Here is a 57,671-nt window from a genome sequence, read left to right on the forward strand (position 1 = left end):
TTGTCTCTGCATCTGAAAGCGCCGGATTCTGCTCGCAAACAACCGTAGAGATCAACTGATGAACCTGCTTGAAGCTATGCACCTCCAGTTTACGCTGCGCATCAACTGTCCCCGGTATGGCACTTCGTGTGAGATCATTACGCACCAAATCTACGATCATCACATTCTCAGCTATCTCTTTCGGGTTTGAAGAAAGCTCCGCAATAAGACGTGCATCTTCAGCGGCATCTCGTCCACGAGGCGCTGTTCCTTTAATAGGCTGCGAAATAAGTGTCGATCCACGTTTTGCCAGAAAACGCTCCGGCGAAGCCGACAAAATATAGCGATCATCGAGCTTGAAAAACACGGAAAATGGCGTAGGAGAGGTCTCACTCAGCTTCTCGTACACAACAAGGGGGTCAAGATCTACATCTTCTGCATAAAACTCCTGACAGAGGTTTACTTCATAGATATCTCCTTGCTGTATATGCTGCTGCATTTGCGCGAAACTTTCCATATACTCCGTTTTGGACATCCGTTTTTGCAAACTCAACGCCCCCAAAGGAGAAGAAGATGGGAGCAAGGTGGAGAGAATCTTCTCGTAAACCAATTCAGGGGCCTCGCCCTGAATCTCTACTTGACCATTCGCAAAGCGCAGAACTGTTGCTGGTATAAAAAAAGAAGATAGCGGAAAACCTAGGCGATTCGGGAATGGCGTCTTCAGGTCTTCAATTTCATCCTTTAGGTCATACGAAAAAAAGCCAAGCATCCATGAATCTGAATGCTTGGCCTTAAATTTTTCCAGCGCTTTAAAGGTATCTGAAGACGTACTACTCGTGAAGGTAGCTACAGACTCCACCGCTAAAAACGCTTCAATTTTATTGTATTCATCGTTGTACCCGTTTGATTCAAAAAAACAAACCTCCGAAAACTGCGCTGCCCATTGCAGTGCTTGTTTCTTAAAAGTAGGTATTTCGACGTCAAAAATGGCTACAGCCATGGTTTTACTTACAATTCAATAGTTTGTACACGATCTGGACCTACCGAAAGATACTTAATAGGCACTTCTAATGCTTTCTCTAAGTATGCGATATAGTTTTTCAATGCAGTCGGGATTTCACCTGGTGTACGGATACCCGTTACATCCTGGTTCCAACCTTCCACTTCTTCCAAAACCGGCTCCGCTTGGTTTGTGATAATCTCATATGGCATATAATCGATAACCTCACCGTTATACTTGTAGTGCGTACATACGTAGATTTTTTCAAACGTATCCAACACATCTGCTTTCATCATAATAAGCTCGGTCACACCGTTCAACATAATTGCGTACTTCAACGCAGGGATATCAATCCAACCTGTACGACGAGCACGGCCCGTAGTCGCACCAAACTCATGACCTAGCTGGCGTAATTGCTCACCTGTTTCATTATCAAGCTCCGTAGGGAATGGTCCACCGCCCACGCGTGTAGCGTAAGCTTTGAAGATACCATATACCTGACCAATTTTGTTAGGCGCAATACCCAAACCTGTACAAGCACCTGCCGTTGTCGTGTTTGAAGAAGTTACAAAAGGATAAGAACCAAAATCCACATCCAATAATGTTCCTTGGGCACCTTCCGCTAAAACTTTTTTACCTTCTTTGAGGTAGTTGTTCACCAAGTGCTCTGCATCCACATGAGGGATCGCTTTGATAAACTCGATAGCTTGCAAGAAAGCGGCTTCCTTTTCTGAGAAATCTGGAACCTCACCATAGTGCGATAAAATCTCCAAATGCTTTGCTTTTAGCTTTTCGTAGCGCTCTTTGAAGTCAGGCAAAGTAGTATCACCAACACGCAGACCGTTACGACCTGTTTTATCCATGTAGGTCGGACCAATACCTTTTAACGTAGAACCGATCTTACCCGCACCCATCTTTGATTCCGAAGCCGCATCCAACAATTGGTGCGTAGGAAGGATCAAGTGTGCTTTACGCGCTAATACCAATTTACCTTTTCCTACCGGATCAAATCCAGCTGTCTTTAGGTTATCGAGCTCACGTTTCAAGATAATTGGGTCAATAACCACACCGCTACCGATCAGGTTCAAGGTACCCTCATTAAATATTCCTGACGGAATAGTGTTCAATACAAATTTTTTGTTGTCAAACTCTAATGTATGTCCGGCATTAGGACCTCCTTGGAAGCGCGCGATCAAATCATACTTAGGACAAAATACGTCAACGATTTTTCCTTTTCCTTCGTCGCCCCATTGTAGGCCTAGAAGCACATCAACTTGCATAATATTCGAGATATTGAGATTTAAAATTATATGATATATTCAAAGTCTTAAAAAGCACAAAGTTCAGAAGAAATCGAGTAGCTCGATTTTTTCTGAACAAAGGTAATACAATAATCGTTCGATTATTACATTAATTTGAAATTACCGTTTCTTTGTTTTCAGCACGCTTGGCCTCAGCTTCTTTCTTTTGACAGGCTTCACAAACGCCATATAGATTTAAGGAGTGGTGCTTGATGTCGAATTTCAAAAGATCACCCATCAAACTTTGGATTTGGTTGATACGTGGGTCACAAAACTCAACAACAGTATTACATTCGATACAGATAACATGGTCATGCTGCTTAAATCCATATGATTTCTCAAACTGCGCCATATTACGCCCGAACTGGTGCTTGGTAACCAAATCGCAGGAAACCAAAAGCTCCAAGGTGTTATAAACCGTTGCCCGGCTCACCCGATATTTTTTGTTTTTCATGTGGATATACAAAGATTCCACATCGAAGTGATCCGAACGGGAGTATATTTCCTCCAGAATAGCATAACGTTCTGGTGTCTTTCTTAGATTTTTATTCTCTAAGTAAGCTTCAAATATCTTTTTTACCGTTTGGTAGTTTTCTGCTAAATTCATATTCAATTTTACTAATCTACAAATTTATTAAATTCTTGCTTAAAAAACGACCGTTTTCAGAAGCATAACATTGTCGTGATTAATTCTCCGCATCATAACGCGTAACACTGGTTATCCCACTGATTTCCTTGAGGTTCTTCATGAGACTTTCCAACTGTTCCGTGTTGTTGACAAAGACCATAATATTTCCTTCAAAGATACCTTCGTTGCTCGTGATAGCCAAGGAGCGAATATTCACACTAAATTCTTGAGAAATCACGTTGGTGATTTTATTCACTAAGCCTACATCATCAATACCAATAATGCGTAATCCCGTTAAGAAAGATGCCGTACTCTGTTGTGAGGCCCACTTGGCCTTTAGGATACGGTAACCGTAGTTAGCCATCAATTTGGAAGCATTCGGACAACTGGTACGGTGTATCTTAATCCCATCGTTCACCGTCAAGAAGCCAAAAATATCATCCCCAGGAATCGGGTTACAACAAGGCGCCAGCGTGTAGTCCACTTCTTGTAAATCGTCACCAATCAAAATGGTATCAACCTCTTTTTTATTGATTTTCTCTACAAGCCCCGAAATATGGGTAGAGAAGTGACTATTACCGTGCTCTGGCTGCTTCTCACTGGCGGCATATTCCCGTAAACTTCGGGTATCAATGATGCCTTTTGCGACATTATAGAACAAGTCCTGCGAACTTGGATATTTAAAGTGGTTCGCAATCTTGTTGATATTATCTGTGTTGTACGTTATTTTAAGCGATTTCAGCTTGCGTTCTAAAATCTCTTTACCATCTTCAGCAACGCGTCGTTTTTCTTCTTTTAGGGAAGACCTGATTTTGGATTTTGCTTTCGCCGTAATTACAAAGTTGAGCCAATCTTCTTTTGGCGTTTGTTTGCTTGACGTAATAATCTCCACCTGATCTCCATTTTGGAGCGGATAACTTAATGGCACCAATTTATGGTTCACCTTAGCACCAATACAAGTTGCCCCAATATCCGAGTGTATCTCAAAAGCAAAATCTAGCGCAGTAGCACCGTTCGGCAGCTGCACCAACGTTCCTTTTGGTGTAAAAATAAAGATCTCGTCCGAGAAGAGGTTCATCTTGAAGTCGTCCACAAAATCGAGTGCACTTTGCTCTTGGCTACTCAACATATTACGTACTTTCTGAATCCACTGATCCAAACCACTATCTGAATTCGATTCTTTATACTTCCAGTGTGCCGCAAAACCTTTTTCCGCAATCTCATTCATCCGCTTAGTCCGAATTTGCACTTCTACCCATTGTCCACGAGGCCCCATCACGGTGGTATGCAAAGATTCATAACCATTTCCTTTAGGAGACGAAATCCAATCTCGTAATCGATCCGGGTTTGGGCGATAAAGATCTGTGATGATAGAATACACTTTCCAACATTCCGTTTTCTCACGCTCAGTAGGAGTGTCGATGATCACACGGATAGCAAAAAGATCGTAGACCTCTTCGAAAGGAATCGATTTTTTACGCATCTTATTCCAAATCGAATGAATCGATTTCGGGCGACCAAAAACATCCGCTTTTATGCCTTGCTCTTCCAATATATCTTTTACCGGAGCGATAAAATCGGCAACAAATTTCTCCCGTTCCGCTTTCTTTTCATTCAGCTTCTTCGCGATAAATTTATACGTATCGGGATCTGTATACTTCATAGACAGATCTTCCAATTCAGATTTTATAGCATACAAACCTAAGCGATGCGCAAGAGGTGCATAGAGATAACTAGTCTCGGAGGCTATTTTAAGCTGTTTATGACGTGCCATAAACTCCATCGTCCGCATATTGTGCAGGCGATCGGCTAGCTTAATTAAAATAACGCGCACATCATCAGCCAGGGTAAGGAGCATCTTTCGGAAATTTTCCGCCTGCATTGAACTATTCGGGTCAAATATCCCTGATATTTTAGTCAATCCATCGATAATGCGCGCTACTTTTTTACCAAACTGCGTCTCAATTTCCTGCAACGTGATCGGTGTATCTTCGACTACATCATGCAGTAAGGCACACACAATAGAGGTGGTACCTAAACCAATCTCTTCCGCTGCAATCTGTGCTACAGCTATAGGGTGGTAAATATAAGGCTCGCCCGACTTACGCCGCATATCTTTGTGGCATTCCAACGCCAGGTCAAAAGCCTTTCTGATTTCTTGTTTATCTCCGCGTTGTAATGTCGGCTTACAGGCCCTCAATAATGCGCGGTATCGCTTCCTTATTTCCTTGTTTTCCGCTTCAATGTCAATCACATATTCTCCCATAAACAGGCTCCAAAAAAAATTGCTTTTAAAGTTTTTGTTCCGTATATTTATTACTGTTTAAGTTGCTGTTACATAAACAGATGCTAATAACATATAAATATAGTGATTTTTTAGGAGATTATAAAACACCGTAAGGTAATTTATTTGCGTAATGAAGTGTAGGTTATTTTTTGCTGTATCAGCCTTTCTTATGCTACCCCTGTGTAGCGTAGGGCAAGATTTGCAGGTGCCGCATTATGGAGAAGGAGAGGGAAAAGTACTGGCTAAATACCTAACAAATCGTACGGAAACAGGGGAGGTTTTACCCTGGTTTTTAATCGAGGATATTATAGTTGTTGCCCGCCGCACATTTAAGACTGAAGAGGACCGACAACGTTACTTGCGATTAGAACGCAACGTATTACGGGTTTTACCATATGCGATTTACGCACAAAAGCGTTATGAGCAGTTAGACCGCGAATTGGCGTTGGTATCTTCTAAAAAAGAAGAGAAAAGATTGGTAGAGGCCTGCGAGAATGAGATTAAAAGTAAATTTAATGCCGAAATCAAGAATTTAAGTGTGTCGCAAGGAAAGATTTTGATTAAATTGATTCAGCGACAAACAGGCAACACCAGTTATGAGTTGGTAAAAGAAATGAAGGGAAGTATATCAGCTTTCTTCTACCAATCTGTAGCCAAGGTTTTTGGGCACAACCTAAAATCGGCCTACGATCCAAAAGAGGATTTTGAAATAGAAAATATTATTCGTGGCTATGAGAGGCTACGACCTATAAAAAATTTGTATAACAATTAAAAAGGAAGGATAATAATGCAAACGGTTTATGATTTTCATGCGCTTCAGTTTAATGGCGAAAAGAAATCGTTGCAGGACTATTCGGGCAAAGTATTATTGATTGTAAACACGGCCAGTCGCTGCTTTTTCACGAAGCAGTTTAAAGCTTTAGAAGCGCTGTATCAAAAATATAAAGATCAAGGTTTCGAAATACTAGCTTTCCCGTCCAACGATTTCCGTGGACAGGAACCCATGACGGGCTCACAACTAGAGACTTTCTGCCGAATACAGCAACAGGTGACTTTTCCTGTTTTCAGACGCGTCCATGTAATTGGACCTTACAGTGAACCTTTATACCAATACTTGTCTGAACGTTCGAAAAATGGACGATTCGACAAGAAACCTTTATGGAATTTTCATAAATACCTGATAAACAAAGAAGGAGAGGTGGTGGACTATTTTTATAGTACGACAAACCCGACGGCAAGTCGTCTTATGACAAAAATCGAACAATTGATTTCGGAATAAAACCTTCCTTTTATCATTACCTTTGCCTAAAGGTCAATAATATAAGTATGAAGTTAGATTTAATGGTAATGACGGTACATCCGGATGATGCCGAACTCGGCGCTGGTGGTACTGTTGCTAAATATGTAGCTGAAGGTAAGACAGTTGGAATTGTGGATTTGACACGTGGCGAGCTTGGCACACGTGGTACCGCAGAGACGCGTGCGCAAGAAGCTGCTGCAGCGGCGGCAATTCTAGGTGTGCATGTGCGTGAAAATTTGGAACTTCGAGACGGTTTTTTCCAGAACGATGAAGAAAGCCAACACGCCATTATACGAAGTATTCGCAAATATAGACCGGAAGTGGTTATCACCAATGCGTTAGATGACAGACACCCAGATCACGGACGCGCAAGCAAGTTGGTGTATGATGCGTTGTTCTTGAGCGGGTTAAGACGTATCGAGACCTTTGATGAAACGGGTGCTCCGCAAGAGGCATTCCGTCCGCGCTTACAACTTCAACTGATCCAGGATAAATACATCCAACCGGATATCATCTTAGATATAACCGACTTTTGGGATATTAAAGAACGTTCGGTCTTAGCATATACCACTCAATTTAATGTGTCAGAAGACGATAAGGAACCGCAAACATATATTTCAAACCCTGACTTTATGGAGTCGACCCGGGGTCGTGCTGCGGAATTTGGGCGCAATATACAGGTTCGTTATGCGGAAGGATTTACATCCCGAAAATTACTTGGCGTTACCGATCTCTTTCACCTTATATAGTGGGCATACAGGTCAATAAAGTTCATCATATTGCTATAATCTGCAAGGATTATAGCAGATCTTTACATTACTATACAACCGTAATTGGACTGGAACTCGTGTCCGAAATTTATCGACAAGAACGCGATTCCTACAAAGCTGATTTGGCACTTAATGGTGCTTATATTATCGAGTTGTTTTCATTTCCCGATCCACCAGCACGTGTTTCGCAGCCCGAAGCGTTGGGCTTAAGACATCTGGCATTTGAGGTCAATGACGTCGCTCGCACGGCGCAAGAGCTTCAAGATCTCGGGCAGGCATGCGAAGCAATACGTGTTGATCCAGAGACCGGAAAGCGATTTTTCTTTACAGCAGACCCGGACGGTCTACCGATCGAATTTTACGAAAAGTAAGATTATGGATCGAGATTTCAAGGCATCTAGGCTGTTGCAAATGTCTTGGTCGTAACAGTGTCAAACAAACCTATTTCACGATTGTTTAACATTAATTAGCAGTTCTATCGCTTCGGCTTTAGACTTTACTTTCGTATCTTTAGCAGTAGATACATTTAAATGTGATGGTATGATAAACAAAAGAATGATTACCCTATCAGTCTTGGCATCGGGCTTGTTCTTAAGCAGTTGCGTAAGCAATAAGAAATATGTAGCCCTTCAAACGCAACACCAAGATTTAGCAACACTTTACCAAAAAGGACAGTTAGACCTAACGGAAAGTCGTGCACGCGTAAAGAGTTTAGAAGACCAGCTGGAGTTTGAGCGCAGAAATAACGCAACATTAAAGGATGCATTAACGACGCTTCAGAATACGTTGGATAAAAGTATTAGCCAAAATACTCAGGGCAATGTTAACATCTCCAAGTTGGTGGATGAGATTAACGCATCGAACAAGTATATCCAACACTTAGTGAACACCAAAAACAAAAGTGACTCCCTTAATGTGGTGTTAACAAACAATTTGACACGTTCGCTAAGCCGCGAAGAGCTTCGTGATGTGGATGTAAAAGTACTTAAAGGTGTTGTTTACATTTCACTATCAGATAATATGCTATATAAATCAGGTAGTTATGAAATTTCGGATAAAGCAGGGGAGACGCTGAGTAAGATTGCGAAGATTATCCAAGATTACAAGGATTATGAAGTGTTGATCGAAGGTAATACCGATTCAGATCCAATCTCGAAACCGAACATTCGTAACAACTGGGATTTAAGTACGCTTCGTGCCTCTTCTGTGGTGCAGGCCCTTCAAAACCAGTATGGTGTAGATCCTAAGCGCTTAACAGCGGGCGGTCGTGGTGAATACAATCCGATAGCAGAAAATAATACACCGGACGGTAAAGCACGAAACCGTCGTACACAGATTATTATCACACCTAAACTAGATCAGTTTATGGAGTTGATTGATAAAGCACCGGAGTCTTCGAAAGAAGAAACTTTGTAGCAAGTAGTTGGGTAGATTGTAGATGGTAGTTTGGTCGTCTGTAGAGACCCAAACGCCGAAGGCCGCAGCTAGATCTTATCCCAAATATAAAAAATGAACTGCCACGTCAAGCGATAAGCGCTACGACGTGGCAGTTTTAGTTAGTAGGCTTCAAAACCTACATGTTATTTGCTCGTTTTCTTACTTAGACTGGCTAAGAACATATACCCGCATAGACCAGAAAGCAATGATCCGACCAACACGGCTAGTTTAGCTTCTTCGATGTGAACAGGATCTTGAAAGGACAGCAGAGAAACGAAAATGGACATCGTAAAACCAATACCGCCTAACATGCCAACCCCGACAATATGTTTCCAATTGGATAACTCGGGAAGCTTCGCTAACCTCGCCTTCACACACAGCCAACAGGTGGTAAATATACCAAGAGTTTTACCCACAAAGAGGCCGAGAATGATGCCTAGACCCATTGGTGAAGTCAATCCACCAACCATCTCTTCGTGAAAAGTAATATTGGTATTGGCGATAGCAAATAAAGGTACAATAATGAAGTTCACGGGTTTTACCAATAGGTGCTCCAATTTCTCCAGAGGTGATTCCTTGTCGTCCACGGTGGTGGGTAATGTCATCGCGACCAATACGCCCGCGATCGTTGCGTGGATTCCGGAGTGGTGCACAAAGTACCAAATAAATACCCCCGGAACTAAGTACATCCAAATTGCTTTTACACCAAATCGATTGAAGGCAATAAGGAGGGCCATTAGCGCTCCGGCATAGAGTAGGTACGTAAAGTGTAATTCGGTAGAGTAGAAGATGGCAATCACGAGAATAGCCAATAGATCGTCGACAATAGCAAGTGCTGCTAAAAAGACTTTTAGGCTGGCAGGCACACGCTTACCCAGCATATTGATTACCGCCAGGGCAAAGGCAATGTCAGTCGCCATTGGAATTCCCCAACCGTGATGTGTTTCTTGATCGAAGTTGAAAGCGGCATAGATCAAAGCAGGAACGACCGCACCACCAATCGCGGCAAGGATCGGTAGCGCCGCTTGTTTAGGAGAGGAAAGTTCACCTTCCACCAGCTCGCGTTTGATCTCCAGACCAACCAATAAAAAGAAAATGGCCATAAGCCCATCGTTTATCCAGGCCGCAATACTATAATGGAGATGGACGCTCTCATTCTCAAACCCTAGCTGTGTGGATAAGAGTTTATTGAATGACTCTGCCAAGGGACTATTGGCAATGGTCAACGAAATAATTAAGCAGGCGAATAATAATATTCCGCCACCAGTACTCGAGTTTAAGAATTCCTTAAAGCTTCGTAGATTAATTAGTTTAGCCATGGGAACGAAGATATTGAAAATAGTCGGTTTTAGCCGTATAAAAGGGTGTAAATCGGTCGAAAAGGAATAAAAAAGCCCCTCTTTGCAGAGGGGCTGTATCGGTTAATAACCTGGGTTTTGTTGTGCTTTTATTGCCGGGTTTGCATTGATTTCGTCTTGCGAAATTGGCAAAATAGTACGACTAAAAGATCTATTGATGGAGGTCTCGCGTGTAGGAACACTAATTCCTGCAAACGCATCATCAAACGTGATAGTCTTGTTCAAACGAAGCATATCGAAGTAACGAAGCCCTTCACCATAAAACTCTTTACTTTTTTCCGCTAGGATTAAAGCTTCCGTAACATTTGCAGCTGTAATTGCCGGTAGATTCGGCGATCGTTTATGAATTGCCTGCGCATACGTCGCTGCTTTTGTTGGATTTGGGGTCGATGCTTTCAACGCCGCTTCTGCTGCTATTAAATAGATTTCAGATAAACGAATGACCTTAATATTTACAGCCGTATAATTGGATGATCCTTTATCACCGCTGAAGGTCGTTGATCCTAAATATTTATAACACGATCCCATTCGCTGCGTAGACGACTCATCTCGTAACATCACACCCTTTCTAACATCAGCCGCATCTTGGTTCAGCGCATTCAAAAACGGCGTTGCTGCCAAGAAGTTTCCTAAAGCACCCGTCTGATGACTTCTACGCATAAAATAGAAACCGAGTGATGCACGAGCCAAATCTGCTTGGTTCTGTTCAATTACTAATTCATAAATAGATTCCGATCCAAATTGACTTTTCCATGAGTTCACCCATTGATCGTTCTCATAAAGGGTGTAAACCTTACTATTAATAATCTCTTCGGCAGCAGCCAATGCCTTATCGAAATCGCCCATCGTTAAGTATACACGTGCTTGAATAGCTTTATTGGTATAATAGTTTAAGTAACCTTCCCGTTTCGTCTTTGGCAGGCCCGCCTCAGCCGCAACTAAGTCCGTTAGAATCTGCTTGTAGTTTTCATCAACCGTGGCACGTAAAGGTTTTTCATTATACGCTAAAGTTTGAATAACATTGGGAACACCGTACGCATTTTTATCATCCGTATATGATTTCCCATATATGCGAACAAGATCAAAATAACTTAAGGCACGAATCGTCAGTGCTTCCGATTTTGCTAAATCAAAGTTTTCTGTTGTTCCCTCTGCTTTTAATTTCTCAATGTTCTCTAATAAACTATTCGCTTGGTAAATAACACCATAGATACCCGTCCAAAAAGACGAAAAACTATTCGCCTGTGGGTTATGGTTAAAGGTATAGAATTGATCTAGACCACGGCCTTGCGAGAATAAAGTGACATCACCACCTTTTACATCCCCATAACATATAAAATTACGACCATAATACGATGAACTGGTCATCTGTCGTTGAATACCATTGATTACAATCTGGGCATCGTTAGCGGTCTTGACCGCTTTATCTGCATCGGTAGCATTTGTAGGCTCTACATCGAGAAAGCCTTTACACGAAAAGCTTGTGGCTAGTACTGCTGATGCTAAGAATATATTAAAATACTTTTTCATGTTCGTACGCATTTAAAATTAAAAACTAAACTCGACACCAAATGTATAGGTCTTCCCGTAAGGCATTTCCCAACCACGTGTTCCATATTGGTTTACCTCTGGATCGGCCATTTTATACTTGCTAGCTGTCAGCAGGTTTGTTCCATTAAAGAATACACGCGCGTTGGTAATCTTTGCCTTCTGCAAAAATTCCGTTGGTATGCGGTAGGACAAGTTGATGTTTTTCAAACGTATAAACGAAGCATCGTACAAATGGCGACTACTTTGTTGTATAGCATCGGTTAAGTCGTTACCGTCGATTTTTGGTTGTGTACCTTCAGTATTATTAGGTGACCACATATTGTCGTAGTATTGTTGCGAACGAATACGCTCCCAGTAGTAGCCATCATCGTTAACATCTTTTTCGGCACCATCGTATAATTTACCACCAATTTTGTAATTGAAGTTAAATCCTAATGAAATACCTTTGTATTCAAAATCAGTATTTAAACCACCAGCCACTTTTGGAATTGCGCTGCCAATGATTACACGGTCTGCTTTGGTATAAGCGTAGGTGGCATTGCGTCCGTTGTATTCAAAGTCTGAAACGGCATTGTTTGTATACCATACATTTTTACCATTCTCTTTATTTACGCCCGCCCATTCATAACCAAAGTAAGATAACACAGATTCACCCTCACGATAGATAAATTCAGCACGAGCATCACCTCCGGTAGGGTCGGACCAGTTAATATCTTCACCCGCATTTAGCTTCTTAACTTTGGACGTCAAAAATGCGCCATTGACACTTGCATTCCATCTGAATTTGTCATTGGAAATGATATCACCACCTATCGTAAGCTCTACACCACGATTATTGATAACACCCACATTTTGAAGAACGGAGGTAAAACCTGTTGTACCTGACGTTGGTACATCCTGTAATAAATCTTTGGAATCTCTATTAAAGTACTCCACCGACCCCGATATTCTGTTATTAAATAGTCCAAATTCCAAAGCTACATCATAGGTATTACTTTTTTCCCAACGAAGATCTTTATTTCCAATTCCACCACGAATTATGGCACCAGGGTTTGCTTTGTAGTTGTTGTTAAAATACATCAACGTTCGCCATCCATTCAGATCGGTAGGCAGGGTTCCATTTACACCGTATGAAGCACGTACACGTAAGCTGCTGATTGCTGGAATTTCATCCTTAATGAAGTTTTCTTTGTGCAAGCTCCAGGCTCCAGAGACGGACCAGAATGTACCCCAACGGTTATTAGGGCTAAACCGTGATGAACCGTCACGACGCAACGAAGCGCCTAAGAAATATTTCTCATTGTAGTTATAGTCGATACGCCCCAATCCTGATAACAGATTGTTTCCCCACGAATAAGCCTCCGCTTTGAAGTTCGCTCCGGTACCGATTGCTGTTGAAGAACTTGAACCTAAGTTAACGCTATTACTATATTGGTAGTCCGTTGTGTTCTTTTCCGCTTCAAAACCAGCTAAGACACTGATGTTATGTAGGTCAAAGCTCTTTGTATAATTCAACGTATTCGACGATACATATTTACGAATATTGGTACTCCATTTACTGGAAGACCCTTTATCCGTTAAACCATTAAAGTGTAATGCTGAGAAATATAAATCTTCTTTAACTTCACTGTTGTCAAACGAGAAAATAGTCTTCGCTGTTAAGCCACTAACAATTTCCCAAGACAAGGACTGAATCGCTGAAAGCTTTAATGTTTTACTATTGTTATCCCATTCATTATTATAATAGTCCGAATTATAGGCTAAACTTCCATATTGCGCCGTCCAAGGGTTTCCGGTTTTATAATCCGTTGGCCAATAGAAAGGAAACAACAAGTTTCTTGCTTGAAAGAAGGGATTTGACCCCGTCGACCGGGTATCATTAAAACCTGTTTTTCTTGTGTTACCAATATTTAGGTTTACATCGTAATTCACGTTATTGAAAACCTTTTGCGAAAGATTAACGCGTCCCGATACACGATCGTAATCATTCATGATAGCACGACCTTTATCTTTTGTATAAGACAACGAGGTGAAGTACTTCGTAGTTTCTGTACCGCCACTAAGCGAAAGATCATTGGTTTGAAAAACTCCGGTTCGGAATAAATAATCTTCCCAATCAAAAAACTTACCTTCTCGATTTTCAATCCCATCGGTCATTCCCAAAATATTCACATTAGACATCCGAGCGACATCATCCACCGTAAAACGATACCCATGCTTATTAAAACGATTGTTAATTTGTCCTAATGCATAAGCACTCGCTTCAGCATCCGTATAATTTACGCCGGTGGCATTGTTTTTATTGGATGTCCGGTAATCATGGAATATCTGATATTCCATATTAATTTGTGCCTGAGGATCTGCAATTTCATAGTTATCGGTTGCCCATGATGGCGTGAAACCAATAGAAGAGCGTAAATTGATCGTAGGCTTTCCTACTTTACCACGCTTGGTCTGGATAACGACGACACCATTAGCCGCGCGAGAACCGTAAAGAGCGGAAGCTGCAGCGTCTTTCAATATCGTAATAGATTCAATATCCGACGGATTCAAGGTACTCATTACATTGGAGGTGGAATAAATTTGACCACTCATTTGTCCTACGTTTCCGGAAACTACAGGTACACCATCTATTACATATAGCGGCTCATTAGATGCATTCATCGATCCAATACCGCGAACGCGAATACTAGATGTGGATCCCGCTTGTCCAGAAGTACTCGTTATCTGCACACCCGCAACGCGTCCATTTAATGCGTTTTCGAAGGATGTAACCGGTACATCCTTAGCATCCTTACCATAATTCACTGTAGCAGCCGAACCGGTAAATGTACTTTTCTTCGCGGTACCGTATGCAACAACCATCACCTCGTCAAGAGATTGGTCGTCGCTATTAAGCGTTACATTCAACGTTTTGCGCCCAGCGAGATTAATCTCTTGCCTTTGGTAGCCTACGGCAGAGATAACAAGCGTTGCATTCGGATTAGCATTCAAAGTGAACAAACCACTCTCATTCGTCGAGGTACCCATATTAGTACCCTGTATCGTAATTGTAACACCAGAGAGGGGATTTCCACTAGAATCCGTAATCTTGCCGGCGACGGCAGATTGTTGTGCATTGACCACTTGCAGCGCACTACAAGCCATGAGGCACATGGAGGTTAGTAAATGTTTATTCATAATTCGTTGGATTATTATATACTAATATAATTCTTAAATTCCATTTGTTAAAATAATGTTAAGCAAATACCGGTCTTACTGAAATAATGTTCAGCAAAAAACCGTTTTAGCTGAATAAGACATAAAAAAAACAGCCTTTTGAGCTGTTCAATATATTGTCTATGAAGTCTTTATAACACCAATTCCCGGTCTATCCGGAAGGATACAGTGCCCATTCACAACCTGCATACCATCGTAAATATCATTCCCAATCAGCAAAGCACCATCCAGATCGGCCCAATCCACTAAGGGGCCTAATTGTGCCGCTGCGGAAATCGCACAAGAGGTTTCTGTCATACAACCAAGCATCACTTTCATATCTAAAGCACGAGCGAGTTCTGCCATTTTTTTGGCTTCACGAAGTCCGGTACACTTCATCAATTTAATATTTATCCCCGTATAGACATCCTTAAGACTAAGAATATCGCTATAACGTTGACAGCCTTCATCTGCAATGGTTGGGATAGGAGAGTGCTCCGTTAGCCACGCCATATCATCGATCTGCTCCTTAGGCATCGGTTGCTCTAAAAATACCACACCACGCTCAGTTAGCCAGTGTGTCATTTCCAAGGCTTGTTCTTTATTCTTCCATCCCTGGTTTACATCCGCACATAATGGCACATCTGTCACCGAGCGAATGGTATCTATAATCATTTTATCGGTTTCTAAACCCAATTTGACCTTCAAAATCTTAAACTGATCTGCTTCCGCCACTTTCTGACGAATCACTTCTTCGGTATCGATACCAATCGTATACGATGTCGGCGGAACGAGCGTTGGGTTTAATCCCCAAATCTTATAGATAGGCTGTCCCATCAATTTACCTAAAAGATCATGCAATGCGATATCAATACACGCTTTGGCCGCCGTGTTCTTATCGGCAATCTGGTCTACATACTGTAGAATATCCTCCGTTTGAAAAGGCGAATTAAAAGACGATAAATTAACCTGATTTAAAAACTTGATGACGCTCTCTTGCGATTCCCCTAAATATGGCGGCATACTCGCTTCACCATATCCAATTACACCGTCATACTCCAATTCGATCAATACAACCGGTGTAGTGGTGCGACTAAAAGAAGCGACCGTAAAAACATGGCGCATTTCAAGCGTGTACGGTATGTACCGCAAGGTAAATTTCCCCATAGAGAGGCTTGTCCATTGCATTGTGCTCATTGTAAAATAAGTCTTATTTTGTGTAATATGTATTTTCTTTTACCAATTGTATCGCACCATCTGTGCTGCCTAAATAACGACGCGCAGCCACAACAGTTCGCGTTTGGAAATCATCGTAGTTTGCCGCATCCTTTAGCATACTATTTATACGTACGGTTCCAGCAGCATGAATAAATGTTCCGTTACCAATATAAAGCGCAACGTGAGTTACCCGTGCATTTGGTCTTTTATTTTTGCCTGCAGCAAAAAATAAAAGATCCGCAGGCTGCAAGTTCTGAAGTGCCTTTTTAGCATCAAAGTTTCCATCTTTATCTAAAATATCCACAGCATCACCATGCAAGACTTGCTGAGAGGCATCGCGTGGAATAACATAACCATTCATAAAGAAAGAAGTCTTTGTAAAACCGCTACAATCCACCCCCTTTACTGAAGTACCTCCCCATAGGTATGGAAGCCCCAACATAGAGTTTGCACTTTCTAAGATATTTTGAGGTGTTGGACGACGCGTGTCTATCCATTTCTCAAGCCCTGTTGCTTCTTCTTTTACAAGGTATGCAATGCGCTGATCAGGGTAAGCAACCTTGTAAAAACCTGATTCTTCACCCAATATATGTAAAATATCGCCATACACTAAATCCGAAACCCGTTGACTCTGTTTGTTCGGTGCAGAATAGGAGCGCCCAAACTCCGCGGTATAGATTACTTTTTTACCTTTCTTCCAATCGGCTATACCAGCAGCATCTAATGCGACAATGGAGGAGGTAGGTACCCATGCAATATATCCTTCCGGCGTACGCACACGATAGTCTCCGCCGTCTTTCTGTAAAATATCAACTTGTGCGCCCAAAAGTACCTGGGTAGCCATCTCGGCGGCGTGGTCTGGCTTGGTGCGTAAGTTTGCAACAGATAGATTAACTACACCGTGTACCTTAGAACCAACACTTTCATCCGGTAAAAGTTTTACTAGAAAATTTCCTTGAACATCATTTAAATCTTGTGACAACAACTGTTGTATTTCTTTATCAGATGTTTGTAAGGTATAGGTATTTGTAGAAACATCGCTTTGCGCAAGCTCTACCAGCTTAAGACGTTTATCCGGTGCATGTGACGCTTTTGTTTGTTCTATAATTTTTTGCACCCGGAAATAAGTTGTTGAATCAACTTGTGCCTGCGTAAAATAGGACCCCGAAAGAAGTGCACCGAGTAGGACTGTACGTGTGAAATAATTTGTTTTCATCATAATGTCTTAGGTATCTAAACATCAACTAGCTAATGGTGATCTATTGTAGGATGCGTTTTTGATTTTGTTCTTTGAAACACCTCGAACCAATCAGCATATTGCAAACATAAACATTTCCGCCGATTTCTATAGGTAAAAAATGATATAGTTTCATGTTCTGTAGGGATCCAGTGCACGTTTGATACGGTTCGGACATATCAATCAAATTTAAGTACTTACTAAAACGTTTTTTTTGTAATATTGTGCATATACCAATGATTTCATGAGTTCGAGAAGAGATTTTATAAAACACTCCATGTTGGGAGTAGCATCACTGCATGTTGCACCGCACATAACCCAAGGCAATAGCCTTGCAAAAGGCCGAAAACCAATCGTCATTTCTACGTGGGATTTTGGTGTCGCAGCAAACAAAGCCGCCTGGGAGGTTTTACGTACAAACGGTCGTGCGTTAGATGCTGTAGAGCGTGGTGTTAAGGTGGCCGAGGCAGACTTAGGAAACCCAACCGTCGGGAAAGGTGGATATCCCGATCGCGATGGTCATGTAACACTCGACGCTTGCATTATGGATGACCAAGGAAACTGCGGTTCGGTTGCTGCATTGGAACACATTGCACATCCTATTTCCGTCGCGCGCTTGGTGATGGAGAAAACCCCGCATGTGATGCTGGTCGGAGAAGGTGCGTTGCAGTTTGCCTTAGAGCAGGGTTTTGAAAAAGAAAACCTCCTTATTCCGTCCTCGGAAGCTGCCTGGAAAGAGTGGCTAAAAGAGAAGAAATATAAACCAATAATGAACATTGAAAACCGTGACTTTAGAACGGAGCGACTCCCTGGTAATCAGTACAACCATGATACTATAGGCATGTTAGCACTCGATGCAGACGGCAATCTATCTGGCGCTTGTACAACGAGTGGAATGGCCTTCAAAATGCGTGGACGGGTAGGAGATAGCCCAATAATTGGTGCAGGCTTATATGTTGACAATGAAGTTGGCGGGGCCACTTCTACAGGAGTCGGTGAGGAGGTTATCCGTACGGTGGGGAGTTTTTTGGTTGTCGAATTGATGCGACAAGGATACACTCCGGAGGCCGCCTGTAAGGAAGCTGTACAGCGCATCATTAAGAAAAAACCAGCCATTGCCAAGGAAATTCAGGTGGGCTTCTTAGCCTTAAACAAGAAAGGAGAATACGGGTCCTATGCACTCCAAAGTGGTTTTAGTTATGCCGTATGCACTGCAGAGAAGCAAGATCTATTACTAAAGGGAAAGCATATTTTTCCGGCGCCTTAATTGGAATTTGACCTTATACTGGTAAAAGGTGCGCTATGGATATGTATTTTTGTAGTAAGAAACACGAAATTAAAATAACAATTCAATAGAATATGAAGGCTACATTTGGTGGAGGTTGCTTTTGGTGTACCGAAGTAATATTCCAAAATACAAAAGGGGTAAACACGGTACTTCCCGGGTACATGGGAGGAAAGAATGACAACCCGACTTATAAAGAGGTTTGCAATGGCGACACAGAACATGTCGAAGTGGTACAATTAGATTTCGATCCGACATTAGTGGATTTTAAGGATCTGCTTGCTGTCTTTTTTAAAACACACGACCCGACAACCCTAAACAGACAGGGGAACGACGTTGGCACGCAATATCGCTCTGTGGTGTTCTTTCATGATGAACAACAACAGGAAAAAGCAACAAATTTTATCGCGGCATTATCGAAGGAAGGTGTGTTTGAAAACCCAATTGTGACAGCGGTCGAACCAGCGGTTACTTTTTGGGAAGCAGAAGACTATCACCACGATTACTTCAACCAAAATCCGGGGAACCCGTTCTGTGCAGCGGTCATTGCACCGAAACTCCACAAGTTTTTAAAGAATAATACTAGTTTGTAGTTTGGGGGTGGGGAGTTCGTGGTCTGATAGTTATAGTTGAGAGTTTGGTCGTGGATTTGTTTAGAGGATTGCCACAGCCTTCGTACCTCAGCTTCGCAATGACGGAAAGTTTCATAAACTAGTAATTATTTATATGCGCTGGTGGAGAATTTTCGGACTCGCTGGCTGGCTTATAGTTCGTGTCCAAACAAAGTCCGAGCCACAAGCTCGACTAGCATGTATACCAAAAAAGCGATCGTCATTGCAAAGGGCTTATTCGTTGGCTGGCGCGAGCTTGTATATCTAAAAAAAGAAGTCGTCATTGCGAGGAGTGTAGCGACGCGGCAATCTTACTTAAAAATAGCGCATTTAAAGCCATTTGAAAAGATTGCCACAGCCTTCGTACCTTGACTTCGCAATGACGACCAACTAAGATCTTAACCAGTTAGAACAAAGACGTCTGTCCTTGGTCATCTAAATTTATATCCTCTGGATTTGTAATTTCTAAACTTACATCAGAAGAAGAAGTCGTTTCTACCGAACTTATTTCCTCTGACCCTTCAGAAGCTAACGGTGTTTCCCCCGTATCCACGGCCTCCGCTGCTTCCTCCTTTGCATCGCCTCGCGCCAAATCTTTCTCCGTAGAAAGCAGGGTCACGGCTTTCACCGTATGAAAGGACAACCTATTACCTTGTGCCTTGATCCCCTTTACATCGATAATCTCATTAAGCGGCTGCTCCATCGATTCTGGTGTCTGCGATTTCCCTTTAAGAATATCAAGCTTCACGATCGGATTATCACCATTGCTAAGCAGTATCAGCGCGGAACCAGGTGCATCGCTGATAAAGGACATTCGTTTACCGATCGGCTGGTCATCAAACGTAAACCGTTTTACATAATATGTTCCCGTCTTGCCGTCCTTATGTACGGCTGCGTAAACTTGTTTCGGTGTATATTTCTCCATTTTGACCAAGGTCGTATCAAAATGGTTGCTTAGATCAAAAGACGAAAACTCATACGAGCCATCTGGATAAACAAGAAGAATTTTATCTTCTGCATTAAACTCACCTAAATAAACCCCACGTTCATCTGCATTAAGGCGCTTCAGCACGTCATCGAACCAAATTTTACGTCCCGCAAGTGTAGATACACCAGCGCTCTTAAAGGTTACTTTCTTCAATGGGAATTTTGAAACAATATTCCCTTGTGAAGCACGCCCTTTAATCGCTATTTCAGCAAAATCAAGGTCGAAAGTAAGCTTTCTCAGCTTTGTATGTGGTTTCAATTGAATATTTACAACCTCCGCTTCACCGTTCGGATTTGCCGAAAAATGCAAAATCTTGGTCCCTTTGCCACCTTTACCGATATCATACTCCTTATCTCGTGTAACCGCTGTTACCGAAAAGCGTTTGATAAAGCTTGTGCCCGTATCCCCATCTTTATAGATGGCATTATACACCGTTCGGTCGTCACCTTTCTTAAATACGGCGACGTGAATAATATCTTTTCCGACAAATACTTTATCTTGAATCTTGGTGACTACATATTTACCATCAGCGCGGAAAACAATAATATCATCAATATCGGAACACTCCGACACAAACTCATCCTTACGCATGCCCGTTCCAATAAACCCTTCTTCGCGGTTTACATATAATTTAGCATTCGCTAAGGCTACCTGTGCGGCTTCTACCTTATCAAAAATACGGATCTCCGTTTTGCGTTCACGCCCCTTCGCATATTTGCTGCGCAGATGGTCGAACCAATTGATCGTGAATTCCGTTAAATTCTTAAGATTACGTCGCACATCTTTAATATCGTCCTCTAACGCTTTCATCTGCTCGTCGGCCTTTTTCACATCGAAACGCGTGATGCTACTCATTGGCTTGTCGATCAGCCGCTTATAGTCTTCTGGTTGTATTTCGCGATAAAATTGCGGGAAGAAAGGTTCAAATAAGCGATTCAAGACCTGAACTACGGTATCAAAATCACCCGCATTTTCATAATCGTTATGCTTATACATACCCTCCTGAATAAAGATCTTCAACAAAGAGCTAAAGAAAATCTTCTCTTGTAACTCATGTAGTTTAATCTCTAATTCCAGCTTTAGAAGTGCTTTCGTTTGTTTGGTATTCTCGATTAAGATATCATTCACACTCATAAAGTGTGGTTTATTATCGATAATAACACAGGTATTAGGCGATATGGAGGTCTCACAGCCAGTAAAAGCAAATAGTGCGTCAATTGTCACATCAGGTGAAATCCCTGGTGCCAAGTGCACGATAATCTCTACTTTCTCGGCGGTATTGTCCTCGATCTTCTTGATCTTAATCTTTCCCTTATCATTGGCTGCAATCACACTATCGATAAGACTTCCAGTTGTTGTACCAAAAGGGATCTCTGTAATCGCTAAGGTTTTCTTATCTCGTTCTTCAATCTTTGCACGAACGCGAATTTTGCCACCACGACGCCCTTCATTATAGTTTGTAACATCAGCGAAACCTCCCGTTGGAAAATCAGGCACAAGATTGGGACGCTCTCCTTTCAGAACCTGCACAGAGCCATCAATTAGCTCCACAAAATTATGCGGCATAATCTTGGTTGCCAAACCTACGGCAATACCTTCCGCACCTTGGGTAAGTAAAAGCGGAAATTTAACAGGTAAGGTAACGGGTTCTTTATTACGCCCGTCATAGCTTAATTGCCACTCGGTCGTATCTGGATTAAAGACGACCTCGTTTGCAAATTTAGACAAACGGCCCTCAATATAACGCGGTGCTGCCGCAGAGTCACCTGTAATAGGATCACCCCAGTTTCCTTGACAATCGATCAGCAAATCTTTTTGTCCAATTTGCACCATGGCATCCCCAATAGAAGCATCCCCGTGTGGGTGGTACTTCATGGTATTACCAATAACGTTGGCAGCTTTATTGTATCGTCCATCATCCATCTCTTTTAACGAGTGAAGGATACGGCGTTGTACAGGTTTGAAGCCATCGTTAATATGCGGTACAGCACGATCTAATATAACATAAGAGGCATAATCTAAAAACCAGTTTTCATACAACCCCGATAAAGGAATCGTCGTACTGTTGGATTCATGCTCTGCACCATTTAAATTTTCGTCGTGAGATTCTTCTGAAAAGTTTGTTTCTTCGCTCATTTACCCCAAAGGTTCTTTTGTATTTTACTATTTAGCACTGAAAGTAGGTAAAAATAATAAAATTCATGGATTTTACGAAGGCAATTTTGTCCACGATAAAGCAGGAGTGGACCTTTATTGTGGCTAGTTTAAGTCTATTTTTAACGTACTAATTCGAGCGTCACTACCGTAGGTACGCTTAGGTTCAGATGCTCCGATTCCGAAAGGACCTAAAAGATAACCAGGCGTACAAGCAAGCTAGCCAACAGCTGATGCCCACATACCTGCAGCATAAATTTTGACTATCAATAGGAACTAGTAGAAATAAAGGCTTTGTCGGAAAGTGTCTTCAAAAAAGAGATAACGGAACTTACTTCTGAATCCGTTAGCTTTTTACCCATACCGGGCGTATTGATTGGATCACCATGAAACCGAAGGAGCCCCCGTAGATCATCAAACCGTCCGTCATGCATATACGGAGCGGAGTACTGGATGTTGCGCAGTGTGGGCGACATAAAACGGTATCGGTCTTCTTCTTTATGTGAATGAATATACATACCTAGATCCGCTCCGGATCCAGCAACGACATGCCCTGTTTGCGTGGTAAAGAAAGGTGCGGAATGGCAGGATTGACAATGTTCTTGAAAAATAGTCCAACCTTTGCGCTCTTCGCCCGAAAAGAAAGCTTTGCCCAGCATCATTTCATCGTATCTTGTATTCCATGAATTAAGGGTTCGTAGGTATTGTGACAGAACCGATAATAGGTCTGATGCTTCGATTTTTTCTCTTTTCGTAATGCGCTGAAATTTTTCCTGATAGAGATGCTGATTATTCAGTCGATCGAGGATCAGGTCGATATCACTATTCAGCTCATTGGTATCCCGAATCGCGTTTAATATTGTTTCTTTTAAGGTCGTCGCTCTCCCGTCCTGAAAGAAATAAGACTTCCAGATCAGATTCGTTAAGACTGGTGAATTGCGTGATGTCTTATGTCCTAGATCACCCACGCTGTTGCTTTTCTGCAGATCGGCATAAGCGGCACCTTGTTGATGACAGGAAGCACATGATGTCTTTTGATGGCGCGATAATATAGGATCATTGAATAATATACGTCCAAGGGAAGCACCGTGAACCGTAATCTTTCCCGTATCTAGGGGCGCACCAAAATGGGAGGGAGCTTGTATCCTGATGGACGGATCGTTTTTTAAGAGAAAAAAACGACCCGTCAACAATAATATTACGATACCAATAATAACGAGAATAACAATCTTTCCAGAACGTTGTGTCTGCGGTTTTTGCTGCATTACAATTAGAAGTCAAAGCGTATACGCGCGCGAATACCGTGTTTTGGTGCGTCTGGCTGATCTAAATAATTCAGACGACGTACATAGTCAACACGTAATATCTTAAACACGTTTGTTAAACCTACACTAGCTTCTACATAAGGCTTGCTACCGAAACCATATGTGATTTTTTCGTGGTCCGCATTCTCTTGGAACTGGAACACTTTGTCGTTATATACCGGATTGTTTTCGTTACGCAATCCACCATATATCGCTTTTACACTAAATACCTCTCGCCATTTTAATTTTTTGATCAAAGGCATCTTGTTCAGCAAGAAACCATTCATATAGTATTGCACGTTTGCTGCCACAGAATGATCACTTACAAACTCCAAGAAGTTCATCAAGTTATAGGACCGCAGCTGGTACGCATAGGTCTGATTCGCACGATGAATATTTAAGAACGGAAAAGGAATATTACTTCCGGCAATATAGTTACCTTCGATATTTACATCTGCAAATCCAAGTTGCGAGAAGTAAAAACGTTTATCAGCACCTAGTGTAAAGTTGTGGTAGTCGTATTCCCCATCAAGTATCCCTTTAATGCCTCCCACATAATTCATGTAGAAAATAGGATACTTATTGTAAATCGGTGTCCGATATAACTTCCCTTGATAAAACTCCTCATGTGGAGCATAACGCAGGCTCAGTGATACCTCCGTCGTGTTCAACTCATTAAACAATTTATTATTACCATTTTCATCCAACATTTGGTACGTTAGAATTCCCGCAGGTTGCTGTTTCCATTTGGAAATCCCCAAGGTATAGGAGAAATTGTTCTGGAATTCACGTTTATATTCTAAACGGTAAATATCATTATACAAATACCGTTCGTTCTCACCACGCTTAAAGGATAATAAGAAGTTGTCTTCTTGCACAAATTCGAGATTCTGTCCCGGAATTTTGGTATCACGCATAAACGATGCACGTAAATAATGCTGTGGAAACGTATACACAGATTTATTATTCAAGGAATAGGTACCACTTAAGAAGTACTTCCACTTCTCATCTTTAAAACCATAAGCACCATATCCTTCTGCATAGAAACGTTTGCTCAGACGGTCTGTTGTACGTCCTCCAACGCGTAGACGAAAACCTTCGACAGGGTTAAAACTGTAAAATGTATTTACAGGCCCCAACTCAAACGGTCCTAATTGCTTATAACCTGACAGGAGCAAAGCACTGATATCCATAAAACGTTGAAACGAAGTCATCAACTGGAGGGTATCAATATTTTTGTAGATATTAAGCTCAGTCTTTGCCAGAGGAACAGGGCGATTAGCAGACCAAAACTCACTGGTTTGAGTTCCTTCTGTCTGTTCATAAACACGAACGACCGAAGGGCCTTTATAGATACTATCAGGGCGTGCAACACCTGTTTTAAAGTCTTCAAAGGTGACTGTTCGGTTACCTTTAATACCTGTACCTTTGTCTGTCAACGAAAAATCTAAGCCTAATGAACTTGTTCGTAAATAATAACGGTTATTAAGGTCCTGTTGAAAATCCAACTTCACATCCAAATCACGAACAAAGTTTAAGTTTATATCATCCGATACACTTAGCTCAGCCTTCTTAACGGCATACTTACCGTCCAGCGTAATATATAGCTTTCCTTGAAACAGGAGATCGGCTTTATTGCGCGGAAAAAAACTAAGTTCAACCAAGTAAGGTTGCTCCGTTTTGATCGTATCCGTGATATAAAAACGGTAAAAAGTAGGTGAGGAGCCCGCGATAGGGCTTAAAAACTGATTCGTTACCAACTCAATATTACTCTCGTAAATATCAATATCCTGATACAACTTGTTAAAGTAGGCACTCAAGCCACTGTTATCGACAAACTTAGGGTCGAATTGTGCCTTTTGTTCCGCTTTTATCAGCTGTTTTGTTGTATTCGGTTTTTTACGGGTATAAAACTGTGAAAGACGTTCTTCGATATACGCTGGTAGGGTATAGCTACCTGAAGCAGCCCCTTCTTCAGCATCTTCTTTCTCAAATAGGAATTGGTAATTTTTAAAAATCTTACGATTCTTAAACTTTTCTGACAAGTTGCTTAAACCCAACGATATTTTTTCATATTGTTGGTACTCCGCGTAGTCGTACGCTTCAATTCGGTTTTCATCCTTATGCTCGATAACCTTACGAATCAATTCAACGGCTGGGTTATTTTTATTGGAATATTTTGACCGTCTTGGAGACTTCACCGTAATGGTCTCAATGGTGTTTTCTTCAGGCACAAGATAAACGTTCATTTCTTGATACTGGTCAGATGTAATACTTAGGTCCTGCGATTCATAGCCGACATAAGAGAAACGAATTTTAGAAAAACGCGGATCTACCTTCAAGGAAAAATTACCATTATCATCCGTAGAGGCCGCACTCGTTCCCCCGATAACAGCTACCGTGGCATAACCAATCGGTTGCTTATTGGTCACATCCATAACCTTTCCTTTCAAGAAAATAGACTGTGCAAATGCTATATGAGACAGCAGGAGAAAAACAAAAGTTATCCCTAATTGTGTCGTTAATTTGATGTAGTAATGCTTTGACATAGCGTAATGTTTTAACCAAAAACAATCATACTGACTTTTAAACCTAAAAAGTTAATCTTTTAAAAAGTCGAACAAATGTACACATAGTTTAAAAAGAAAAGAAACCCTACACAAAGCTAATTTTGGAATGTGACTTTTTCTTGATTTTTCTAGAGACGAAAAGAAAATTAAAATGGGTCAGGAACGTTAAACGTGACTTCTTGGTTCGTGAGTGGATGTAAAAACTTTATATAACCCGCGTGTAAATGTAGTCTATCAGCTCGCTTTCCATACAAATCATCACCTAAAATTGGGCAATTAAGACCTAAGCTATGTGCTGCGTGTACTCTGAGCTGATGTGTACGGCCTGTATGCGGAAAAAAATGAATCCGTGTCTTGTGTTGCTCTATGCCAACTACACGATAGCTGGTATGTGCCTCTTTACCATACTCATAGCACACCAACTGGCGCGGGCGGTCATCGAGATCCACACGAAGAGGAAGTTTGATTTCCCCCATTGGGTTTGTCACGACACCATCCAATAAAGCCGTGTACCTTTTTTCGATCGTATGTTTTATAAACTGCTGCTGGATATAATGATGCGCAAACTTCGTTTTTGCTAAGACCAAGATACCTGATGTTGACATATCTAGACGATGTATGATAACGGGTCCTTCAATGGTGGGATTTCGAGCAAGAATCCGCGTGTAAACAGAATCTTGAATATGTATTCCTGGAACCGACAGGAATTCATTGGGTTTGTTCACCACGATGATGGCTTCATCTTCATAGATAATCGGAAGTTCCTTGTCTAATGCAGGGTTATCCAATAAAGGATTCGGATCCACATCGATGCCCGCTAACATATGTGTCAAAATTGGCTCACATTTACTTTTACAGGCAGGGTAGAAGCTCTTGTGTGTTCGAACGGCCGACGCCGGTGAACTTCCCCACCAAAATTCAGCAATCGAAATAGGTTGAAGTTGGTGGGCAAAAGCATACTGCAAAAGCTTAGGCGCAGCGCATTCTCCTGCACCGGCCGGAGGAATGATATTTCCCGCCTCTTTAAAGATCTGCAATAAACTTTTGTTCGTTCCATATCCATTTAAGAATTGGTATTCATCAAACAAACGTGCTTGTAACTTAGCCGATTTGTCTTTGCGTTGCTGTTTTAATGCATCGATCTCCGCTTGCAAGTTTTCTATTTTTGCCTGTAACGCATGAAGCCTACTCTTCCAGGTTTCCTTTAAAACGGCATGCTCATGTTGATCTCTATAACTTTGTTTAATGAGGTCTTCGATAAGCAGTGCATAAGCTTCGTCGCTTATTGTTCCTAAAACTTGTTCCCGCGTCTGTTTGCGGTTTGCCTTCGCGACCTTCATCGCCTCACGGCTACGCTTTAATGCCAGCTCACTTTCTATAGTCAACTGCTCCAATTCAACCTTACTGTTAGGTAATACTGCCGCTGATTCCAACGTTGCTATTTGAAAATTCAAGGCATTAATAGTTTCTTCTTCCTGCAGAAAGAAACTATCTTTTGTTAGCATATCGAATACGGGGGGGACAAAATGAGTATGTGTATTTCGACCAGCCAGTTTACCAGAGCAGGCTGCTAGATAACCTAATGTTCCATCACTGGTCGCGACGACCAGGACACCGAACATTTTGCCGATCGGTGTGCCCTCCATCGGTGTAAGCCCGAAATTATGTACAAAATCTTTCTGTTGCTCGAGGTATGTCTGGAGTTCCGCGGCCGCCAATCGACTTAATGCATCGGGCTCATAAAAGAAAGGGAAATTAAAGCGTTCTGCCTTCCCAATTTCTGAAATATCGGCCTGAAAAGAATGAAAAAAAGTCGGTAATCCTGCCCCCATAATACTGTATCTATTTTTTGTGGAGACAAAAGTACGAAGAATAATAATTATTCTACCTTCTCCTGATCTATAGGCGGAAATTGCCATTTTTAGTAAAGACAGCCCCCTTAAATATTTCATCGTAGTAAAAAAAGCCTTTGCCATGTTAATACCATCGTTCGTCGAAATATTTTTTGTAAGCCCCTGTATTTTTGTAGTTTCTGTGGATTTTAAAAGAAAATTACAACGATGAATTCGTGTAACCTTCCATTAAACTATCCACTATGCTTGACAAAAGATCGAACAAAAGACCAAAGAACACATTCACCTATATTAATCAATGCACTATATACATTGCATTGCTTTTATTCTCGAACCTAGCCGCTTCTGGCCAAAAAAAGGAAAACAACAAACCGCGTCTCCCTTTTGAAATCACCTCTTCCGTTGGTGGTGAACTCAACCGATTTTCGACGTTAAAAGGGTACCTCCGTGCAAACGATATGGAATCTCCAAACTTCAGGTTATTTCATATCGGGCTTGGCGTCGCCTACAACTTTAATCCGATCATAATCGGCATCTCCTTATCAGGCGGGAATCGAGGGGGATTTGCGCAACGGAATAGTTTGCAAAGTTATCGGAGAGCGTATATATCAACCAATAAGATTCAGCACCGTAGTTTTATCATTAGTCCCGAAATAGGTATTGGGTATCAAAGGTTTTCAACATATATGGTAAAAGATGGTGGTGAAGGTAACTTTCTGGACTTTATGGAAACAAGATCGAATCAGGTGAAATTAAAAAACCACGGTACAGCATTGGACTTCGCACTAGGTTTAAAGCGCATAAAAAATGACCGCATCTATCCCTTTATCCGTCTCGGTTATCGGTACGGTCTACGATCCAATCCGTGGTCTGTGGAGAATGCCCATGTCTATGATGCACCAAGCGATCGCATAAACAATGTGTACCTACAGTTGTTATTTGGTCGTGGTCGATAACGAAGTTGAATCTTTATTTGTGACATTAAAATGGATGTCTTCAAACGATAAAGCCGTAACTTGTTATCGTTAACTTTAACATGATTAAGATGGAAAAACGAAGATTAGGAAGTACTGATTTAACCATTGCGCCGCTTGTTTTTGGAGGAAATGTTTTTGGTTGGACCTTAAATGAGCACGAGTCGTTTGAGATTTTGGATGCCTTTGTTGATTATGGATTCAATGCGATAGACACGGCCAATCAATATTCGTATTGGGTTCCAGGAAATACAGGAGGGGAATCTGAAACTATCATTGGACGATGGCTAAAAGACCGAGGTAATCGTGATAAGATTGTGCTGATGACGAAAGTGGGCGGCGCATTCGCTGGTAGTCCAACACCTAATACGACAGCGAAGCATATCCACGAACAAGTAGAATTATCCCTAAAGCGCTTACAGACAGATGTAATTGATGTTTATCAAACGCATTTTGACCAAGAAGAGACGCCTGTGGAAGAGACATTGCGTGCGTATGAGGATCTTGTCAAAGCTGGAAAGGTACGTTATATTGGAGCGTCTAATCTTTCGCCAACCAGGCTGTCGGAATCGTTGACACTTGCTGATGTACACGGTCTACCACGCTATATCTCTTTACAACCGGAATACAATTTATACAGCAGGTCGGGCTTTGAATCGAATTACCAGCAAATAGCTGAAGAAAATCAACTCGCCGTCATTCCATATTACGCCCTAGCGAGTGGCTTTCTGACAGGAAAATATGTACGGGAAACAGATTTTTCAAAGTCTCCTCGCGGAGAAGGAGTCAAAAGTAAATATTGGAACCCGAGGGGAGAGCGGATTATCAAGGCGCTTACTCACGTAGCGGAAATACAGCACACCAGTCCTTCGGCCGTAGCCTTGGCATGGCTATTGCATCAACCTACTATAGCGGCACCCATTGCAAGTGCGACCAAAACATTGCACCTAAAACCGTTCGTAGAAGCTGTTGACCTAAAACTAAATAGCGAAATGTTGGTTTTATTAAATGAAGCAAGTAAATATTAGTTTAAAACAATTTTATTATGAAAACAAGTATTGGTATTAAAGAGAATGACACACAGGCTGTGGCCGTAATATTAAACAAATTGTTGGCAGATGAACATGTTCTATACATTAAACTTCGAAATGCACATTGGAATATAGAAGGACCGGACTTCCATGCCCAACATCTTTTCTTTGAAAATATTTACAATGAAATTAGCACGTCGATCGATGATATTGCGGAACGTATTCGTGCTATAGGACATTATGCGGCAGGCACAATGAAAGAATTCTTAGCTTTGACACAACTTACAGAGATGCGTTATAAGAAAAATGATAGTCAAGGCTATATCAAGGAACTTTTAGAAGACTTTGAGTCCATTATCATCTATATCAGGAGCCAAATTGAGACTGTTGGAGATAAACACAAAGATGCTGGTACGGAAGATTTCTTGGTCGGTCTGATGGCAGGATATGAAAAGACTGCTTGGATGTTACGCGCCCATACCAAATAAGGCTACACAGTAGAAACTCATAAAAACGGAAGCAAAACCTTCCGTTTTTTTTATATATTAGCTTTTGTCAAATTTCATTTTATTATCCACCATTTATATTATGAAAAATTTCTTTTTTTCTGTTAAAAAAGGTAGTTCTGCAAGTAATTTAGCGGCCTTGTTCTTGCGTCTAGGCTTTGGTATCCTGATGATACCCAAACATGGTTATGCAAAGTTGGTTGGCTTTCAAACGTTGAAATCGCAATTTCCAGACTTTATGGGGTTAGGAAGCACACTTTCGCTTTCTTTAGCTGTTTTTGCGGAGTTCTTTTGCTCTATTTTGTTGGTATTAGGATTATTTACGCGGCTGGCTTCCATACCTTTGATTGTCACGATGTTGGTCGCACTATCGGTTCATAACTGGGTTATTTTTGGTGAATATGAACTTGCGTCAGCTTTTCTTATCGGATATGTAGCTATACTCACTTTAGGTCCAGGTAAATACAGCCTAGATTACTTATTATTTAAACGCGGGCGTTAATCTTATTTGAACTTCTATCTATAGATGAATACAATTATTAGTACGCAGGACTTGATGGCCATCCGCCATCAAGATGATGTTATAATTATTGACGCTACGGGCGGAGCAAACACCTACCAACGATACCAAGAGGAGCATCTCGAAAAGGCTATTTTTGTCGACTTAGACTCCCAATTATCAGCTGTTGACGACCCTAAACTAGGCGGTAGGCATCCACTACCAAGCATCTTAGACTTTGGGCATCTCCTTACTCAACTGGGCATTACAAAACAATCTCGTGTAATTGTTTATGATAGATTAAGTGGTGCTAATGCTGCCTCTCGATTTTGGTGGATGATGCGCGCGATTGGTCACCCAAGCATCCAAGTACTTGATGGCGGTTTTCAAGTGGCTAAAGCGTCTGGTTATCCGCTCCAAACGGGAGTATTGCCCCCCGTTTCTCCAGCTAAAGAGCCGTATCCAGTACCTCATAACTGGCTTTTACCAACCATTAACATGCAAGAGGTTGAGCTCTTGACAACCGATACAGATAGTCTTATTATCGATGTCCGTGAAGCACATCGGTATGAAGGAATAGAGGAACCGATTGATCTGATCGCGGGGCATATCCCTTCTGCGATTAACATCCCACTCGCAAATAACACCAATGAAAAGGGCTTATTTAAATCAACAAAGGAGTTGAAGGAGCTTTATGGTCCATACGTAAATGATCGCGCTACAGATAAAAAGGTGGTACATTGTGGTTCTGGCGTAAGTGCATGCCAGACTTTATTGGCCCTAGAAATTGCCGGTTTTGAACTGCCGCAGTTATACATCGGTTCATGGAGTGAATGGTCGCGCAATAAATAAAAAAAGGAAGCAAGATGCCCCTCCGGCGCAGGGGGGGCTTCAACAACTAACTAATAAATCCTTTTACATACTGTTGCGTAATCTCATTCTTCGGGTTTAAAAGCACATCCTCTGTCTTTCCAAACTCTACAATTTCGCCATTGTAGACAAAAATGATATAATCGGAGACCCGTCGTGCCTGTCTGAGGATATGCGTTACAAGTATGATCGTATAATCAGATTTCAGATCAATCAATAGATTTTCAATAGTTTGTGTAGATATTGGATCCAGCGCCGATGTGGATTCATCACCCAGAATAATCTCTGGCTTGACCGCTAAACCACGTGCTAAGCACAACCGCTGTTGTTGTCCGATAGAAAGGCGTGTTGCGGAACTTTCCAATCGATCTTTAACCTCATCCCAAAGACCAACATTTCGCAACTGCGTTTCAACGATCCCCCGTAATACTGTTTTATTTCGTTCCCCATGAATGCGTGGACCGTAGGCTACGTTATCAAAGATCGACATCGGTAAAGGAAAGGGTTTTTGGGACAATAGACCCATTTTTTTACGGATATGTGTCACTTCCGCTCCCGGAGCGTAGATATCCTCTCCATTTACCAAAACAGAACCTTTTACAGTGACACCCTTATTGTCATCCACCAGGCGATTCAATGTCTTAAGGAGCGTCGTTTTACCACATCCAGAAGGACCGATAATAGAAGTCACCGAATTATTTGGAATCGAAAGATTTATATTTTTCAGGATATGATTTCCTTCAATAAAAACATTCAAATCTTTTATCTCTATATGTGGGGTTGCGACCGGCACAACACCTGCAGAATTTAGCGCCGCTAAATTTTGTATTTCTTCTGTTTTGATGCTAGGATGTGGGTACATATAACAATAAATAAAATGATAAAAGTTAAAACCAAGGCAGAAGCGTATGCACGCCCCTGTACTTCAGGAATAGGACTACTTAGTTGAAAGAAAATAGCCAAGGGCAAAGTGGCTGCAGGTTCGTCCAGATATTGCGGTAAATTGTCACTAAACCCTGTTGTAAGCAACACCCCAGCAACATCACCAATAGCACGGCCGAAGGCCAGTAAAATTGCAGTGAAGATGCCTGGACGAATATAACGCAGCATCATACGTGCCGTCTCCCAACGTGTGGTTCCCAAGGAGAAGGTGACATGCTTCAGGTCTATTGGTATGGTTTTTAGAAGCTCATCGATCGTTCGGACAACAATAGGAATCGTCAAAAGTGTAATGGTGATAACCCCGCCTAAAAGAGAAGCCCGGATACCCAACCACACCATAATACTAAATGCTATAGCGCCGTATACAATAGAAGGGATTCCAAATAATACATCGAAAAGCAACTTACACGTGCGTACCAAAAATGACCCACTTTTCGCATAAACATCGAGATAGATAGCGATTGGTATACCAATTAAAGTGGCTAGTGCCGTCGATAAAGAGGCTAGATATAAAGAACCCAGAATCGCATTTAAGATTCCTCCTTCTTTTCCAATATAGAAACCGCCCTTCGGACTTTCGGAAACCATCTGCCAGTTCAGATAGGGAAGCCCTTTGTAGAGAATTGTACCTACAATAAAAAATAAAGATCCGGTTATGATAATACCTGAACCTTGCATGGCGTATTTTGCCAGACGCTCTTTAAGAAGTCTCTTTTGGATATGTGTCATGCGGCTTTCTCCTCCAATCTGTTTAAAATGATACGTGATAATAGGTTAAACCCAAAGATGATGACAAACAGTAGTAGGGCGGCAAACATCAATGCGGAGTCATACAGCGGAATAGACATCATCTCGCCAAAGTTATTGGCTATCAAAGCTGGAAGGGGATATCCGGCATCAAAGAGCGATTTTGGTATCTGCGGAATATTTCCACACACCATCAATACAGCCACCGTCTCGCCAAAGGCACGCGAAATACCAAGAACAGCCGCTGCTATAAGGCCGGGCTTAGCTTTTTGTAAGACCACCTTAGTGATGGTTTCCCATTGCGTGGCCCCGAGCGAAAGAGATGCGTCCTTCAGCTCCTTTGGAATGGTCGATAAGACTTCCACCATGATACTTACCATAATCGGAAAAATCATAACAGCCAATACCAATCCACCTGCAAATACAGAGAACCCACTGCTGTCTATACCTAGAAACGGTGCTATATAATTCCCCAAAAGCGGAACAACAAAGAGCACACCCCAGACACCATATAATACGGGCGGAATAGCAGCCAGTACATTGACAAGCGGAAGCACCATGTTCCGTAATCGATCACTCGCATATTCAACGAGATAAATAGACGCTAATACACAAAGGGGTGTCGCCACAATCAGTGCGATCAGCGTGACCCACACGGTACCCAGAATGAAAGAAAGGAAACCAAATCGTCCTTTCATGGGGGACCACACGCTATCCGATAAAATATCGACTAAGGACTCCGCTTGCAAGAGCGGTGTCGATTTACCGACCAAGCCTGCTACAATAGCCACAATTACAGCCAGCGCAAGCACCAACAAAGTAATCGCCGAAAAACGCGCAATCTTATCTTTTAAAAGTCTCCAGTTCACTGATCTAATTTTTTTAATTCTATATGTATTAGCGATTCCGAAAGCGGTACATACCCATTTTCCAGTAAATAGCCTTGTTGTTCTTTCTCCAAAACGAAGCGAATAAATGCCTGTAACAACTTCGTCTGTTTGTCTTTCCGTATCACAAAAGTCAAATCACGTGCAGGCGGCGCTGGATAATTCCCTAAAGCTACAGCTTCAGTTAGTTGGTCCAGATGCTCATAAAAAGCTTCCGACTTATCAATCTTGCCGTCTGCATTCTGATCAATCGGAATCACTGCTAAATTTGTTGTCGGCATCTTTGTTTTCAAATCATATACATAGTTGATGTTGTTAAAGCCTATGCTGAGTTTTTTTTCCTTTATAGCTTGTGCTAATCCGGGGTCCCCAAAAATTCCAATACCTTTCAAATCCTCCTGTCGTTCTCCAAAGTACTTCGCCCAGGTCTCCGCCGCACCGGCGGCATCCGATCGCACATACACCTCAATAGGTTCATCGACAAAACGACTATCTATATCACGCCATGATTTATATTTTTTATGGACAAACAGATCCGCTAATTCCTTTTGTGTAAATCCACGTGTCTTTATAAGCGAAATATTGGGATGATTACTATTTACGGTACCCAGAACAGCATCCTTCGCCACATGGATAGGCCATGCACCCTTTGCCACTTCTTGTGGATGCAGATCCCGGGAGACCAATCCAATATCGACCATATTGGTCAACACATCTGTAATTCCTTTTCCCGCACCACCTGCTGAAATATTGAAGCGCACATTGGGATGTATTTTTTTAAAATCCTCACTCCAGAGCACAACAATAGGGTACAAAGCAAAGGCTCCTGAAATAGAAATATTGCCCGAATATCCGGTCTTCTCATCGTACCCTTCTTTTACTTTAGGCGCACAAGAAAGTAAAGTAGAGATACACAAACAGCTGTATGTAAATAATTTAAATCTCTTCACGCGACAGTAGGTTCAATCTGTTTTATAAATATTTTCACAAATATATATTAAATTGATAGATTTTATATGTTTAGTAGATATTTATTTTATAACTTTGCTTACCGTTTATTGAAAAGAGTATAATATTACATTGACAAGCTTAACAGTTTGGCAATATTAGCACATTGTTTTATGCAAAGCTTTCGCACTGAATTAGAAAATCCTGTGGTAGAACAGGAAATTATTGAGCTAGAAAAGAAGATAAAGGCCTTTCAGGCAGGTCAAATTGCGGACGAAAAATTCCGTTCATTGCGCTTAGCCCGTGGGGTATATGGACAACGTCAACCCGGGGTCCAAATGGTGCGTATCAAGCTTCCTTTTGGTAAAGTTACCTTTAAGCAGTTGCTGCGTATTGCGGACATTTCCGACGAGTACGCGAGCAAGAACTTACATTTAACTACACGCCAAGATATACAGATACATTATGTAAGCTTAGATAAAACCCCAGAGCTATGGGCAAAATTAGCACAGGATGATATTACTTTGCGCGAGGCTTGTGGAAATACTGTACGGAATGTCACAGCCTCTGCTACGGCCGGGATAGACCCGGAAGAGCCCTTTGATGTATCACCGTATGCGCACGCTACTTTCTCTTACTTTTTACGTAACCCCGTTTGTGCTGAAATGGGTAGAAAGTTCAAGATGTCTTTTTCATCCAGCGAACGCGATACCGCTTTTTCTTATATCCATGACCTTGGTTTTATTCCTAAAGTAACAATTACAGATGGCCAGCCCCAGCGGGGTTTCAAGGTTTTACTGGGTGGCGGACTTGGTTCACAGCCATTTCTTGCTTATCCTGTACATGACTTCTTGCCCGAAGATGAGCTTATTCCATACATCGAATCTACACTTCGTGTCTTTGATCGTCATGGCGAGCGCAATAATAGAAACAAAGCCCGGTTTAAATATCTTATCGGAAAACTAGGGATTGAAGAAGTTCAACGTCTTATCGCAGCCGAAGCCATTGCAAATAAAGTAAAAACGTATCCAGTCGACACCAACGCCGTCGTGTTGCCCGAACCGCCTCAATCTGCGGTCGTTGCGGAAGAACCCATCAACAATATCAACTATGAGATTTGGCGGGCGACAAATGTTTTCAAACAAAAGCAGGCAGCTTACTTTGGCGTCTATGTGAAAGTATTAACTGGCGATATCAGTACCGCAAAGGCACGTGTGCTGGTCAGTGGGCTAAAGGGGCATGTGGCGGATGATATCCGTATCACACAAAACCAAGGACTTCTTCTAAAGTTTGTCCGGGAAGAATCGTTGCCCCATATATTTAACTTATTAACAGAGCTCGATCTGGCATCCCCCGGTTTTGAAAGCACTTCGGATGTCACAACATGCCCGGGAACAGACACCTGTAACCTTGGGATCTCCAACTCGACCGAAATGGCCCGCGTATTGGAGCGTTATATCCAGGAATTTCATACCGACTTCATTTACGAACAAAATTTGAAGATCAAGATTTCGGGCTGCATGAACTCTTGTGGTCAACATGGTCTGGCACATATCGGCTTTCATGGTAGTTCAGTTAAAGCGAATGGCAAAGTGCTTCCGGCCGCACAAGTGATGCTTGGGGGTGGTACCATTGGTGATGGGGAAGGAAGAGTCGCGGAACGTGTTATTAAGGTACCAACTAAGCGCGTACTGCAGGTCGTAGACCTAATCTTAACGGATTACAAAGCTTACAAAACAGAACAGGAAGATTTCCATGCCTATTACGATCGGCAGACCAAGGATTATTTTTATCGTTTACTAAAACCCTTGTCCGACTTAACCACACTCACCGAAGATGAATATATCGATTGGGGGCATCAAGAAACATTTGCGACAGCGATCGGTGTTGGTGAATGTGCCGGGGTCGTTATCGATTTGGTTGCCACCTTACTTTTTGAAGTAGAAGAAAAGATCGAATGGGCAAAAAAGGCACTGGAAAAGGAGCAATATGCGGACGCTATATACCACGCCTACAGCGCATTTGTATGGACAGCTAAAGCTTTACTACTAGATAAAGGCATTAACGCAAGCACACAGCAGGGTGTGATTACAGAGTTTGATAATCACTATACAGCGGATGGAACATTTTCGTTTCCAACTTCATTTTCAGAACGTGTGCTTCAAATCAATAAATACAGTCCGTCACCGGAATTTGCGAAGGCCTACCTCATACAGGCAACCGCGTTCTACTATGAAGGAGCCGAACGCAGAGATTCCCTAAAGGTCTAACGAATACGAGAAGAGAAATCATGGAAATCAAACCATTCATAACATTAGTTGGCGCAGGGCCAGGTGACCCTGACCTAATCACCATGAAAGGACTCAATGCCATTAAAGAAGCTGATGTAATCCTATATGACGCTCTGGTAAATGAGATCCTCTTGGAGCACGCAAAACCGAATTGTACGAAAATTTACGTTGGAAAGCGTGCCGAGCGGCTATCCACATCACAAGACTATATCAATCAGTTAATGGTAGATTATGCCCTGACACATGGGCATGTTGTCCGACTAAAAGGTGGAGATCCCTTTGTTTTTGGACGTGGCGGTGAAGAAATTGATTTTGCGCGCCAATACAATATTCCGACAGCTGCTATTCCAGGTATATCATCCTCTGTAGGACTGACGGGATTACAGCAGATCCCGCTTACGTATCGCGGTATAAGCGAAAGCTTTTGGGTAATCACGGGCGCTACGTCAGACGGCCATCTATCGGAAGACCTACGTACGGCCGTACAAACCAATGCCACCGTCGTGGTGCTGATGGGCTACGCTAAGCTCGCAGAAATAGTCGCCCTGTATCAAGCACATGGCCGTGGAGACTTACCTATTGCATTAATACAGAATGGATCGCTATCTAACGAGAAAATAGCATTAGGTCATATAGACACTATACTAGAAGCTGCCGCAGAACGACGGATCGGCGTACCCGCAATCATCGTTTTAGGAGAGGTAGTCGCTAAACACCAGGACTTCAATCGGATAAAAGAAGAATTAGCTAGAACTATATTGTCATGAATGAGCTTTTCCCCATATATGTAAAAATGGCCCAAATAGAAACTCTGTTAGTGGGAGGTGGACCTGTTGCATTGGAAAAATTAACAGCTATTTATACCAATTCACCTGAAGCGAAAGTTCACATCGTGGCTACGGCGCTTACAAAAACTTTGCGCACTTTTATAAAAGGGAAATTGAACATTCGTATTTCGGAACGACCTTTCGACCCCTGTGATATTCTTGGGAAAGATCTTATTATTCTAGCCACGAATAATGAGGTGCTCAACAGTCAGATTCAAACATTGGCACAGCATCACCACATTTTACTCAATGTCGCAGATAAGCCTGCTTTATGCGATTTTTACCTGGGCTCGGTGGTTCAAAAAGGCAACCTGAAAATAGGCATCTCTACCAACGGTAAATCACCAACCATAGCGAAGCGTCTCAAGGAGTTTCTCCAAGACTTACTTCCCGAAGAGATCGATGAGACATTGCAGTTGATGTCTCAATACAGAAACCAGCTAAAGGGTGATTTTCAACACAAAGTTCAGGTATTGAATAAGCATACAGAAGACATATTGGGAAGGGGGGCTATATGATAATAACGGAGATAGAGCAAGCTATTGAAAATTTAACAGCGCTAGACATTTTACAATATGTCGACACACATTACGGTGACCGTGCTGTGTTCTCGACTTCTTTTGGCATCGAGGATCAAGTGATCACCCATCTATTAGGTGAAATCGGCAGTCGCGCACATCTTTTTACACTAGAGACGGGACGATTGTTTCCTGAAACCTATTATGTGTGGAATAGAACACTGGAGCGATACAATCTACCGATCAAGGCCTACTACCCAAATACAGAAGCCGTAGAGAAAATGGTGACAACAAAAGGACCTTCGAGTTTCTATGAATCGGTAGAAAATCGGAAGGAGTGTTGTTTTATCCGAAAAATAGAACCCCTTCAACGTGCTGTTCGCGGTTATGAGATCTGGATCACAGGCATTCGGGCGGCCCAATCGGCAAATCGTGAAGACATGAATATGGTGGAATGGGACGAAGGTAATAAAATAATAAAAATACATCCGCTGTTTCATTGGAGTCAAAGCGATGTGGAGGATTTCCTCCAAACAAATAATGTTCCCTACAATCCCTTGCACGATAGAGGTTTCCCGAGCATCGGGTGCCAGCCGTGTACACGTGCGATACAACCCGACGAGGATTTTCGTGCCGGTCGTTGGTGGTGGGAGGACAAAAGTAAAAAAGAGTGTGGTTTACATATCGTACAGAAATAAGAAGAAGAGAGAGAATGGATTACTTAGATCATTTAGAAGCTGAAGCTATATACATCTTGCGTGAAGTAGCCGCGCAGTTTGAGCATCCCGCTTTGTTATTTTCCGGCGGGAAAGATTCAATAACATTAGTGCATCTGGCACTAAAAGCATTTCGTCCTGGAAAATTTCCTTTTCCACTCGTACATATTGACACCGGGCATAACTTCCCAGAAACAATCGTCTTTCGGGACTGGTTGGTTGAACAAATAGGCGAGAAGCTGATCGTAGGTTATGTACAAGACAGTATTGACCAAGGTAAAGTGGTCGAACAACGGGGGAAAAACGCAAGCCGCAATGCGTTGCAAACAACCACTCTTTTAGATACGATTACACAGTATGGGTTTGATGCCTGTATTGGCGGTGCGCGACGCGATGAAGAAAAAGCGCGCGCCAAAGAACGTATTTTTTCGGTGCGTGACGAATTTGGTCAATGGGATCCCAAACGCCAAAGACCAGAATTATGGAATATCTTGAATGGAAAGATCCATAAAGGAGAGAATGTACGTGTATTTCCGATTTCCAACTGGACAGAATTAGATGTCTGGAATTATATTAAACGCGAGCAGATTGCACTTCCTTCCATTTACTTTAGTCATGAGCGTGAGGTTGTGCTACGTAACGGGCAATGGATGGCTACCGCACCATTCTTACAGATTGATGAAGAGGATATTGTAGACCACAAATCCGTACGATTCCGAACAGTAGGGGATATGACCTGTACTGCCTCTGTAGATTCCGTAGCAACAGAATTAGACGATATTATCGCTGAAATAAAGGCGTCTACCGTGAGTGAACGGGGAGCAAGGCTAGACGATAAAGTCTCAGAAGCAGCCATGGAGGAACGCAAAAAACAAGGGTATTTCTAATTACAGGAGGAAACATGAACATTCTGAAATTTATTACGGCAGGATCCGTCGACGATGGTAAAAGTACATTGATTGGACGCCTATTATACGATACAAATTCTATTTTGGACGATCAGCTAGAAGCGATCAAAAATGCCAACCGAAAAAATAACGATGGCACAGTGGATCTAGCGATTTTAACAGATGGATTAAAAGCAGAGCGTGAGCAAGGGATAACCATTGATGTGGCTTATAAATATTTCCAGACAGAAAATCGCAAGTTTATTATTGCCGATGCACCCGGACATATTCAGTACACCCGAAACATGGTTACAGGCGCCTCTAATTCGGACCTAATCATCATCTTAATTGACGCACGAAAAGGTGTTATCGAGCAAACAAAACGACATTCCTTTCTAGCAAAACTATTGTCAATAAAAAAGGTATTGGTCTGTATCAATAAAATGGATATGGTTGATTATGACGAATCGGTCTATGAGAACATTAAAAAGGATTATACAGCACTCGCGGGACGTTTAGCGCTATCCGACGTCGATTTTATCCCTGTATCGGCTTTGCGTGGTGACAATATCGTCCATGAATCAGCGCATTTATCTTGGCACAAGGGACCGTCACTACTTACATATTTAGAAAATATAGTGATCGAAGAGCAACAAGAGACCGCTTCCTGGCGCTTTCCGGTACAATGGGTTGTGCGACCACAAACCGATGCACTACACGACTACCGTGGTTACGCTGGCCGCGTAATCGGAGCGGGGTTGCAGGTAGGGGAAGAGGTCGTCATTTTACCAAGCGGCACCCGTACTTCCATCAAGGCCATTGAGCTTAATCAAGAAAACCTGTTACAGGCAGAAAATGGTCAATCTATTATCTTACACTTGGCAGACGATGTAGACGTATCACGCGGAGATATTATAACCTCCGTAAATAACCAACCGCATGCTTCACGAGGTTTTAGCGCCAATATTTGTTGGTTTGATACCAGATCTCTTGACGATTCACAAGTTTATTTACTGCAAAACCATACCGCCACAACAAAGGTTAAAATTGCTGACGTGGCGTACAAATACGATGTAAATACACAAGAGAAGATTTTTAATGACACACAAGTACATTTGAATGATATTGCGAGAATCAGCGTGCGCGCAGCAAATGATGTTGTCTTTGATCTAAGTTCCGATTTTCCGGAAAATGCGAGAGCCATATTGATTGACCCACGTACAAATCTAACTGTCGCAGCAGCATTGATTGAAACAGCGGAATAATTTAATACGCCTAACCATAACTTCATAATACCATCAAAAGCTACCTAAATTAGGTGGCTTTTTTAATTTATACAGCAGTGACAAAGCATCTAACCAAACCATGAATTATCAATACCAAATCCAAGAAGGGGGTAAAACGCAAATATTCTATTTAACATAATATAAATTATAATACATTATTATTATAACGTTTTATATCTGTATAATACTCACAATCTATATTTTACGCCGCTATATACGTGAATAGATTACTGAATCCTTATTTTTAACATAAGTTATTTGGGGCAAGCATTGTTTACGTTAGTCTTGTAAATCCAAAACAGCAAATTGCGTTCTGTAGTAATCCACTTTAAATGTATATACTGGATTTGGGAAGCTGGCGTATTTATCCTTGTTGGCCACATATAATGGATGCCGTGAAAATGATATATTAGAGGATCCCGAAGGAGAATAAAGTGCTTTTACTAAGACAGGTCTTCCAAAGATTGAATCGGGCAACAGAACTTCGCGTTTAGCCCTGATTTCAGGCGTAATCTTCAAACCTAATAAACCTTCATAAAACAACCTAAACGCATTGTTTTTACCAAACCCACTGGTACATAAAATTTGTTCAATTTGCGACTCCTTAATTTGATCAATCAGTTCATAATTTAGGATTTCCGGAACTAAATCCGTATCCAATGCAGTATGCCTCAATCGTCGACATTGCCGAATGGTATCACTAAGCGAGATGCGTCCGTGCTGTAAAAAAGACAATACATTTTCCAATACAATAGGTTTTGGCAATAGTTTCGGAAATGCATCGCTCAAAAGATTCCAGATGCTGTTTTTATTGCCATAGAAAAAAGGAATCTTAAAATCACCCGTATTATGCGGATGTATGGTCCCTAAGATTAGCAACTTACTATCCAGTTGGACCGGATAACGATCTAAATATTGATGATCTGTAAACATTAATACGGGTTAAATATTGTAAATCAACATCTTAAATATAGCTATTTTTAAGATAGTCTCCACTCCTTTCGTACAGGTCTCCCCTGTCTTAAAATCCAATTTTATTAATCAGAAGACATGTGTCACAAACTTATCATTATGAAAAGTGATTTTTTATTGATAAATTTGCAATACCATATATCATAAGAACAAAAATCAATAACGTATGTCCCTAAACTTTAAAAATTTCATCAAACATGTTGCGGATAAAAATCCTAATGAACCGGAATTCTTACAAGCTGTTGCCGAAGTAACGGAAGATTTAATTCCCTATATCAATGAAAGACACCCTACATGGAAAGATTTAAAGATTTTGGAACGTATTGTGGAACCAGAGCGTGTCATTAGTTTTCGCGTCACCTGGTTGGATGATAATAATGAAGTACAGGTAAACCGCGGATATCGCGTTCAGATGAACAGTGCTATAGGCCCATATAAAGGTGGTTTACGCTTTTCTCCTACCGTTAACTTAAGTATCCTGAAATTTTTAGCTTTTGAGCAAGTGTTCAAAAACAGCTTAACAGGAATTCCTTTAGGCGGTGGTAAAGGCGGTTCTGATTTTGACCCTAAAGGAAAATCAGACATGGAAATTATGCGCTTCTGCCAAAGTTTTATGACAGAACTATACCGCCATGTCGGTGCCGAAACAGACGTTCCTGCTGGTGATATTGGTGTTGGGGAGCGAGAAGTTGGTTATATGTTTGGTCAATATAAGCGCATCCAAAACAACTTTACTGGCGTACTGACAGGTAAAGGCAAAAACTGGGGCGGATCATATATTCGTCCAGAGGCTACGGGATATGGCTTACTTTACTTTGTTCAATGCATTTTAGAGAGCCTGGATGACGACTTTAACGGAAAGACAATCACGATTTCCGGCGCTGGAAACGTCGCCTATTACGCCGCTGAGAAGGCCATTCATTTAGGCGGAAAGGTTATCACCTTATCGAATAGTACTGGATGCGTACATGACCCTGATGGTTTTACCATTGAAAAACTTACCTACATCAATACTTTAGGTAGAAATATCTCCGATTACCCTAAGAAATTTAAATCAGCCTCTTTCTATGCCGACAAAAAACCTTGGCATTTCCCATGTGATATTGCACTTCCATGTGCTACACAGAATGAATTGGATGGCGATGACGCAAAGATCTTAATTAAGAACGGCTGTAAGTTTGTTGCCGAAGGCGCTAATATGCCTTCAACAGCTGATGCAATCAAAGCTTTCCACAAAGGAAAAGTATATTTTGCTCCCGGCAAAGCAGCAAATGCTGGCGGTGTAGCTGTATCAGGCCTCGAGATGTCCCAAAACTGGATCGGCCAACAGTGGCCATCAGAAAAGGTTGATGCCCAACTCAAAGGTATTATGGAGAATATCCACAAAACCTGTATTAAGTATGGCCGTGAAGAGGATGGTCATGTGAATTACTTAAAAGGAGCAAATATTGGTGGATTTATCAAAGTCGCTTCCGCTATGAAAGCGCAAGGTTTGGTTTAAGCCGGTAGCATTAGGTATACTCCATTTTTTAACTTATTTTTGAAACAGTAGACTATAACGAATTTAGTCTACTGTTTTTTTATTATCCTATGCGTATTTTAGCTGAACTACCTCACCCCGACTGTAAGATTTCTATTTTTGGTATGAACCAAAAGTTTATAATCAAATTTGAACAAGGCACTTTAGAGCAGTCTTATAAAATTGCAGAAACCGATGTTATCGGAGGTGTTAATGGTGTATTTGAATTACTGGATGAAACCTTTATTAATGAAGTCATTAAACAGTTTGAACAGATGCGCGCCTCTTTTATTTCTGCCTATAATAGATATGAATAAAAAGTTTATCAAAACACTGTAAATACCTAAAAAACAATTTGTTAAAAGTAAAAAACAAAGGATTCCGAATTTTATTCGGAATCCTTTGTTTAAATACATCAGTGATACGTCTTTTATATATATACAAATAATAGATAAAACACATAAACAACTGAACAAGAACATTTTATATACTTATAAAGAATATTATTCGGCCAGTAAAACACGTAGTTCTTCGACTCCTTCTCCTGCATTCTTCGCAATACGCACTACATGGGAAGGAACGGAAATTTGATCTGCATTTGGATCTAATAAATACACTTTACAGCCTGCATTGGTTTCTTGTAGTAACGTTGCCGCTGGGTAAACTTGCAAAGAAGTGCCTATGACCACAAAGATATCCGCCTCTGCTGTAATATCGATCGCTTTCTCTAGGTTCGGAACCGCCTCACCAAACCAAACAACGTGCGGGCGCAACTGTGAACCAAGCTCACAGCTATCTCCCATACGAATCTCATCCGTCTCCATGCGATACACAAAGCGAGGACTCAATGAAGATTGGGCTTTTCGAATCTCACCATGCAAATGCAAGACACGCCTACTGCCAGCACGCTCATGAAGATCATCAATATTTTGTGTAATAACCGTTACATCGTAAAGGGCTTCGAAATCTACTAGCGCTAAATGTGCAGCATTGGGCTGCGCTTCGACACATTGTTTTCGACGAAGATTATAAAACTCCAACACCAAGGCCGGATCTTTCTTCCACCCAGCAGGGGTAGCTACTTCTTCAATATTGTAACCTTTCCATAAGCCATCAGACCCTCGGAAAGTTTTTAATCCGCTCTCTGCGGAAATCCCTGCGCCAGTGAATACAACGAGTTTCTTTTTCATGTTTACGTATCGTTTATGAAAGTTATAAATGTCTTCCGTCAAAAACCTACTTACACCTTCTTTCTTGCGATGCGAATATACATATAATTTTATCTCGTCTTTCCTGTCAACAATGTGCGACCCCGTCAACCATAAAGAGCCTACCCTTCACATCACACCCCAACGAAGTAATGCGCAAAAAAAAACAGCCGAATACCTCCCGGCGTTCAGCTGTCGCATTACAAAACAAACACGAATCTATTTTACAAAATACCTATGTTCAATGACCGTTACCTTTTTGCGGTAGTCATTTTTACGTAACAATCCCTTGAGTAAACATTTTCCCATAACACCCCGTGCAACTAATGCTCCTCCAAGGAGCATACCCGTAATCGAAGCCGCCGGATGCCGCACGATATTGGTCAAACTATTACCCACCATTAAACTCCCTGCAAGCACCGAGACAACGCGCTCTGAGCGTTCAATCTCTCCAGCATCGCAGGCTACTTCTATCCTATTTTTGATGCTCTCCAGTGTCGTATCAACAATCCCCATAAAATTAATTTGAAATACTTTTTTTTAACTAAACAACAGCTAAAAGGACCAAAATGTTTTACTATTTTTAAAAAACATAACAAAAAATCAGATAACATGAGAGTTACAAAATATTCAGGTGAGATGGTTCCTTTTGATGTCGACAGCTTAAAAAAATCGCTCACACGATCTGGCGCAAGTAGCGCACAAGTTGAGCTAATATACCAAGATATCAGCCCTAAATTGCACGATGGAATCACTACGCGTGAACTTTACGAACTAGCCTTCGATTCACTAAAAAAACAACGCAACACCTACGCTGCCCGATACTCCCTCAAGAAGGCACTTCGGGACCTTGGGCCCGAAGGTTTTTATTTTGAACAATGGATCGGTAAACTATTTACCGATGATGGGTATCGCACCGTAACCGGACAGGTGATCCAGGGGCACGCAGTAACACATGAAATTGACGTTATCGCTGCTAAAGCAGATAGTCTCCTGGCAATTGAGTGTAAATTTAGAAATGATCCAGATGCTAAGATCTCGGTGACCACTCCAATGTACTTCATGTCACGTGTTAAGGATATTAAAGACAAAGATTTTGTATTCTTTAATGAGAATCGCCAGTTTACAGATGGCTGGCTTGTCACCAACGCGCACCTAACAAGCGACTCTAAAGATTTTGGAAGATACTACCACCTCAATTTACTTTCGTGGGATTACCCCGAAAAAACGAGTATTAAAGAGCGAGTAGACAACAAAGGTCTATATCCAATAACTTGCCTCACGACACTAAGCGATTTAGATAAAGGCCAGCTCCTTCGTCGCGGTTGTATCCTGGTAAAAGATCTGGTGAATGGTCCCGATTTTCTTCAACAAATCGAGCTGAAAAACGAAAAGAAAGAAGAAGTCCTACGGGAAGCGCAAGAGCTCGTAAACACACCTGTAGCGAGAGCTTAGAAATTTTTATCACACTGTTTTTCAGTAATTTTGATAGAAAAATAATTGTTCATAACTAAATTTCTTTTTTCAAGAAAAATTCACTATATTAACTTCGTTATAAATTTAAATTAGATTAGTTATGAAAAAAGTGTCGTTATTATTTTTATCAACGCTTCTTATTAACTTCGTACAGGCAAGCCAAAAACATATAGCAACTGCAGTACATAAAGAATCACCTGCCATGGTCATTGGTATTGGTGTTGTCTTGCTACTCGTTGTCATCATTGTGTTAGTGAGGAGACAGAAGAGAAGATTCAATGATTGATAAAACAAAAAAGGTTGTCGAATAGTTCGACAACCTTTTTTGTTTTATGATTATTCGGCTCTCTTCAGACCAAATTTTTCTATTTTATGATACAGGTGACTACGCTGTATACCAATCTCGTCTGCTGTTTTTGACACATTCCAACCGTGTTTATCCAACTTGAATGTTATGTATATCTTCTCCGCATGATCTTTATAATCTTGGAACGATTCAAAACGATCTAAATCTAACGTTTCTTGACACTCACGATCTATACCGCTGTTCGTCGGCCCCGTTGGGTTAGCATACAACTGCACATCTTTATCCGTGATCTTCTTATCACTCAAAATCACAAGTCGTTCCACCATATTCCGCAATTCGCGGATATTCCCACTCCATGGAAGCTTCTTCAAAGCTGCCATCGCATCTTTTGTTATCTCTTTGGTCGGCACATTATATTCGCTACAAATCTCTTCACAAAAACTAGAGGCAATTAAAGGAATATCGTCTTCTCTTTCTTTCAACGACGGCACATGTATCAAAATAACGCTCAAACGGTGGTACAAGTCCATCCTAAAGTTCCCCAACTCTATTTCCTTTAACAGATCCTTATTGGTTGCCGCAATTACGCGCACATTAACTTCGATCTCTTTTTCGCCACCGACGCGTGTAATACGATTTTCCTGGAGCGCACGTAACACTTTTGCTTGCGCAGAAAGACTCATATCACCAATCTCATCTAAAAATAGTGTGCCGCCGTTCGCTTGTTCGAATTTACCGATACGCTGCTTCACCGCCGATGTAAAGGATCCCTTCTCGTGTCCAAAAAGCTCTGATTCAATCAACTCCGAAGGAATAGCCGCACAGTTGACTTCAATTAAGGATAAGCCTGACCTATTAGATTTATCATGAAGCCAACGAGCAACGAGTTCCTTACCCGAACCATTTTCTCCAGTCACCAAAACACGGGCTTCTGTTGGCGCAACACGATCGATGGTTTCCTTTACCAAATTAATACCAATCGACTCCCCTAATATTTCCTTGGTACGCTTTACCTTTTTCTTTAAAACTTTCGCTTCTTTGACCAAGGTTCCTTTTTCCAGCGCATTACGAACGGTAATTAAGAGCCGATTTAAATCTAACGGTTTTTCCAAGAAATCATAAGCCCCTCTTCTTGCTGCCTCCACCGCAGTCTCAATGGTACCATGTCCCGATATCATAATAAAAGGGGACTCCGAGATCTCCTGAGCAGCGGTCAGCACCTCCATCCCATCCATCTTATTCATCTTAATATCGCAGAGAACCAGATCTATCTTCTCTTTTTTGAGGATTTCCAGTGCGTCCACGCCATTGTCCACGTCAAGGACTTTATAATCTTCATACTCTAATATATCACGGAGCGAACTACGGATAGGACGTTCATCGTCGATAATCAGGATTGTTGCCATAAATTTTTTTCTTGGTGATAAAGTAACAAAATAGGAAAATAATGAGACAAAACATAAGAAAACGTAACAAGAAATATCCACAATTAAGATATACGTTACAGTTTCGTCAGCTACATTTTTTTGTTGAACGACCGCTAAGAGGTTCTCGTAAAAGAATAAAAAAAGAAGCAAACCTTGTAAGCCGGGTTCTGTATCCTTTGCAGGATTTCTATCATTTATCTAGGCTTGCATTCACACACAAGCTCCATCAACCTACCCATTGTATATGTTGCACGCAACAGAAGACGAGCAGCCTTCGAATTATACAACCTATTTGGTCTTTCAACACACGAGGTTTACCGTAATGCATGTTACCATACAAGACCGTGAGCTCTTACCTCACGTTTTCACCCTTACCATATTGCTATGGCGGTATATTCTCTGTGGCACTTTCTGTCACTTGCACCAGGCAAGTGCCTTCCCGTTAGGAAGCGTGTCGCTCTACGTTGCCCGGACTTTCCTCTCCTCTCAAAGAGCAGCGATAGAACCAGTTTGCTTCGCTACAAAAATAGTCTTTTTTTGATGGATTTTGGTTACTAGAAGATAAAATCCTTACGCTTCCAAATTAAGACACCAGGACTTTCAATCAAGCTAATATGAATCAACACCTTAGCTAAATCTGTTGTTGAAATAGGTGCATAGCCCCGAAATAAACCTATTTTGGAAAACGCAGCACTCGCCTTCCCCATAAACACCTCCACGGCGCGAGTGGATTCCGGGCGAAGAATTGCAGCGGGCTGCACGATACGAAGTTTAGGAAATCCTAATCCACGAACCATGTGATCGAGCTCTCCCTTCATTCTGCTATAAAAGAAGGGTGATGTTGCTTTGGAACCGATAGCCGAAAGCAACACAAAACAAGACACTCCTATATTACGGCAATACGCAGCAAAATTAAGCTGATAATCATAGTCCACACGCCATTGCGCCTCCTTCGAGCCCGCATCTTTTAGCGTGGTTCCCATACAGGAATACGCGATATCGGCTTCTTGAAAAGCATCGTTAAAAATATCGGGACTGGTAAAGTCTACAATGACCTCCTTTAGCTTAGCGTGTGGCGCAAAAAAAGGACGTCTAGTAAGTGCAATGACCGTATCAAAACGTTCATCAGCTAGCAAAGCTTGTATTAAAGCTTTTCCTGTCGCACCGGTAGCGCCTAAAACAACAGCTTTCATAGTTTTTCCTTAACGTACCTCAATAACTGTACCTTCTTCGATGGGATGCGACACACAAATCAAACATTGACCATTTTCCACTTCTCGATCTGTCAACACTTCATTATAATCCATACGCACCGCACCTGAAGTACATTGCGACACACAGGTACTGCACATACCTGACTTACAGGAATATGGTAATTTAATCTTATTCGCTAAACCAACATCCAACACCGTTTTATTATACGGAATGGTCAGGTTGTATTCTTCCCCTTGAAACCGGAGTTTAATATCATAAGAGGTCATATCCACAGGTTCCTCGTCCCGCTCGTCCTCATCCTCTTCTTCTTCAGGAAAATGAAACGTTTCTTTCCGAATATCAGCATCCGGGAATCCCATTCCCAATAATGTAAATCGGACAAGATCCATATAAAAAACCGGCCCACAGGTAAAGAAAAGCGTATTTCCATGTTCTGGCATACGTGCACGCACCAATTCAATCAGAAAATCCCGATTTAAGCGGGCTTTCAATAAATTCTTTGTATTGGAAAAAATCCAAACAATCTCTAGGCGATCGGGGTACGCCTGTTGCCATTGTTGCAATGCGTCATAAAAAACAGTCTGCGGAATTGAACTGTTGCTATAAATGAGTACGACCTTAGTATGTCGCTCTTTAACAAGAGCTGTTTTCAGAATTGAAAATAACGGCGTAACCCCCACTCCTGCTCCAAATAAAAAAACAGTCCGTTGTATGTCTTCCACAGGCTCATAATAGAAAAGCCCCTGCGGATCCATTACATCGATAACATCGCCCACTTTTGCTTCATGATGCAGGAGTCTTGAAATCTCTCCATTATCGACACGCTTCACCGTAATTGCAAGAGGTTCATCTACATCAGGCGAACTGCTAAAAGAATACGAACGACGAACCTCACGCTCGCCAAATGTAAAAGATAGCGTTAAAAACTGACCGGCTTTATACGTCGGATATTCTCCGGTAAGATCCTTAAATGCAATGGTGACATTATTATTCGGTTGATATGTTATACTGGAAATCTCAAATTTGTGCATGTTCTAAAATTACTTTATTTCACCAAAAAAGTCAAATAGATAGCTTCTATAGGCCATAAAAAAACCTGACAACAAACTGTTGTCAGGTTATATCTTGAAAACGTAACGCTAAAATTAAAGTTTACGTTTAACTTCTACTTGTTCGTATGCTTCTACGATATCTCCAACTTCGATGTCGTTGAAACGGTCGATATTCAAACCACACTCGTAACCTTGCGCCACTTCTTTGACATCGTCTTTGAAACGTTTCAAAGAGGCTAGTTTACCGGTATGAATAACAACACCGTCACGAATCACGCGGATATCATTATTTCTGTTGATTTTACCTTCACGAACCATACATCCGGCAATGGTACCCACTTTCGAAATTTTGAATGTTTCGCGAATTTCAACTTCAGCAACGATTTTCTCTTCGAATTTCGGCGCCAACATACCTTCCATAGCTGATTTCAACTCTTCGATTGCATCGTAGATAATCGAGTACAGACGGATATCAATTTGTTCGTTCTCCGCAAGTTTACGTGCATTTTGTGTTGGACGTACTTGGAAACCGATAATGATCGCATCCGAAGCAGAAGCTAACAATACGTCGGATTCAGAAATCGCACCCACTGATTTGTGGATAATATTAACCTGAATTTCGTCTGTCGATAGCTTCAATAATGAATCGGATAATGCCTCGATAGAACCATCCACGTCACCTTTAACAATAACGTTAAGCTCTTTAAAGTTACCGATAGCCAAACGACGACCGATCTCATCCAAGGTAATGTGTTTCGTTGCACGCATACCTTGCTCACGCTGTAATTGTAGACGTTTGTTGGCTACTTGACGTGCTTCAGACTCGCTTTCTAATACATAAAGCTTATCACCAGCAGTCGGTGCACCCGACATACCTAAGATCTGTACCGGAATAGATGGTCCTGCTTCTTTCACACGCTCACCGCGCTCATTGGTCAAAGCTTTCACTTTACCAGAGTGTGAACCAGCTAGGATTGCATCCCCAACGCGAAGCGTTCCACCTTGTACAAGTACTGTTGTCACAATACCACGACCTTTATCTAAAGCAGCCTCGATTACAGAACCTACAGCACGTTTCTTAGGATCCGCCTTTAATTCTAGTAATTCAGCTTCTAATAATACTTTTTCTAATAATAGATCAACGTTCTCACCAGTCTTCGCTGAAATCTCTTGCGCTTGGAATTTACCACCCCAATCTTCTACCAAGATATTCATCGCCGACAGTTGCTCCCGAATACGATCTGCATTCGCACCTGGTTTATCCACCTTAGTAAACGCAAATACAATCGGTGAACCTGCTGCTTGCGCATGGTTGATCGCTTCTTTTGTTTGTGGCATCACCGCGTCGTCCGCCGCAATAACAATAATAACGATATCCGTTACCTTCGCACCACGTGCACGCATCGCCGTAAAGGCTTCGTGACCCGGTGTATCCAAGAACGTAATTTTCTTTCCGTCATCCAGTTTTACCGCGTAAGCACCAATGTGCTGCGTAATACCACCGGCTTCACCTTTGGTTACATTAGCTTTACGGATATAATCCAGTAAAGATGTTTTACCGTGGTCAACGTGTCCCATCACCGTAACAATCGGCGCACGAGAGATTAACGTATCTTCGTTATCTGGTTCTTCAAGTTCTGTTACCTCCTCATCTTCTGGTTTGATAAACTCTACTTGGTAACCAAATTCATCAGCAACGATACTCAACGTTTCTGCGTCTAAGCGTTGGTTGATCGAAACGAACATACCTAAGCTCATACAGGTTGAGATTACTTGCGTAACCTGAACATCCATCAAGTTTGCCAATTCATTTGCGGTAACGAATTCCGTTACACGTAATATTTTGGATTGTGCTGCTTCCTCCAATGCTGCTTCTTCAGCGGAAAGCGCTATATCATCTCTCTTTTGGCGACGTAGTTTAGCACGTTGTGCAAACTTACCAGACTTACCTGCACCGCTTAAGCGCGCAAGTGTTGCCTTGATTTGGTCTTGGATTTCTTTGTCCGAAGGTTCTTCTTTCGGTGTGTTATCCGTTTGTCTACCTCTGCCTTTGAAGTCAGGGCGTCCTTTTCCGTGTGCGTGCTGCTGCCCGCCCGGTCTGTTCTGCTGGCCGCCTCTATTGAAACCACCACCGGTTCCGCCACCTCTATTACCGCCTTCTTGCGGTGTACGTTGCTGTCCATCAGTAGCTCCAGGGCTTACTGGTGTGTTCGGTTTGTTCGAACGCTTACGCTTGCGCTTGTTGTCGTTATTAGCATTAGACGATGATGCAACTGGTTTGCTAGATCGCTCTACTGGTAACTGGATCTTACCAATTACCTTTGGTCCAGCTAACGTTTCAGAGCGTGCGCGGATAACATCATCCTGAGGCTCTGGGGTTGCTGAACTTTTCTTTTCCTGAACAGGGTTGTTTACTACAGAAGGTTCTTTTTTCACTTCTATCTTGGGTTCTGGTTTAATATCCTCTTGAACAGGTGGCTTCACAGGCAACTGTTTAGGTTCTTCTTTTACTATATTTTCTTGTGTTTTCGCTTCAACAGCGGGCTCAACAGTTTTTTCTACAACAGGCGCTGGAGTCTCTACCTTCACTGTTTCTTTCACAGGCTCAGGAGCTGGCGCCGGCGTTGGTTCTGGTGTAACTTCAACCTTAGGAACCACCACTTCCGCCTTCACTTCTTCTTTCTTCTCTTGTGGTTTTTCCTCTACCTTTTTCTTACCACGGTTTAAACTGTCAAGATCAATTTTACCAACCACCTTCAAAGGACTACTCACTTCGTCATCCTTCTTCGGTTCTTCCGTTTTAGATTCCGCTGTAGGAAGTGGAGCCGCAACTACGGGCTCAGCCGCTGGTTTCTCAACCTTCGCGCTCTCCGTTGTTTCGGAAACACTTTCCTTAATATCTTCTAAAGCGTCAGTCGGATTTGCTCCACCTGTTCCAGCAGTAGACTCATCACGACGAATCTTGCCAATAACAATTTGCTTAGCTTCGTCTTTTACGATTTTGTCTCCTTGAAATTCTTTTAGAAGAACAGCATACATATCTGGAGCTAACTTAGTGCTCGGCTTTGAATCAACATCAAACCCTTTCTTCACCAAGAAATCAACAGCGGTACCTATTCCAATATTAAGTTCTTTTGCTGCCTTTAGCAAGTTTACGCTTTTTCCTTCTGTCATCTATTATTTACCTTCTAATATTTAGTACTACAAAAATATGTTTTTTTACACTGAAAAAACAATTAATGCGCAATTGTTTTTTCTTCATGTGTACGCCCCTGTCGTGATCAAAAAAACACATGCACCTTGTTTGTCGTTCTGTACACCAAATTTAATGCATGCGTTTTTCTGTAAACAAAACGCGTTTCGACGCTTATTCAAACTCAGCTTGTAAAACGCGGATGATATCCAATACGGTATCTTCCTCCAAGTCTGTACGTCTGATTAATTCTTCTGCTGTCAATGAAAGCACCGATTTTGCTGTGTCAAGACCTACGCGTTTCAGCTCGTCAATGATCCAGCTATCGATTTCATCGCCGAATTCTTCGATATCCACATCCTCCTCAACCTCATCGTTCTCACGGTACACATCAATCTCATAACCAGTTAGTTTACCAGCCAATTTGATATTATGCCCACCACGACCGATAGCCAAAGAAACCTGATCTGGCTTCAAGTAAACGGCTGCCGTATTGTTTTCATCATCAATTTTGATCGATGAAATACGCGCAGGACTCAAGGCACGGGTGATATATAAAGAGTGGTTTGAAGTAAAGTTAATTACGTCAATATTCTCATTACGTAACTCGCGAACGATACCGTGGATACGTGATCCTTTCATCCCCACACAAGCTCCTACCGGGTCGATACGGTCATCGTAAGATTCTACCGCTACCTTAGCACGCTCACCTGGTTCACGAACGATTTTCTTGATTGTAATCAAACCGTCAAAAATCTCTGGCACCTCTAGTTCGAACAAACGCTGCAAGAATTCAGGCGCTGTACGTGAGATAATGATCTTCGGATTGCTGTTCATCATATCCACCTTGTGCACTACGGCACGGATGCTATCACCTTTCTTGAAGTAATCCGCAGGGATCTGTTCTGTTTTCGGAAGAATAAGCTCATTGCCATCTTCATCCAACACCAAGATCTCTTTTTTCCAGATCTGATACACCTCTCCAATCACCAACTCACCTTCGCGGTCTTTGTATTTCTTGAAGACTTCGTCTTTCTCTAATTCCAATACTTTAGAGACCAATGTTTGACGAGCCGCTAAAATGGCACGGCGACCAAAACTCTCTAAGGTAATCTGCTCGATGTAGTCGTCACCCACCTCCAGGTCTGGATCATACTGATGTGCTTCAGCTAGCTCGATCTCTAAGTCATCATCTTCCGAGAAACCATCTTCCATAACCACACGTGTTCTCCAGATCTCTAAGTCACCATTGTCCGGGTTCACGATAACATCAACGTTCTCATCTGTACCAAAGCGCTTCCGAATCATACTACGGAATACTTCTTCTAAAACCGTAATAACGGTTGGACGGTCGATATTTTTAAAATCTTTGAACTCCTGGAAGGAGTCTATCAAATTGATATTGCTGCTCATTTTACTTAAATGAAATTAACACCTTTGTTTCTTTTATATGTTCTAGCGGGATCTCTACTTCCTCGAGGGTAGCTTTTTTCCCTTTTTCTTTGCTCTTTTCTTCGATAACAATCGCATTGTTAGAAGCGGAAACCAATTTACCTTCTCGCTTGGTGCCATCTTCCATTTTTATACGAACACTACGTCCGATATTTTTCAGGAATTGGCGCTCCAATAACAAGGGCTGATCTAAACCAGGTGAAGAAACCTCTAAGCGATAAGCACTGTCGATTGCATTCTCTTCCTCTAAGTGAAAACCTACGTGACGGCTCACTTTCGCACAATCCTCAATAGCTATACCTTGATCTCCATCAAGCAAAATTTCTAACAAACCATTTCCGTGCATCTTAATGCGCACAATAAATAAATCCGCTCGATCGGCAATTTTCTCTTCTACCAGCTGTTTAACACGCTCTTCTATTTGCATAATTATCTTATAAAGAATTAAAAAAGGGGGCATAACATGCCCCCTCTTCTTCAGATAATACAAAGGTAAACATATTTTTTTAAACAAACAAATCTGCCCCTATTTATTATCTACAACCGAATTAATGGTCTTTTGCATCTGACTCATCATCGCTGTCAATGTCTCCATCGTTGGCTCCGGATTCGGCTCTGGCATCTCGGTACTTATATATGCTTTGGCTTTCCACACCTCAATGATGTCATTAGACTCCACCCAGTACGGATCGTAATTGCGGTTATCGGACACCAGCTTTAAGCCCTTATCTTCTTTAAATTTGAAAGCTACACGTTTATATACAACACCATCCTCTTTGGAAACTATTATATAGGTCTGTCCAGCCTTTATATCATGCCAATTCTCTACATACTCCCCAATGATGATACTTCCAGAAGGCAGTGGCAACATCGAGTCCCCCTTAATCTCAAAAGCACGATAGCTCCCTTGATTAAACATCGGCAATGAAAATTTCGGCAACTCCGCCACATATTCCGGATCACCGTATCCATTCAAATAACCGGCACTGGCTTTCACGGGTACCAGCTCAATGTTTTCCCTATCGTTTCCATCGACCGTTACACTCAATACACGAAGGTTGGATGCGTTGCTACGCGGTGTCGGTTTCCACTTCTCGTTAATCTCATCATTCGCCAATTCATCCATCGATAACTCATAAAACTCCGCGATCTTCTTTAATAACTCATATTTCGGTTCTGCACGATCCTCTTCATACGCGCCGACAGACGCGCGTTTTATCTCCAAGGCCTCCGCAAACTGTTGTTGGGTAAGTCCTTTCTTTTTTCTTAGATACTTAAGGTTTGATGCAATGTTTGACATAATTTTTCTAAATATTTTTGAAATACTAAATTAATTAGTAATATTGTGCCAATAAAATTAGTAAATATAATTGTGTTCACCAAATATATTAGCAGCATTTAATTCAAAACAACATGGAAAGAAATATCGTATATATACTGACAGACAGCAATCGTGCTTATTTAGAAGTGGGACAATGCACCGACATTGTGACACAAATCAATGTGATCAAAGATGCGAAATCTGCTTTGTTTCCAAATGCCGCTAAGCTCACGAACTTAGTATATATCGAAGTTTTCCAAACCGCCGAACAAGCGCAAGCACGCGCTACGCAGATGCAGCAGTTTACACGCATGCAGCGCGAGAAGCTCATACGTTTGAAAAACCCAAACTGGCTCAACCTTTATCATGGTTTTATTCAGGAAAATAAACATCAACCAGCTTCTTTTGCGCAATGCTAAAAATGGGCACATATAAGAATTTACGCTGCACCTCTTAACTCCTTTACCCGCTCTTGCTGGCGCGAGCCTGTGGCTCGTGTCCCTACTACATCATAAATACCTTAGGTTCGCCATGACGATAGAATAAAAAAAGTCGTTGTTTGCGCATTACA

49 protein-coding genes and 1 other RNA gene (1 of these 50 only partly in view) are annotated in these 57,671 nt (G+C 41.7%); 22 read left to right on the forward strand and 28 right to left on the reverse strand.

Going from position 1 to position 57,671, the window contains the following annotated elements; translation table 11 throughout:
• The 4 genes from E2P86_RS10005 to E2P86_RS10020 form a co-directional block, all read right to left on the reverse strand.
• Nucleotides 1-979: the 5' portion of an anthranilate synthase component I family protein gene (locus E2P86_RS10005; RefSeq protein ID WP_134432752.1), read on the reverse strand. The gene continues 305 nt to the left of window position 1, outside the view; the window shows 979 of its 1,284 coding nt (coding positions 1-979); it begins with the start codon at nucleotides 977-979; its stop codon lies off the left edge, out of view.
• 8 nt (nucleotides 980-987) lie between these two features.
• Complete coding sequence (locus E2P86_RS10010; RefSeq protein ID WP_085471722.1) at nucleotides 988-2,259, reverse strand: adenylosuccinate synthase; 1,272 nt, start codon at nucleotides 2,257-2,259, stop codon at nucleotides 988-990.
• 130 nt (nucleotides 2,260-2,389) lie between these two features.
• The gene (locus E2P86_RS10015; RefSeq protein ID WP_085471721.1) at nucleotides 2,390-2,887 is read right to left on the reverse strand and encodes a Fur family transcriptional regulator; all 498 of its coding nucleotides are present in this window, start codon (nucleotides 2,885-2,887) and stop codon (nucleotides 2,390-2,392) included.
• Between the two features lie 79 nt (nucleotides 2,888-2,966).
• The gene (locus E2P86_RS10020) at nucleotides 2,967-5,174 is read right to left on the reverse strand and encodes a RelA/SpoT family protein (protein WP_085471720.1); all 2,208 of its coding nucleotides are present in this window, start codon (nucleotides 5,172-5,174) and stop codon (nucleotides 2,967-2,969) included.
• Nucleotides 5,175-5,325: 151 nt separating this feature from the next.
• Here E2P86_RS10020 and E2P86_RS10025 point away from each other — a divergent pair, with 151 nt between their 5' ends.
• The 5 genes from E2P86_RS10025 to E2P86_RS10045 all read left to right on the forward strand — a co-directional run bounded on the left by E2P86_RS10025 (nucleotide 5,326) and on the right by E2P86_RS10045 (nucleotide 8,681).
• Nucleotides 5,326-5,967 (forward strand): DUF4294 domain-containing protein, encoded by a 642-nt coding sequence (locus E2P86_RS10025; RefSeq protein WP_134432754.1) that lies wholly within the window; start codon nucleotides 5,326-5,328, stop codon nucleotides 5,965-5,967.
• A gap of 15 nt (nucleotides 5,968-5,982) precedes the next feature.
• Nucleotides 5,983-6,474: a glutathione peroxidase gene (locus tag E2P86_RS10030; protein WP_085471718.1), complete on the forward strand. Its 492-nt coding sequence runs from the start codon at nucleotides 5,983-5,985 to the stop codon at nucleotides 6,472-6,474.
• Between the two features lie 47 nt (nucleotides 6,475-6,521).
• Complete coding sequence (gene bshB1 / locus E2P86_RS10035; protein WP_085471717.1) at nucleotides 6,522-7,244, forward strand: bacillithiol biosynthesis deacetylase BshB1; 723 nt, start codon at nucleotides 6,522-6,524, stop codon at nucleotides 7,242-7,244.
• Entirely contained in the window at nucleotides 7,244-7,636 is a 393-nt protein-coding gene (gene gloA2, locus E2P86_RS10040) for an SMU1112c/YaeR family gloxylase I-like metalloprotein (protein WP_206367954.1), read from the forward strand. The genes bshB1 and gloA2 overlap by 1 nt, the downstream gene beginning before the upstream one ends.
• A gap of 169 nt (nucleotides 7,637-7,805) precedes the next feature.
• The gene (locus E2P86_RS10045; RefSeq protein ID WP_085471716.1) at nucleotides 7,806-8,681 is read left to right on the forward strand and encodes an OmpA/MotB family protein; all 876 of its coding nucleotides are present in this window, start codon (nucleotides 7,806-7,808) and stop codon (nucleotides 8,679-8,681) included.
• Nucleotides 8,682-8,845: 164 nt separating this feature from the next.
• On the opposite strand, the gene nhaA is transcribed toward E2P86_RS10045, so the two are convergent.
• From nhaA to E2P86_RS10070, 5 genes are all read right to left on the reverse strand, one after another.
• Nucleotides 8,846-10,021: a Na+/H+ antiporter NhaA gene (gene nhaA / locus E2P86_RS10050; protein ID WP_134432756.1), complete on the reverse strand. Its 1,176-nt coding sequence runs from the start codon at nucleotides 10,019-10,021 to the stop codon at nucleotides 8,846-8,848.
• A 102-nt stretch (nucleotides 10,022-10,123) separates the two neighbouring features.
• Entirely contained in the window at nucleotides 10,124-11,590 is a 1,467-nt protein-coding gene (locus E2P86_RS10055) for a RagB/SusD family nutrient uptake outer membrane protein (RefSeq protein ID WP_085471998.1), read from the reverse strand.
• A gap of 18 nt (nucleotides 11,591-11,608) precedes the next feature.
• Nucleotides 11,609-14,791, reverse strand: coding sequence for a SusC/RagA family TonB-linked outer membrane protein (locus E2P86_RS10060; protein WP_134432758.1), 3,183 nt, complete (start codon nucleotides 14,789-14,791; stop codon nucleotides 11,609-11,611).
• Between the two features lie 159 nt (nucleotides 14,792-14,950).
• Entirely contained in the window at nucleotides 14,951-16,006 is a 1,056-nt protein-coding gene (locus E2P86_RS10065; protein WP_134432760.1) for a dipeptide epimerase, read from the reverse strand.
• A 13-nt stretch (nucleotides 16,007-16,019) separates the two neighbouring features.
• Nucleotides 16,020-17,246: a C40 family peptidase gene (locus tag E2P86_RS10070; protein ID WP_240775487.1), complete on the reverse strand. Its 1,227-nt coding sequence runs from the start codon at nucleotides 17,244-17,246 to the stop codon at nucleotides 16,020-16,022.
• A gap of 295 nt (nucleotides 17,247-17,541) precedes the next feature.
• Between E2P86_RS10070 and E2P86_RS10075 the strand changes: the two genes are divergently transcribed.
• Nucleotides 17,542-18,531 (forward strand): N(4)-(beta-N-acetylglucosaminyl)-L-asparaginase, encoded by a 990-nt coding sequence (locus E2P86_RS10075; RefSeq protein ID WP_394346513.1) that lies wholly within the window; start codon nucleotides 17,542-17,544, stop codon nucleotides 18,529-18,531.
• Between the two features lie 92 nt (nucleotides 18,532-18,623).
• On the forward strand, nucleotides 18,624-19,142 hold the full coding sequence (gene msrA / locus E2P86_RS10080) for a peptide-methionine (S)-S-oxide reductase MsrA (protein ID WP_134432764.1): 519 nt from the start codon (nucleotides 18,624-18,626) through the stop codon (nucleotides 19,140-19,142).
• Between the two features lie 424 nt (nucleotides 19,143-19,566).
• On the opposite strand, the gene E2P86_RS10085 is transcribed toward msrA, so the two are convergent.
• The 4 genes from E2P86_RS10085 to E2P86_RS10100 form a co-directional block, all read right to left on the reverse strand.
• Nucleotides 19,567-22,284, reverse strand: coding sequence for a DNA gyrase/topoisomerase IV subunit A (locus E2P86_RS10085; RefSeq protein ID WP_134432766.1), 2,718 nt, complete (start codon nucleotides 22,282-22,284; stop codon nucleotides 19,567-19,569).
• 284 nt (nucleotides 22,285-22,568) lie between these two features.
• Entirely contained in the window at nucleotides 22,569-23,567 is a 999-nt protein-coding gene (locus E2P86_RS10090; RefSeq protein WP_085471708.1) for a cytochrome-c peroxidase, read from the reverse strand.
• Nucleotides 23,568-23,572: 5 nt separating this feature from the next.
• The gene (locus E2P86_RS10095) at nucleotides 23,573-26,155 is read right to left on the reverse strand and encodes a DUF5686 and carboxypeptidase-like regulatory domain-containing protein (protein WP_085471707.1); all 2,583 of its coding nucleotides are present in this window, start codon (nucleotides 26,153-26,155) and stop codon (nucleotides 23,573-23,575) included.
• Nucleotides 26,156-26,322: 167 nt separating this feature from the next.
• A complete protein-coding gene (locus E2P86_RS10100) occupies nucleotides 26,323-28,095 on the reverse strand; it encodes an RluA family pseudouridine synthase (protein ID WP_240775488.1) in 1,773 nt (590 codons plus the stop codon).
• Nucleotides 28,096-28,271: 176 nt separating this feature from the next.
• On the opposite strand from E2P86_RS10100, the gene E2P86_RS10105 reads away from it, so the two are divergent.
• The 5 genes from E2P86_RS10105 to E2P86_RS10125 all read left to right on the forward strand — a co-directional run bounded on the left by E2P86_RS10105 (nucleotide 28,272) and on the right by E2P86_RS10125 (nucleotide 31,891).
• On the forward strand, nucleotides 28,272-28,985 hold the full coding sequence (locus E2P86_RS10105; protein ID WP_134432768.1) for a hypothetical protein: 714 nt from the start codon (nucleotides 28,272-28,274) through the stop codon (nucleotides 28,983-28,985).
• A gap of 89 nt (nucleotides 28,986-29,074) precedes the next feature.
• A complete protein-coding gene (locus tag E2P86_RS10110; RefSeq protein ID WP_134432770.1) occupies nucleotides 29,075-30,031 on the forward strand; it encodes an aldo/keto reductase in 957 nt (318 codons plus the stop codon).
• A gap of 17 nt (nucleotides 30,032-30,048) precedes the next feature.
• Nucleotides 30,049-30,522, forward strand: coding sequence for a Dps family protein (locus E2P86_RS10115; RefSeq protein ID WP_085471705.1), 474 nt, complete (start codon nucleotides 30,049-30,051; stop codon nucleotides 30,520-30,522).
• Between the two features lie 100 nt (nucleotides 30,523-30,622).
• Nucleotides 30,623-31,042, forward strand: coding sequence for a DoxX family protein (locus E2P86_RS10120; RefSeq protein ID WP_085471704.1), 420 nt, complete (start codon nucleotides 30,623-30,625; stop codon nucleotides 31,040-31,042).
• Between the two features lie 24 nt (nucleotides 31,043-31,066).
• Nucleotides 31,067-31,891 (forward strand): sulfurtransferase, encoded by an 825-nt coding sequence (locus E2P86_RS10125; RefSeq protein WP_134432772.1) that lies wholly within the window; start codon nucleotides 31,067-31,069, stop codon nucleotides 31,889-31,891.
• Between the two features lie 46 nt (nucleotides 31,892-31,937).
• Here E2P86_RS10125 and E2P86_RS10130 read toward each other — a convergent pair whose 3' ends face one another.
• From E2P86_RS10130 to E2P86_RS10145, 4 genes are read right to left on the reverse strand one after another with little or no spacing between them, the layout of a single operon-like run.
• Entirely contained in the window at nucleotides 31,938-32,771 is an 834-nt protein-coding gene (locus E2P86_RS10130; RefSeq protein WP_134432774.1) for a phosphate ABC transporter ATP-binding protein, read from the reverse strand.
• Nucleotides 32,726-33,580, reverse strand: a complete 855-nt coding sequence (locus E2P86_RS10135; protein ID WP_134432776.1) for a PstA family ABC transporter permease — start codon at nucleotides 33,578-33,580, stop codon at nucleotides 32,726-32,728. The genes E2P86_RS10130 and E2P86_RS10135 overlap by 46 nt, the downstream gene beginning before the upstream one ends.
• Nucleotides 33,577-34,467 carry a phosphate ABC transporter permease subunit PstC gene (gene pstC / locus E2P86_RS10140; RefSeq protein ID WP_134432778.1) on the reverse strand — a complete coding sequence of 297 codons (891 nt, stop codon included), beginning with the start codon at nucleotides 34,465-34,467 and terminating at the stop codon, nucleotides 33,577-33,579. Before pstC ends, E2P86_RS10135 begins: the two co-directional genes overlap by 4 nt.
• Entirely contained in the window at nucleotides 34,464-35,435 is a 972-nt protein-coding gene (locus tag E2P86_RS10145) for a PstS family phosphate ABC transporter substrate-binding protein (protein ID WP_134432780.1), read from the reverse strand. The genes pstC and E2P86_RS10145 overlap by 4 nt, the downstream gene beginning before the upstream one ends.
• 171 nt (nucleotides 35,436-35,606) lie before the next feature.
• Here E2P86_RS10145 and E2P86_RS10150 point away from each other — a divergent pair, with 171 nt between their 5' ends.
• From E2P86_RS10150 to E2P86_RS10175, 6 genes are read left to right on the forward strand one after another with little or no spacing between them, the layout of a single operon-like run.
• A complete protein-coding gene (locus E2P86_RS10150) occupies nucleotides 35,607-37,703 on the forward strand; it encodes a HEPN domain-containing protein (RefSeq protein WP_134432782.1) in 2,097 nt (698 codons plus the stop codon).
• 20 nt (nucleotides 37,704-37,723) lie between these two features.
• Nucleotides 37,724-38,491 carry a uroporphyrinogen-III C-methyltransferase gene (gene cobA, locus E2P86_RS10155; RefSeq protein WP_085471697.1) on the forward strand — a complete coding sequence of 256 codons (768 nt, stop codon included), beginning with the start codon at nucleotides 37,724-37,726 and terminating at the stop codon, nucleotides 38,489-38,491.
• Nucleotides 38,488-39,069 carry a precorrin-2 dehydrogenase/sirohydrochlorin ferrochelatase family protein gene (locus tag E2P86_RS10160; protein ID WP_085471696.1) on the forward strand — a complete coding sequence of 194 codons (582 nt, stop codon included), beginning with the start codon at nucleotides 38,488-38,490 and terminating at the stop codon, nucleotides 39,067-39,069. The genes cobA and E2P86_RS10160 overlap by 4 nt, the downstream gene beginning before the upstream one ends.
• Nucleotides 39,066-39,767, forward strand: a complete 702-nt coding sequence (locus E2P86_RS10165; RefSeq protein WP_085471695.1) for a phosphoadenylyl-sulfate reductase — start codon at nucleotides 39,066-39,068, stop codon at nucleotides 39,765-39,767. Before E2P86_RS10160 ends, E2P86_RS10165 begins: the two co-directional genes overlap by 4 nt.
• A gap of 14 nt (nucleotides 39,768-39,781) precedes the next feature.
• Nucleotides 39,782-40,672, forward strand: coding sequence for a sulfate adenylyltransferase subunit CysD (gene cysD / locus E2P86_RS10170; RefSeq protein ID WP_206367955.1), 891 nt, complete (start codon nucleotides 39,782-39,784; stop codon nucleotides 40,670-40,672).
• A gap of 14 nt (nucleotides 40,673-40,686) precedes the next feature.
• Nucleotides 40,687-41,937: a sulfate adenylyltransferase subunit 1 gene (locus E2P86_RS10175; RefSeq protein WP_134432784.1), complete on the forward strand. Its 1,251-nt coding sequence runs from the start codon at nucleotides 40,687-40,689 to the stop codon at nucleotides 41,935-41,937.
• A gap of 300 nt (nucleotides 41,938-42,237) precedes the next feature.
• Here the strand turns inward: E2P86_RS10175 and E2P86_RS10180 are convergent, their stop codons facing one another.
• Nucleotides 42,238-42,891, reverse strand: a complete 654-nt coding sequence (locus E2P86_RS10180) for a hypothetical protein (protein ID WP_134432786.1) — start codon at nucleotides 42,889-42,891, stop codon at nucleotides 42,238-42,240.
• 205 nt (nucleotides 42,892-43,096) lie between these two features.
• On the opposite strand from E2P86_RS10180, the gene gdhA reads away from it, so the two are divergent.
• Nucleotides 43,097-44,431 (forward strand): NADP-specific glutamate dehydrogenase, encoded by a 1,335-nt coding sequence (gene gdhA, locus E2P86_RS10185; protein WP_085471691.1) that lies wholly within the window; start codon nucleotides 43,097-43,099, stop codon nucleotides 44,429-44,431.
• Between the two features lie 89 nt (nucleotides 44,432-44,520).
• The gene (locus E2P86_RS10190) at nucleotides 44,521-44,766 is read left to right on the forward strand and encodes a hypothetical protein (protein WP_085471690.1); all 246 of its coding nucleotides are present in this window, start codon (nucleotides 44,521-44,523) and stop codon (nucleotides 44,764-44,766) included.
• Nucleotides 44,767-44,952: 186 nt separating this feature from the next.
• On the opposite strand, the gene E2P86_RS10195 is transcribed toward E2P86_RS10190, so the two are convergent.
• Nucleotides 44,953-45,639, reverse strand: coding sequence for an SIR2 family NAD-dependent protein deacylase (locus tag E2P86_RS10195; protein ID WP_134432788.1), 687 nt, complete (start codon nucleotides 45,637-45,639; stop codon nucleotides 44,953-44,955).
• A gap of 237 nt (nucleotides 45,640-45,876) precedes the next feature.
• On the reverse strand, nucleotides 45,877-46,173 hold the full coding sequence (locus tag E2P86_RS10200; protein WP_134432790.1) for a YgaP-like transmembrane domain: 297 nt from the start codon (nucleotides 46,171-46,173) through the stop codon (nucleotides 45,877-45,879).
• Nucleotides 46,174-46,269: 96 nt separating this feature from the next.
• Here E2P86_RS10200 and E2P86_RS10205 point away from each other — a divergent pair, with 96 nt between their 5' ends.
• Nucleotides 46,270-47,112 (forward strand): ATP cone domain-containing protein, encoded by an 843-nt coding sequence (locus tag E2P86_RS10205; protein ID WP_085471687.1) that lies wholly within the window; start codon nucleotides 46,270-46,272, stop codon nucleotides 47,110-47,112.
• Between the two features lie 357 nt (nucleotides 47,113-47,469).
• Here the strand turns inward: E2P86_RS10205 and E2P86_RS10210 are convergent, their stop codons facing one another.
• The 8 genes from E2P86_RS10210 to E2P86_RS10245 form a co-directional block, all read right to left on the reverse strand.
• Entirely contained in the window at nucleotides 47,470-48,846 is a 1,377-nt protein-coding gene (locus tag E2P86_RS10210) for a sigma-54-dependent transcriptional regulator (protein ID WP_085471995.1), read from the reverse strand.
• Nucleotides 48,847-49,007: 161 nt separating this feature from the next.
• An RNA gene (gene rnpB, locus E2P86_RS10215) (RNase P RNA component class A) lies at nucleotides 49,008-49,383 on the reverse strand.
• Between the two features lie 38 nt (nucleotides 49,384-49,421).
• Entirely contained in the window at nucleotides 49,422-50,060 is a 639-nt protein-coding gene (locus E2P86_RS10220) for an NAD(P)H-binding protein (RefSeq protein WP_134432792.1), read from the reverse strand.
• A 9-nt stretch (nucleotides 50,061-50,069) separates the two neighbouring features.
• Entirely contained in the window at nucleotides 50,070-51,113 is a 1,044-nt protein-coding gene (locus tag E2P86_RS10225) for a ferredoxin--NADP reductase (protein ID WP_134432794.1), read from the reverse strand.
• Nucleotides 51,114-51,227: 114 nt separating this feature from the next.
• A complete protein-coding gene (infB, locus tag E2P86_RS10230; protein WP_085471683.1) occupies nucleotides 51,228-54,308 on the reverse strand; it encodes a translation initiation factor IF-2 in 3,081 nt (1,026 codons plus the stop codon).
• Nucleotides 54,309-54,501: 193 nt separating this feature from the next.
• Nucleotides 54,502-55,740, reverse strand: coding sequence for a transcription termination factor NusA (gene nusA / locus E2P86_RS10235; RefSeq protein ID WP_085471682.1), 1,239 nt, complete (start codon nucleotides 55,738-55,740; stop codon nucleotides 54,502-54,504).
• A gap of 1 nt (nucleotide 55,741) precedes the next feature.
• Nucleotides 55,742-56,206 (reverse strand): ribosome assembly cofactor RimP, encoded by a 465-nt coding sequence (gene rimP, locus E2P86_RS10240; protein ID WP_085471681.1) that lies wholly within the window; start codon nucleotides 56,204-56,206, stop codon nucleotides 55,742-55,744.
• 99 nt (nucleotides 56,207-56,305) lie between these two features.
• Nucleotides 56,306-57,079, reverse strand: a complete 774-nt coding sequence (locus E2P86_RS10245) for an XRE family transcriptional regulator (RefSeq protein WP_085471680.1) — start codon at nucleotides 57,077-57,079, stop codon at nucleotides 56,306-56,308.
• A gap of 113 nt (nucleotides 57,080-57,192) precedes the next feature.
• On the opposite strand from E2P86_RS10245, the gene E2P86_RS10250 reads away from it, so the two are divergent.
• Complete coding sequence (locus E2P86_RS10250) at nucleotides 57,193-57,519, forward strand: GIY-YIG nuclease family protein (RefSeq protein ID WP_134432796.1); 327 nt, start codon at nucleotides 57,193-57,195, stop codon at nucleotides 57,517-57,519.
• Nucleotides 57,520-57,671: the final 152 nt, after the last annotated feature.

The organism is Sphingobacterium psychroaquaticum (assembly GCF_004421025.1).
In the GTDB taxonomy this organism is placed as follows: domain Bacteria; phylum Bacteroidota; class Bacteroidia; order Sphingobacteriales; family Sphingobacteriaceae; genus Sphingobacterium; species Sphingobacterium psychroaquaticum.

Coding starts and splice junctions, on each gene's coding strand:
- E2P86_RS10010 (WP_085471722.1), bottom strand. CDS start 2,259: ATGCAAGTTGATGTGCTTCTAGGCCTACAATGGGGCGACGAAGGAAAA.
- E2P86_RS10015 (WP_085471721.1), bottom strand. CDS start 2,887: ATGAATTTAGCAGAAAACTACCAAACGGTAAAAAAGATATTTGAAGCT.
- E2P86_RS10020 (WP_085471720.1), bottom strand. CDS start 5,174: ATGGGAGAATATGTGATTGACATTGAAGCGGAAAACAAGGAAATAAGG.
- E2P86_RS10025 (WP_134432754.1), top strand. CDS start 5,326: ATGAAGTGTAGGTTATTTTTTGCTGTATCAGCCTTTCTTATGCTACCC.
- E2P86_RS10030 (WP_085471718.1), top strand. CDS start 5,983: ATGCAAACGGTTTATGATTTTCATGCGCTTCAGTTTAATGGCGAAAAG.
- bshB1 (WP_085471717.1), top strand. CDS start 6,522: ATGAAGTTAGATTTAATGGTAATGACGGTACATCCGGATGATGCCGAA.
- E2P86_RS10045 (WP_085471716.1), top strand. CDS start 7,806: ATGATAAACAAAAGAATGATTACCCTATCAGTCTTGGCATCGGGCTTG.
- nhaA (WP_134432756.1), bottom strand. CDS start 10,021: ATGGCTAAACTAATTAATCTACGAAGCTTTAAGGAATTCTTAAACTCG.
- E2P86_RS10055 (WP_085471998.1), bottom strand. CDS start 11,590: ATGAAAAAGTATTTTAATATATTCTTAGCATCAGCAGTACTAGCCACA.
- E2P86_RS10060 (WP_134432758.1), bottom strand. CDS start 14,791: ATGAATAAACATTTACTAACCTCCATGTGCCTCATGGCTTGTAGTGCG.
- E2P86_RS10065 (WP_134432760.1), bottom strand. CDS start 16,006: ATGAGCACAATGCAATGGACAAGCCTCTCTATGGGGAAATTTACCTTG.
- E2P86_RS10070 (WP_240775487.1), bottom strand. CDS start 17,246: ATGATGAAAACAAATTATTTCACACGTACAGTCCTACTCGGTGCACTT.
- E2P86_RS10075 (WP_394346513.1), top strand. CDS start 17,542: ATGTTGGGAGTAGCATCACTGCATGTTGCACCGCACATAACCCAAGGC.
- msrA (WP_134432764.1), top strand. CDS start 18,624: ATGAAGGCTACATTTGGTGGAGGTTGCTTTTGGTGTACCGAAGTAATA.
- E2P86_RS10085 (WP_134432766.1), bottom strand. CDS start 22,284: ATGAGCGAAGAAACAAACTTTTCAGAAGAATCTCACGACGAAAATTTA.
- E2P86_RS10090 (WP_085471708.1), bottom strand. CDS start 23,567: ATGCAGCAAAAACCGCAGACACAACGTTCTGGAAAGATTGTTATTCTC.
- E2P86_RS10095 (WP_085471707.1), bottom strand. CDS start 26,155: ATGTCAAAGCATTACTACATCAAATTAACGACACAATTAGGGATAACT.
- E2P86_RS10100 (WP_240775488.1), bottom strand. CDS start 28,095: ATGGCAATTTCCGCCTATAGATCAGGAGAAGGTAGAATAATTATTATT.
- E2P86_RS10105 (WP_134432768.1), top strand. CDS start 28,272: ATGCTTGACAAAAGATCGAACAAAAGACCAAAGAACACATTCACCTAT.
- E2P86_RS10110 (WP_134432770.1), top strand. CDS start 29,075: ATGGAAAAACGAAGATTAGGAAGTACTGATTTAACCATTGCGCCGCTT.
- E2P86_RS10115 (WP_085471705.1), top strand. CDS start 30,049: ATGAAAACAAGTATTGGTATTAAAGAGAATGACACACAGGCTGTGGCC.
- E2P86_RS10120 (WP_085471704.1), top strand. CDS start 30,623: ATGAAAAATTTCTTTTTTTCTGTTAAAAAAGGTAGTTCTGCAAGTAAT.
- E2P86_RS10125 (WP_134432772.1), top strand. CDS start 31,067: ATGAATACAATTATTAGTACGCAGGACTTGATGGCCATCCGCCATCAA.
- E2P86_RS10130 (WP_134432774.1), bottom strand. CDS start 32,771: ATGTACCCACATCCTAGCATCAAAACAGAAGAAATACAAAATTTAGCG.
- E2P86_RS10135 (WP_134432776.1), bottom strand. CDS start 33,580: ATGACACATATCCAAAAGAGACTTCTTAAAGAGCGTCTGGCAAAATAC.
- E2P86_RS10150 (WP_134432782.1), top strand. CDS start 35,607: ATGCAAAGCTTTCGCACTGAATTAGAAAATCCTGTGGTAGAACAGGAA.
- cobA (WP_085471697.1), top strand. CDS start 37,724: ATGGAAATCAAACCATTCATAACATTAGTTGGCGCAGGGCCAGGTGAC.
- E2P86_RS10160 (WP_085471696.1), top strand. CDS start 38,488: ATGAATGAGCTTTTCCCCATATATGTAAAAATGGCCCAAATAGAAACT.
- E2P86_RS10165 (WP_085471695.1), top strand. CDS start 39,066: ATGATAATAACGGAGATAGAGCAAGCTATTGAAAATTTAACAGCGCTA.
- cysD (WP_206367955.1), top strand. CDS start 39,782: ATGGATTACTTAGATCATTTAGAAGCTGAAGCTATATACATCTTGCGT.
- E2P86_RS10175 (WP_134432784.1), top strand. CDS start 40,687: ATGAACATTCTGAAATTTATTACGGCAGGATCCGTCGACGATGGTAAA.
- E2P86_RS10180 (WP_134432786.1), bottom strand. CDS start 42,891: ATGTTTACAGATCATCAATATTTAGATCGTTATCCGGTCCAACTGGAT.
- gdhA (WP_085471691.1), top strand. CDS start 43,097: ATGTCCCTAAACTTTAAAAATTTCATCAAACATGTTGCGGATAAAAAT.
- E2P86_RS10190 (WP_085471690.1), top strand. CDS start 44,521: ATGCGTATTTTAGCTGAACTACCTCACCCCGACTGTAAGATTTCTATT.
- E2P86_RS10195 (WP_134432788.1), bottom strand. CDS start 45,639: ATGAAAAAGAAACTCGTTGTATTCACTGGCGCAGGGATTTCCGCAGAG.
- E2P86_RS10200 (WP_134432790.1), bottom strand. CDS start 46,173: ATGGGGATTGTTGATACGACACTGGAGAGCATCAAAAATAGGATAGAA.
- E2P86_RS10205 (WP_085471687.1), top strand. CDS start 46,270: ATGAGAGTTACAAAATATTCAGGTGAGATGGTTCCTTTTGATGTCGAC.
- E2P86_RS10210 (WP_085471995.1), bottom strand. CDS start 48,846: ATGGCAACAATCCTGATTATCGACGATGAACGTCCTATCCGTAGTTCG.
- E2P86_RS10220 (WP_134432792.1), bottom strand. CDS start 50,060: ATGAAAGCTGTTGTTTTAGGCGCTACCGGTGCGACAGGAAAAGCTTTA.
- E2P86_RS10225 (WP_134432794.1), bottom strand. CDS start 51,113: ATGCACAAATTTGAGATTTCCAGTATAACATATCAACCGAATAATAAT.
- infB (WP_085471683.1), bottom strand. CDS start 54,308: ATGACAGAAGGAAAAAGCGTAAACTTGCTAAAGGCAGCAAAAGAACTT.
- nusA (WP_085471682.1), bottom strand. CDS start 55,740: ATGAGCAGCAATATCAATTTGATAGACTCCTTCCAGGAGTTCAAAGAT.
- rimP (WP_085471681.1), bottom strand. CDS start 56,206: ATGCAAATAGAAGAGCGTGTTAAACAGCTGGTAGAAGAGAAAATTGCC.
- E2P86_RS10245 (WP_085471680.1), bottom strand. CDS start 57,079: ATGTCAAACATTGCATCAAACCTTAAGTATCTAAGAAAAAAGAAAGGA.
- E2P86_RS10250 (WP_134432796.1), top strand. CDS start 57,193: ATGGAAAGAAATATCGTATATATACTGACAGACAGCAATCGTGCTTAT.